General features: G+C 67.4%; 37 protein-coding genes and 1 pseudogene (1 of these 38 cut by a window edge). 11 read left to right on the top strand and 27 right to left on the bottom strand.

Going from position 1 to position 40,654, the window contains the following annotated elements; genetic code table 11:
- Window positions 1-123 precede the first annotated feature (123 nt).
- The 9 genes from AC50X6_RS06185 to AC50X6_RS06145 form a co-directional block, all read right to left on the bottom strand.
- The gene (locus AC50X6_RS06185; RefSeq protein ID WP_494965367.1) at window positions 124-2,085 is read right to left on the bottom strand and encodes an NHL domain-containing thioredoxin family protein; all 1,962 of its coding nucleotides are present in this window, start codon (window positions 2,083-2,085) and stop codon (window positions 124-126) included.
- Window positions 2,085-4,232 carry a bifunctional copper resistance protein CopD/cytochrome c oxidase assembly protein gene (locus AC50X6_RS06180; protein ID WP_494965366.1) on the bottom strand — a complete coding sequence of 716 codons (2,148 nt, stop codon included), beginning with the start codon at window positions 4,230-4,232 and terminating at the stop codon, window positions 2,085-2,087. The genes AC50X6_RS06185 and AC50X6_RS06180 overlap by 1 nt, the downstream gene beginning before the upstream one ends.
- A 138-nt stretch (window positions 4,233-4,370) precedes the next feature.
- Window positions 4,371-4,661, bottom strand: coding sequence for an HU family DNA-binding protein (locus AC50X6_RS06175; protein WP_354236135.1), 291 nt, complete (start codon window positions 4,659-4,661; stop codon window positions 4,371-4,373).
- A gap of 856 nt (window positions 4,662-5,517) precedes the next feature.
- Window positions 5,518-5,823, bottom strand: coding sequence for a 30S ribosomal protein S14 (rpsN, locus tag AC50X6_RS06170; RefSeq protein ID WP_326967060.1), 306 nt, complete (start codon window positions 5,821-5,823; stop codon window positions 5,518-5,520).
- A gap of 4 nt (window positions 5,824-5,827) precedes the next feature.
- A complete protein-coding gene (gene rpmG, locus AC50X6_RS06165; protein ID WP_013602737.1) occupies window positions 5,828-5,995 on the bottom strand; it encodes a 50S ribosomal protein L33 in 168 nt (55 codons plus the stop codon).
- Window positions 5,995-6,231 carry a 50S ribosomal protein L28 gene (gene rpmB, locus AC50X6_RS06160; RefSeq protein ID WP_326967061.1) on the bottom strand — a complete coding sequence of 79 codons (237 nt, stop codon included), beginning with the start codon at window positions 6,229-6,231 and terminating at the stop codon, window positions 5,995-5,997. The genes rpmG and rpmB overlap by 1 nt, the downstream gene beginning before the upstream one ends.
- Before the next feature lie 443 nt (window positions 6,232-6,674).
- Window positions 6,675-7,436, bottom strand: a complete 762-nt coding sequence (locus tag AC50X6_RS06155) for an SGNH/GDSL hydrolase family protein (protein WP_494965365.1) — start codon at window positions 7,434-7,436, stop codon at window positions 6,675-6,677.
- A gap of 59 nt (window positions 7,437-7,495) precedes the next feature.
- Complete coding sequence (glsA, locus tag AC50X6_RS06150) at window positions 7,496-9,313, bottom strand: glutaminase A (RefSeq protein WP_494965364.1); 1,818 nt, start codon at window positions 9,311-9,313, stop codon at window positions 7,496-7,498.
- 50 nt (window positions 9,314-9,363) lie between these two features.
- Entirely contained in the window at window positions 9,364-9,852 is a 489-nt protein-coding gene (locus tag AC50X6_RS06145; protein ID WP_494965363.1) for a MarR family winged helix-turn-helix transcriptional regulator, read from the bottom strand.
- A 100-nt stretch (window positions 9,853-9,952) separates the two neighbouring features.
- Between AC50X6_RS06145 and AC50X6_RS06140 the strand changes: the two genes are divergently transcribed.
- Complete coding sequence (locus AC50X6_RS06140) at window positions 9,953-10,240, top strand: YciI family protein (protein ID WP_494965362.1); 288 nt, start codon at window positions 9,953-9,955, stop codon at window positions 10,238-10,240.
- Window positions 10,241-10,259: 19 nt separating this feature from the next.
- Here AC50X6_RS06140 and AC50X6_RS06135 read toward each other — a convergent pair whose 3' ends face one another.
- From AC50X6_RS06135 to AC50X6_RS06095, 9 genes and pseudogenes are all read right to left on the bottom strand, one after another.
- The gene (locus tag AC50X6_RS06135; protein ID WP_494965361.1) at window positions 10,260-11,111 is read right to left on the bottom strand and encodes an SGNH/GDSL hydrolase family protein; all 852 of its coding nucleotides are present in this window, start codon (window positions 11,109-11,111) and stop codon (window positions 10,260-10,262) included.
- 85 nt (window positions 11,112-11,196) lie between these two features.
- On the bottom strand, window positions 11,197-12,261 hold the full coding sequence (locus AC50X6_RS06130; RefSeq protein WP_494965360.1) for a siderophore-interacting protein: 1,065 nt from the start codon (window positions 12,259-12,261) through the stop codon (window positions 11,197-11,199).
- Complete coding sequence (locus AC50X6_RS06125; protein ID WP_494965359.1) at window positions 12,258-13,106, bottom strand: ABC transporter ATP-binding protein; 849 nt, start codon at window positions 13,104-13,106, stop codon at window positions 12,258-12,260. The genes AC50X6_RS06130 and AC50X6_RS06125 overlap by 4 nt, the downstream gene beginning before the upstream one ends.
- A 1-nt stretch (window position 13,107) precedes the next feature.
- Entirely contained in the window at window positions 13,108-14,139 is a 1,032-nt protein-coding gene (locus AC50X6_RS06120; protein WP_494965375.1) for a FecCD family ABC transporter permease, read from the bottom strand.
- Between the two features lie 71 nt (window positions 14,140-14,210).
- Window positions 14,211-15,248, bottom strand: a complete 1,038-nt coding sequence (locus AC50X6_RS06115; RefSeq protein WP_494965374.1) for a FecCD family ABC transporter permease — start codon at window positions 15,246-15,248, stop codon at window positions 14,211-14,213.
- Window positions 15,249-15,285: 37 nt separating this feature from the next.
- Window positions 15,286-16,386, bottom strand: coding sequence for an ABC transporter substrate-binding protein (locus AC50X6_RS06110; protein WP_494965358.1), 1,101 nt, complete (start codon window positions 16,384-16,386; stop codon window positions 15,286-15,288).
- A gap of 208 nt (window positions 16,387-16,594) precedes the next feature.
- The gene (locus AC50X6_RS06105; RefSeq protein ID WP_494965357.1) at window positions 16,595-20,077 is read right to left on the bottom strand and encodes an ATP-binding protein; all 3,483 of its coding nucleotides are present in this window, start codon (window positions 20,075-20,077) and stop codon (window positions 16,595-16,597) included.
- A gap of 215 nt (window positions 20,078-20,292) precedes the next feature.
- Window positions 20,293-21,084, bottom strand: a pseudogene (locus tag AC50X6_RS06100) (DUF4194 domain-containing protein); the annotation flags it as partial.
- Window positions 21,085-21,086: 2 nt separating this feature from the next.
- Complete coding sequence (locus tag AC50X6_RS06095) at window positions 21,087-22,559, bottom strand: DUF3375 family protein (RefSeq protein ID WP_494965356.1); 1,473 nt, start codon at window positions 22,557-22,559, stop codon at window positions 21,087-21,089.
- A gap of 155 nt (window positions 22,560-22,714) precedes the next feature.
- Here AC50X6_RS06095 and AC50X6_RS06090 point away from each other — a divergent pair, with 155 nt between their 5' ends.
- The 4 genes from AC50X6_RS06090 (at window position 22,715) to AC50X6_RS06075 (ending at window position 26,873) form a co-directional block, all read left to right on the top strand.
- Window positions 22,715-23,098, top strand: a complete 384-nt coding sequence (locus tag AC50X6_RS06090) for a PepSY domain-containing protein (protein ID WP_494965355.1) — start codon at window positions 22,715-22,717, stop codon at window positions 23,096-23,098.
- Window positions 23,099-23,372: 274 nt separating this feature from the next.
- Window positions 23,373-23,711 carry a hypothetical protein gene (locus AC50X6_RS06085; RefSeq protein WP_494965354.1) on the top strand — a complete coding sequence of 113 codons (339 nt, stop codon included), beginning with the start codon at window positions 23,373-23,375 and terminating at the stop codon, window positions 23,709-23,711.
- Window positions 23,712-23,775: 64 nt separating this feature from the next.
- The gene (locus AC50X6_RS06080; protein ID WP_494965353.1) at window positions 23,776-25,791 is read left to right on the top strand and encodes an acyl-CoA dehydrogenase family protein; all 2,016 of its coding nucleotides are present in this window, start codon (window positions 23,776-23,778) and stop codon (window positions 25,789-25,791) included.
- 167 nt (window positions 25,792-25,958) lie between these two features.
- Entirely contained in the window at window positions 25,959-26,873 is a 915-nt protein-coding gene (locus AC50X6_RS06075) for a YrzE family protein (protein ID WP_494965352.1), read from the top strand.
- Between the two features lie 83 nt (window positions 26,874-26,956).
- Here the strand turns inward: AC50X6_RS06075 and AC50X6_RS06070 are convergent, their stop codons facing one another.
- Window positions 26,957-27,397, bottom strand: coding sequence for a YchJ family protein (locus AC50X6_RS06070; RefSeq protein WP_494965351.1), 441 nt, complete (start codon window positions 27,395-27,397; stop codon window positions 26,957-26,959).
- A 242-nt stretch (window positions 27,398-27,639) separates the two neighbouring features.
- On the opposite strand from AC50X6_RS06070, the gene AC50X6_RS06065 reads away from it, so the two are divergent.
- The 5 genes from AC50X6_RS06065 (at window position 27,640) to AC50X6_RS06045 (ending at window position 32,009) form a co-directional block, all read left to right on the top strand.
- Window positions 27,640-28,305, top strand: coding sequence for a hypothetical protein (locus tag AC50X6_RS06065; RefSeq protein WP_494965350.1), 666 nt, complete (start codon window positions 27,640-27,642; stop codon window positions 28,303-28,305).
- A 40-nt stretch (window positions 28,306-28,345) separates the two neighbouring features.
- Window positions 28,346-29,350: an aldo/keto reductase family protein gene (locus tag AC50X6_RS06060; protein ID WP_494965349.1), complete on the top strand. Its 1,005-nt coding sequence runs from the start codon at window positions 28,346-28,348 to the stop codon at window positions 29,348-29,350.
- A 3-nt stretch (window positions 29,351-29,353) separates the two neighbouring features.
- Window positions 29,354-30,208, top strand: a complete 855-nt coding sequence (locus AC50X6_RS06055) for an SDR family oxidoreductase (RefSeq protein WP_494965348.1) — start codon at window positions 29,354-29,356, stop codon at window positions 30,206-30,208.
- A gap of 125 nt (window positions 30,209-30,333) precedes the next feature.
- Window positions 30,334-30,756, top strand: coding sequence for a DUF4282 domain-containing protein (locus AC50X6_RS06050; protein ID WP_494965347.1), 423 nt, complete (start codon window positions 30,334-30,336; stop codon window positions 30,754-30,756).
- Window positions 30,757-30,887: 131 nt separating this feature from the next.
- Window positions 30,888-32,009 carry a sulfite oxidase gene (locus tag AC50X6_RS06045; protein WP_494965346.1) on the top strand — a complete coding sequence of 374 codons (1,122 nt, stop codon included), beginning with the start codon at window positions 30,888-30,890 and terminating at the stop codon, window positions 32,007-32,009.
- Here AC50X6_RS06045 and AC50X6_RS06040 read toward each other — a convergent pair.
- The 8 genes from AC50X6_RS06040 to AC50X6_RS06005 form a co-directional block, all read right to left on the bottom strand.
- Window positions 31,955-32,167: a hypothetical protein gene (locus AC50X6_RS06040; RefSeq protein WP_494965345.1), complete on the bottom strand. Its 213-nt coding sequence runs from the start codon at window positions 32,165-32,167 to the stop codon at window positions 31,955-31,957. The genes AC50X6_RS06045 and AC50X6_RS06040 overlap by 55 nt on opposite strands.
- Window positions 32,168-32,250: 83 nt before the next feature.
- The gene (locus tag AC50X6_RS06035) at window positions 32,251-33,117 is read right to left on the bottom strand and encodes an anti-sigma factor domain-containing protein (protein ID WP_494965344.1); all 867 of its coding nucleotides are present in this window, start codon (window positions 33,115-33,117) and stop codon (window positions 32,251-32,253) included.
- On the bottom strand, window positions 33,104-33,682 hold the full coding sequence (locus AC50X6_RS06030; RefSeq protein WP_494965343.1) for an RNA polymerase sigma factor: 579 nt from the start codon (window positions 33,680-33,682) through the stop codon (window positions 33,104-33,106). Before AC50X6_RS06030 ends, AC50X6_RS06035 begins: the two co-directional genes overlap by 14 nt.
- Window positions 33,683-33,732: 50 nt before the next feature.
- Window positions 33,733-34,512, bottom strand: a complete 780-nt coding sequence (locus tag AC50X6_RS06025) for a class F sortase (RefSeq protein WP_494965342.1) — start codon at window positions 34,510-34,512, stop codon at window positions 33,733-33,735.
- A gap of 80 nt (window positions 34,513-34,592) precedes the next feature.
- Window positions 34,593-35,429: a DUF4397 domain-containing protein gene (locus tag AC50X6_RS06020; RefSeq protein WP_494965341.1), complete on the bottom strand. Its 837-nt coding sequence runs from the start codon at window positions 35,427-35,429 to the stop codon at window positions 34,593-34,595.
- Between the two features lie 197 nt (window positions 35,430-35,626).
- Entirely contained in the window at window positions 35,627-37,384 is a 1,758-nt protein-coding gene (locus tag AC50X6_RS06015) for a DUF4389 domain-containing protein (protein ID WP_494965340.1), read from the bottom strand.
- A 142-nt stretch (window positions 37,385-37,526) separates the two neighbouring features.
- The gene (locus AC50X6_RS06010; RefSeq protein WP_494965339.1) at window positions 37,527-38,582 is read right to left on the bottom strand and encodes a zinc-dependent alcohol dehydrogenase family protein; all 1,056 of its coding nucleotides are present in this window, start codon (window positions 38,580-38,582) and stop codon (window positions 37,527-37,529) included.
- Window positions 38,579-38,896 carry a hypothetical protein gene (locus AC50X6_RS06005; RefSeq protein WP_494965338.1) on the bottom strand — a complete coding sequence of 106 codons (318 nt, stop codon included), beginning with the start codon at window positions 38,894-38,896 and terminating at the stop codon, window positions 38,579-38,581. The genes AC50X6_RS06010 and AC50X6_RS06005 overlap by 4 nt, the downstream gene beginning before the upstream one ends.
- Before the next feature lie 335 nt (window positions 38,897-39,231).
- Here AC50X6_RS06005 and AC50X6_RS06000 point away from each other — a divergent pair, with 335 nt between their 5' ends.
- A protein-coding gene (locus AC50X6_RS06000; protein ID WP_494965337.1) for an amidohydrolase crosses the window boundary here: on the top strand, window positions 39,232-40,654 show its 5' portion. The gene runs 77 nt beyond the window's last position; 1,423 of the gene's 1,500 nt are visible here — the first part of the coding sequence; its start codon is at window positions 39,232-39,234; its stop codon lies beyond the right edge, outside the window.

Raw genomic sequence — 40,654 nt, 5'->3', positions numbered from 1 at the left:
TGGAACCCGACGCCCAACCAGCGACAACAGGCCCCTCCAGCACGCCCAAAACCATAAAAATCAAACGGAACGGGAATCAGACCCTGACCTGACCGCCCACCCGACCATCATGAAAAATCCGGGCTAGTCCATTCCGCGCAGATCCAGCACCAGTTCAGTGTCGCCGTCGGCCTGCAGCAGCACCGGGATGCCCCAGTCCTGCTGGTACAGGTGGCAGGCGGCGTGGTCCGGGATCTCGCCGTCCGTATCCTCAGGGCCGTCGCAGGCCGCGGCACGGGCGCTAATGTGCAGCACCCCCTCGGGGATGTCGGACGCCAGTTCCAGCGTGCGGACCAGCCCCACGGAGGTCCCGCCCCCGGAGACCAGCAGCTTCGCCGGAGTGGAGGAGATCTTCAGCTGGGTGGGATCCCCCCAGCGGTGGTCCAGTTTCTGCCCGGTCGGCGCGGTGAAGCGGACCTTCAGCTCCAGTAGCCCGGGGGCCACGGGGCTCTTGGGCCGGTGGGTCTGGGCCGCGCCCTCGTCCACTTGCTGGGCTTCCTTCGGGATGGGCACGTAGACCAGCTGGTGATTGTTGGCCTCGACCACCACCAGCAGCGGCTCGGCGCCGGCAACGTGGGTGTGGTCCACAATCACGTCGGAGGGCTCGGACAGCCCGCGCGCGAGCGTGGAGACTGTATCAGAGACGGGGTCGTAGCGGCGGACGGCACCGTTGTAGGTGTCGGCGATCGCCACCGACCCGTCGGGAAGCACCGTCACACCGAGCGGGTGCTGCAGCCGGGCCTCGGCGGCGGGACCGTCGCGGAAGCCGAAGTCGAACAGGCCCTGGCCGACGGCCGACTCGACCGTGATGGCGCCGTCGTCCTCGATCACTAGCTTGCGCAGGGCAGAGGTCTCGGAGTCCGCCACCCAGATGTTGCCCTCCGCGTCCTCGGCGAGGCCGGAGGACTGGGCAAACCAGGCTTCCCCGGCCCGGCCGTCCAGCAGGCCCTCAAGGCCGTTGCCGGCAATGATGGACACCGCGCCGGAAAGCGGGGCGAAGCTGAAAATCTGGTGCACACCGGCCATCGCCACCACCACGGCGTTGAGCCTGGCGGACCAGACGACGTCCCACGGCGAGCTCAGCGAGACCTGCAGGGGGTCCGCTTCCAGCCGGGCACCGTAGGCGGCGCCCTCCTCGTCAACCCGGGCCGGGCCGGTCTCAAGGAGCCGCTGAACGCCGTTGCCGGCCAGGGTGCGGACGGATCCGTCGGCGAGGGAGAGCCCGCGGAGGCGGTGGTTCACGGTGTCGGCGATCACGACGTCGTAGCCGGCCTCGGCAGCGACATCTTCCGGGAGCAGAACCAGGCCCTGCGGTTCGTTGAACCGCGCCGTCACGGCGTTGCCGTCGGCATGGCCCTTGTCGCCCGAACCGTAGCTGGCCAGCACGGTCCGGAAATCGGTGGAGAGTTCCACGAGGCGGTGGTGGCCGGTGTCCGTAACAAGCCAGGATCCCGCCTCCGTGGCTTTTCCGGCCCCGCGGCCGGCCGGGAGGTATAAGGCCTTGCCCGGGAATCGCAGGGTGCCCGACGTCGGCTCCGGCGCCACATAGGGGCCGTCACCGCGGTGCAGGGTGCCCTTCGCCTCGTGCTCAGCGATCAGTTCGGGGATCAGCACGGCGAGACCGTCAGCGTGGCCTTCGCCGGAGAGGTGCGCCACGATGTAGCCTTCGGGATCGATGACCACCAGGGTGGGCCAGGCGCGCGCGGCATAGGCCTTCCAGGTGTCCAGTTCGGGATCGTCCAGGACCGGGTGGCGGATCTCGTAGCGTTCCACGGCCGCGGCCAGTGCCACCGGATCAGCTTCGTGCTCGAACTTGGGCGAGTGCACGCCCACCGTCACCAGGACATCGGAGTATTGCTGCTCGAGCGGCCGGAGTTCGTCCAGGACATGCAGGCAGTTGATGCAGCAGAAAGTCCAGAAGTCGAGCATCACGATCTTGCCGCGCAGGGATTCGAGGTCCAGGGACTTGCCGCCGGTGTTCAGCCAGTTGCGGCCCACGAGTTCGGAGGCCCGGACCCGGTGGTGTGTGCGTACGGTTTCTGTCATCAGCGTCCTTCCAGCTTTGAATTGCGTTCGGCAAGCTTGGAGTCGCGCTCGGCCAGCTTGGCAAACATATCGTTGTAAGCAGTGAGATCGGCGTCGTTATTCCTGTCCGCCGCCCGGTCGGTGCGCTTGGACTCGCGCGCATCGGAGCGGGACCACATGACGGCGACGCCGATTGCCACCAGCAGGGTGGGCACCTCCCCGATGCCCCACGCCACCGCGCCGCCCAGCTGTTGGTCCAGCAGGGCAGAGGGGCCCCAGGTCCGGCCGAGGTTGCCAAAGTAGTCCGCGGCCAGCAGTCCGGTGCCGCCCATGATCGCGACGCCGAAGAAGGCGTGAAAGCCCATCGTGGCCAGCAGGAGCAGCAGGCGCATCGGGTACGGCGCGCGCCGGGGCAAGGGGTCGGTGCCGATCATGGTCAGCACGAAGATATAGCCGGTGAGGGCGAAGTGCAGGTTCATCAGCTCGTGGCCCACATGCTCGCGCATGGCATAGCCGAAAGCGTCCGAGTAGTAGAAGAGGACGATCGAGCCGGCGAAGTTGGCGGCCGCGAACAGTGGATGCGTCACGAGCTGGGAGAACTTCGAGTGGACGAAGATCAGCAGCCACTCGCGCGGCCCGCGGGAGCTGTCCCTTCGCGGCGTCAGTGCCCGCAAAGCCAGCGTCACAGGCGCGCCGAGGACGAGGAATATGGGGGCCACCATGGTCAGCGCCATGTGGTCCACCATGTGCGCCGAGAACAGCACCCGGCCGTAGACCGACGGCGGTCCTGAGGTTACGTACGTCAGGACAGCCAGTCCGATCACCCAGTTGACGGCACGGAACCAGGACCAGGAGTCGCCGCGCTTAAGCACCTTCCGGATGCCGAGGACGTACGTCACCAGTCCGAAGACCGCGACGGCGACCCAGAGCCAGTCGAGGCGCCACTCGGTGAGCCAGCGCTCCGGGGTGAGTTCCGGCGGAAGATCGTAGCCGGAGAGGATGAAGGCCGGCGTCGCGTCGGGAGCGCCGGTGGTGGGCTCCGGCGGCGCTGAACGGCCCAGCGCGACGGCGATTCCCGACGTCGCCCCCATCACCAGCAGTTCGACGACGACGAGCTGCCAGAGCACACGCCGAGCTGACATGCCGCCGCCCTGGCTCCCAAGCTGCGGGATGACCCAGCGGCGATGCATGAGCCCGATACCGCCCAGCACGAGGGTGGCGGTGGCCTTGGCCAGGATGAGCTGTCCGTAGGCGGAGCCGAAGAGGTCGCCCCAGCCGGTGATGCGGATGGCGGAATTGATCACGCCGGAGGAGAAGACGAGGACGAAGGCGAATCCTGCCAGTGAAGAGAAGCGGCGGAGCGCGGGCTCGGTGATGTCCGTTTTGCCGCCGGCCGAGGTTCCGGTCAGGGCTCCGGAGAGCAGCGCCAGCATGATGATGCCGCCCACCCAGGCCGAGACGCCCACGAGGTGGAGGCCAAGTGAGTTGATGGCACCTTCGTGATCATTGGAACTGGCGGAGTGGCCAATCAGCGCGGCCGGCACCAGCCCGATCAGGGACAGCACCAGGGTTGCCGCCAGGGCACCCCGGGAGCGGACGCCGAAGAGCGCGGTGGTGACGACGGCGGCGATCACAACCACTGCCAGCCAGGCCCGGCCGGTCTCGATATCGGTCATGAAGTAGACCAAGGAGCGGGTGAACTCGGGATCCCCGGAGATTCCCTGGCCCGCGATGTCCGAGTAGCTCAACACCAGCACGGCGATCGAGGACAGGGTCCAGACGGCCCCTGCCGCTGCGGCCGCGGCCAGGGCGCGGGTGAAGGCTGGATGCTCTGGTGCGTGCCTGTCTTTGTCCTTGGACCGCGAGCTTGAAAGGCTCCTTGGCAGGATGCCGACGGCGAAGAGCAGCCCGCCGATCACGGTGGCCAGCGAGACGTTGTGGACCGCTTTGCTGATGGGAAGTCCCCAGCGAACCAGGGCGCCCGGGTCTGAGACCTGGCGGGCCGCTGCGGCCCCGGAGAACAGCAATGCCGCTGCGAGGCCCACAAACAGCGCCAGGAGGCCGGCCAGCTGCCAGGCGGGAGAGATCACGCGGGCAGCAGGGCCCCGCGCCCCCCCGGCGGGGGCTGGCGGGGCTGCTGTGGCACGGGGATTTGCTGCGGAAGGCACATGTCCATTGTCCGCTACGCCTGCCTGCGTGCCGAATCGGTGAAGACAGCCGCACCCGGCGTTGAATGCAAGCACACTGCCTTAAGCGCAAAAGGAGCGGCAACCCTACGGTTGCCGCTCCTTTGACGCGTTCGAAGACTACTTCTTCTTCTTGGCGACTGCAGCCTTCAGCTTGGAACCGGCGGTCAGCTTCACGCTGTGGCCGGCTGCGATCTGGATGGTCTCGCCCGTCTGCGGGTTTCGGCCGGTGCGAGCTGCACGGTCGGTGCGCTCAACTGCGAGCCAGCCCGGGATGGTGATCTTTTCGCCCGCGGCGACAGAGGTCTCGAAAACCTCGAACAGTGCATCCAGCACGGAGTTGACGGCTGCCTGGCTGGTGCCAGCCTTGCCTGCTACCTCTGCAACAAGTTCACTACGGTTCTTAGCCATTTATGTCCTCCTGGACGGTCATGATTCCTGGAGCCTGCACACGGCATGCGCACAAGCCACTGTTCGAAAACCTACCAGCTTGCCGCCGTGGAGACGGCAAATTCCGCGTGTTTTCGGCGTTTTCCGGGAAAAATCACGGGAATCGGGGCCTTTAGAGGTGATATTTCGCCGACAGCGGACGGCGCCGAAGCACCGCCTGCGGCTGTCAGTCCCCCTTCCCGGGCGCCCTCCCACGACGCTCCCCCAGGTTCCCGCGGAGTGCAGGCCCTCTCCGGGCCGATCCTCCGTCAGGTTCCCCTGCGTCCGGGGGAAGCCTTCTCACATTCCGTCGCGTCCATAGGGGTGTCCGGTGGGGTGGCGGGAATCCGGCGANTTCAACCAATTCAATACAATAAATTGGTATCAACAAACTTGGCACACTATTGAGTTCTCAAACAACAGACACACCCGGCACCACCACAACCAAACAGTCGCGGATCGCTCCGGAGCAACTTCCCAAACCTACCCGGCACCAGCCCCCGATGCAAATCCCGCTTCCAGGACCACACCAGCAACCACACCGCCCCCACCCGAACCCGCAGCGCACAAAACGCCAACCAGATCCTGGCCTTGAAAATTAGGGGATTGGCCGCCTCCGGTTCCCAGCAAATCCGCTGGTCTCCCCCGTGGCGACTTAGAAAACAATACACCCACCCAACCCCCACCGCAAACCAGCCCCACCCGCGGTGGCCGCGAACCGGCAGACAGCATCCCGTCCACCATGGGGCGACCGGAGACCCGCACTTAAACGCAGGAGGGGCCGGCAACCAAACGGTTGCCGGCCCCTCCTCAAGCCACTGGATTCAGGACTGCTGAATTACCAGGAAGACTTCTTGATACCCGGGAGCTCACCGCGGTGAGCCATGTCGCGGAAGCGAACACGGGAGATACCGAACTTCTGGAAGGTGCCGCGGGGGCGGCCATCGATGATGTCGCGGTTACGCAGACGTACCGGTGACGCGTTGCGGGGCAGCTTCTGCAGGCCGAGGCGTGCAGCTTCGCGGACTTCGTCGGTCGAGTTGGGATCAACCAGAGCCTTCTTCAGCTCGAGGCGCTTTGCAGCGTAACGCTCGACGATGACTTTACGCTGTTCGTTCTTAGCGATCATTGACTTCTTAGCCATGTGTTTAGCGCTCCTCTCGGAATTCGACGTGCTGGCGGATTTTGGGGTCGTACTTCTTCAGAACCATGCGGTCCGGGTCGTTACGACGGTTCTTCCGCGTCACGTAGGTGTAACCCGTGCCCGCGGTCGACTTGAGCTTGATGATCGGACGTACGTCCTTATCCTTTGCCATTAGAGCTTCACTCCTCGTGCCAGGATGGCGGCGACAACTGCATCGATGCCACGTACGTCGATGGTCTTGATGCCCTTTGCAGAGAGCTGCAGGGTGACATTACGGCGCAGGGACGGAACCCAGTAGCGCTTCTTCTGGATGTTCGGGTCGAACCGGCGCTTGTTGCGGCGGTGCGAGTGCGAAATGCTGTGTCCAAAGCCCGGCTCGGCTCCGGTCACCTGGCAGTGTGCTGCCATGACGACTCTCCTCAAAACTGAACGAAACGGTTGGCGGAGTTCCCGCTCAACCGTGCGGCAGGCAGCGTCCGCAGTCCAGCCCCACACATGATCGATAGTTCCGCAGTGTGCAGGCAGATGGCGTAAACCGGCTGCTTTCATCATTGCGGCGAAGATTGTGGGCCACGGGTACCGGGCGGGGGAAACCTTTCGGAAAGCCACCACGAAGTACCGGGATGCTGGGCGAATACAGGAGTGCACGCAACTTGAGCCCCTAACTACCGGCCGCCAGGACTGTCGATTCTTCCGACAATTCCCGCCAACCGGAGCAATTGCACACGCTCCGCGCCACCTAGCGCCTACCAAGTCTACGAGGTTGGCGAATTAAAGACCAATCCGGTGTGCCGGGGTGCATAAAGGGCAGCCTTCCACGTGGACGTGCTCGCGACGCCGGGTTTCCGCGCTTAGAGGTGCGTGAGCCGGGAGTAGCGGGGAGTCAGGCCGTCTCCCGAGGATTTCCCCGTGACCCGGCGGACCACCCACGGCCCGGCGAATTCGCGGACCCAGCGGGCGTTGGCACGGACTGCCTCTGCTCTGCCCAGGTCCGGCACCGGCGTCATGGGCGGGATGTCTATCGTGTGGCGGTGCTCCAGGACGGTGAGGACGCGCCTGGCCATGTTCGCGTGGCCGGCGGCGGACATATGCATCCGGTCGGTGCCCCACATGCCCCAGTCGTAATATTCACTGAAGCGCCAGTAGTCCACCAGCAGGGCGCCGTGGTCGCCGGCGATTCCGCGGACCAGCTCGTTGTAGATGGCGGTGCGGCCGCGCATGGTGCCGAAAATCTTGGAGCCGCGGGCGTCGAAGCCGGTGAACATCACCACGGTGGCGCCGGCGGCCTTGAGTTTGCGGATGCCGGCGTCGTATTCCCCCAGCAGCTCGTCGACGTCAACCCGGGGGCGGAGGATGTCATTTGCGCCGGCGTAGATGCTCACGAGCGTCGGTTTGAGTTCGACGGCGGCGTCCACCTGCTCTGCCATGATCTGGCGGAGTTTTCTCCCGCGGATGGCGAGGTTCGCGTAGCCGAACCCCGGGTCTGCTGCGCCCAGCTGCTCGGCTACCCGGTCAGCCCAGCCCCGGACGCCGTTGGGACGGGCAGGGTCGTCGTCGCCGACGCCTTCCGTGAAAGAGTCTCCGATGGCTACATAGCGGGACGTGAAATCCATACGCCCAGTCTGCCAGCAGTTGCCCCAAGCAAACAAAGCAGGGGACAACGGGTCGGCAGCTACTCCCGGATCCGGACGGCCGATTCGCGCAGGTATTGCTCCACCCGGGTGTAGGCGTCCCGGGTGAGGGCCTTCCACAGGCCGATGGCCAGTCGCGGCTCGCTCTCTTCCAGCTCCGCGATGGACTCAGCGCTGAGCACCATGACTTCGACCGGGCCGACTGCCCGCACCGTGGTCTCCTGCCGGTTGCCGCTGCCGAGCGCCAGTTCACCGAACGTCATGCCCGCGCTGAGGGTATTGAGTTTGACCCGGTCAGCGGTGGGCCCCGGGGAGGTGCTGCTGACCTTGCCGGAGGTGATGAAGTAGACCCCGCCAAACCGAAGCCCGACGCGGCGGATGACGTCGCCGTCGTCGTACTTCCTCGCTGTCATCAGGGCCTGCAAAGCCACGGCGTCCGCGTCCTCCAGCGGCGCCAGGGCGGGCGAGGCGGTCACCGGAACGTGATCCGGCAACAGCAGCTGGTTCCCGTAGTGCGCCAGCAGACGGTTTTCGCAGTATTCGACGGCGGCGTTCCGGGTGGCGTAGGACGGCACCGGCTGGCCGGTTGCCTGGTTCAACGACTCCGCCACCGAGCCGTCCGCCTCGATCAGCACGAGTCCGCGGCCGGCGCGGGCCATCCCCTCCCGGGCCGTGCCCAGCATCCGTACAGCGACCTCGCCAACCTGGTCCGTGCGGCGCAGATCCAGGACCACAAGTTCGACGTCGTCCTCCAGCGCGCTGAGCTCCCGCACCATGGACTCGGTTCCGGCGAAGAGCAGGTCGCCGTTGAGCTCGATCACGCGGGCCCGGTGGCCGTGGGCGCGGAGGACATCGGCGGCCTCGTCGTTGCGGCGGATGCCCGAGGGCGTCTCGGTGACATCGTACGCGGCGAGGATGGCGGACCGGCCGGTCCGCGCCGCGCGGACGAAGTGCAGTTCCATGTCCCGGGAAAGCCGCTGGGCGGTTGCCAGCCCGCGCACGCTGCTGCCGTGCTCGTCCAGCGGCGGCGAGTAGACGGCGAGGCCCACCTGACCGGGCAGCACCGCGATGATCCCGCCGGCCACGCCGCTCTTTCCGGGCATGCCGACGCTGCTGATCCATGCTCCGGCGTCGTCATACATCCCGGAGGTCATCATTACCGAGAGCACCCGCTCCACCGGCCCTATCTCCAGCACCTGCTTGCCGCTGAGCGGATTCCGGCCGATATTGGCAAGCGTGGCGGCCATGATGGAAAGGTCAAAGCAATTCACCAGCACCGAGCATTGGCGGAAATAGTCCTCAAGGACCGGGGTGGGGTCATCTTCGATGATGTTGAAGGAACGCAGCAGGTGCGCAAGGGCAGTATTGCGGTGGCCGTGCTTAACCTCGGATTCATAGACCTTCTCGCTGACCGAGAGCTGCCGGCCGGCGAAGGCTGAATACGTGCTGAGAATCCGCTTGAAGCCGGACTGCCCGCCGGAGCCCTTGATCAGGGAGGTGGCGGTGAGGGCGCCGGCGTTGATCATGGCATTTGCCGGGCGGCCGGTCCCCGCGGCCAGGGAAATCTCGTTGAAGGAATCACCCGAGGGCTCGACGTCCACCTTGGCATCCACGGCGTCGCAGCCCAGATCCTCCAGGGCCAGCCCGTAGGTGAACGGCTTGGAAATGGACTGGATGGTGAATTCCTCGCGGGTGTCCCCCACCTCGTACACCTGGCCGTCCACCGTGGCAAGGGCGATGCCGAAGTTGTCCGGATCCACGTTGGCCATCGCCGGAATGGTGCTGTACGGCGTGCCGTCCTTGAGCCTGGCAATCTCGGCGTGGATCTGGCGCAGGTAGCTGTCGATCGGCGATTCCATAGTGCCAACACTAGGCGACGCCGCGTTCGGGGAAGCCTGGCCGGTGGGTCTCAGGCCTGTTTGCTGTCCCGCAGGATCCAGTGGTCCTTATCCAGGCGGCCGACGATTTTCTCGCCGATCCTGGCGAGGTCGGCGACGTCCTCCTCGCTCAGTGCATCGAGGAACAACGAACGGACGGCCCCGACGTGGGCGGGGGCGAGTTCCTCGATGGTTTCCATCCCGGCGCCGGTGAGGTGCGCCGTCGTGACCCGGGCATCGCCGGGGTGCGGGCGGCGCTCCACCCACCCGCGGGCCTGCAGCTTGGTGACCACATGGGACAGCCGGGACAGCGAGGCGCTGGTGCGCGCGGCCAGTTCACTCATGGCCAGATAGTGGCCTTCGGCCTCGGAGAGCATCGCGAGGACGTTGTAGTCAAAGAGGGAGAGCTTGCGCGCGTGGTGGAGGTGCGTGTCCAGGGCCGCCGGAAGCAGTGTGTTGATGCTCAGCTGGGCCAGCCAGGCCCGGCGTTCGTCGGCGTTCAGCCAGCGCGGTTCAGTCATGGTCACAGTCTAGGAGAACTAAAGCTTGACGGTTCAACTGCGCTGATTCGGATGATAGGCGTCCCCCTGCCGGGCTGTGCCCAGGCAGTAGGCTGGCCCTATGTACGTAGTCTCCCTGACCTACAAGGTCCCCGAAGAGATCGTTGACTTCCATCTCCCGGCGCACGTCACGTGGCTGCAGGACGCCTTCGACCAAGGCGTTTTTATGGTTGCGGGGCGGAAGATTCCACGCACGGGCGCGCTGCTGCTCTCCAACGCTGACCGGTCGGTCCTTGATGCTGTGCTGGCCAATGACCCGTTCTCTGTGAACGGGGTTGCCGAATTCGAGGTTATGGAGTTCCATGCCAACCGGGTGGCCCCGGGCTACGAAAACCTGCTGGACAGCTGAGCGCCCGGCCCTGTCCGGCTTAGTCCGGTGCGGCTTGGTCCACGGCGATTTTGGCGGTCAGTTTCTTCAGTCCGCCCTTCTGCGGGACCCTGACCGGCTCCGGCCAGCGGGGGCTGAGCTCGTCCCCCAACGTGACGCCGCGGAGCTTGCGCCCGAACAGCGGCAGGACCCAGTCACGGACCCAGCGGCGCTGCCTTCGCTCCCAGTCCCGGAGGCCCAGTTTCGCGGGCGGCTCCCACTCCTTGGGCTTGACCTTGTGCGGGACGCCGAGTTGGTCCAGGACTTGCCCGGCGAGGTACTTGTGGCCTGCTTTGGACATGTGCAGTCGGTCCGAATCCCACATCCGCGGGTCGTAGAACGCGTCAAAGCACCAATAGTCCACCAGCACAGCCTCGTACCGGGCGGCCACCTCGCGGACGCGCTGGTTGTAGATGGCGTTGCGCTTCTTCAGCGGTTCCAGCAACGCCGAGACCCTGACGTCGAATCCCGTGAACAGCACCAGCGTTGCCCCGGTAACGGATAGCCGCGCGACCAGCGACTCGTAGTCCCGCATCAGGACCTGGATGTCGGTCCCAATATCCAGAATGTCGTTTCCGCCGGCATACAAGGTGATGAGCGTCGGCTGCATGGCCAGCGCCGGTTCCAGCTGTTCGGCGACGACGTGGCGCAGCCTCTTGCTGCGCACGGCAAGGTTTGCGTAGTTCCAGCCCGGTTCCGACTTGGCCAGCTGCTCCGCCACCCGGTCCGCCCAGCCACGCACGCCGTTGGGCAGCCGGAGGTTGTAGTCACCCACCCCCTCGGTGAAGGAATCCCCCAGGGCAACGTAAACCCGCCGCCCGTCAGGGCCCGTGCTTAGAAGGTTCTCGGCCATGGCGCCACGGTAGCCCGGCTGCACGACGTCGGGGTTAACACGCGGGGCACAGCAGGTGAGCCGACCGCCGGCGGGTGCTTCGGGTTTAGAGCTCGGCCTTGCCCTGCCGCCAGTACCCCATGAACGCCACCTGCTTCCGGTCAATCCCCACGTCCCGCACCAGGTACCGGCGCAGCTCCTTGATGGCCCCGGCCTCGCCGGCGATCCAGGCGTAGAACGGCAGGGCGCCCGCGGGCTTGTGCGGGTTCTTGCTGGCGCCGATCGCGGCGGCGTCCATCCGGGCGGGGGTTTCCCAAAGGATGTCCTGGTCCACGTTGACGTCCTCAGGCTCGGGTCCGGCGGCCTGGCCGGCGGATGTGATGCCCACCCAGCCGGGCAGGGGAACCGCTGCCCGGACCGCCTCGTGCAGCAGTTGGCCGTGCGGACGGGAGCGGCCGATCGCCGTGCCGCGGGCAAGCCAGGTGATGTCGACGTCGGCGTCGGTCCGGAGGTCCTGAAAGTCGCCGGCCGCCGGTACCTCGAGGATGGCGTGCCCGCTTAGATAGGACGGGAGGCTTTCGAGGATGGCGCTGATCGCGGGGACGGCGGTTTCGTCCCCGGCGAGAAGCACGCGCTGGGCCAGGCCCGGCCGCCACTCGATGCCGGAGTAGGTTTCCGCCGTGACGCAGTGGGCGGCCCTGATATTGGGCCCGATCAGGGTTATGGCGTCCCCGGGCCTGGCGTTCAGGGACCAGTTGGCGGCCGGGCCGCCCTTCCCCTCGGCGTCGAAGTGCAGCACGAAGTCGACGTCGATTTCCGGGTAGACGGCGTCGAGGCGCTCCTGCCGCACCGTGTAGGTGCGCATGGATCCGCGGGTTGCCGGGTCCATGGCCAGCCACCCGCGGTACCAGCCGGCCTGCTCCGTCCGGAATTCCGGGAGCGGTACGGGGGTGCCGTCCGCCGCCAGCGACGGGATCATGAGCTTGACCCGCAGGTCCAGGGTGCCGCCGTGCACACCGAAGTCCCGCAGCGCGTAGCCGCCGAAGGTGATCCGTCGAAAGTTCGGGCTGAGATGCTGGACCGCCGTCACCCGGACCTCGAACGCCCGGGTCATGGGTTCGGTGGCCAGCTGACCATGGGCGGGACGGGCGGTGTGGTTCGTTGCGGTCATGGGACCAGCTCCAGGGTTGGATTCGGGCTTTCGGCGTCCGCTGACTCAGCGGCGGACCCAGTGTGGTGGCGGCCGAACGGGATGATCAGCGGAGTGCCGGAAACCGGGTCCGGCACCACGCGGCACTCCAGTCCGAACACGTCGCGGACCAGTTCCTCAGTCACCACCGCCGCGGAAGCCCCCTGCGCCACGATCCTCCCGCTCTTCAGGGCGATGACGTGGTCCGCGTACCGTGCAGCGAGGTTGAGGTCGTGCAGCACGATCGCCACCGTGGTGCCGCGCTGCCGGTTGAGGTCCGTGATGAGATCCAGGACCTCCACCTGATGGGCGAGGTCCAGGTAGGTCGTCGGCTCGTCCAGGAGCAGCACCTCGGTTTCCTGCGCCAGGGCCATCGCAATCCAGACGCGCTGGCGCTGCCCGCCGGAGAGTTCGTCCACGCTCCGTTCGGCGAGTTCCAGCGTTGCGGTGGCGGCCATCGCGCGCTGCACGGCGCGCTCATCCTCCGCCGAGCGGTTTCGGAAGAAGCCCTGGTGGGGGTAGCGGCCCCGGCCCACGAGGTCCCGGACCGTGATGCCGTCCGGCGCCGTCGGGTGTTGCGGGAGCAGGCCAAGGGTGCGGGCAACTTCGCGGGCGGGCCGGCTGTGGATGTCTTTGCCGTCCAGGGTGACCACGCCCGCAGCGGGCTTGAGTAGCCGGGCGAGCCCCCGGAGCAGGGTGGATTTGCCACAGGCGTTGGCGCCGACGATCATGGTCACTTTGCCCTCGGGGATGTCTGCGGAAAGTCCCTCGATGACGGTCCGCTGGTCGTATTTCAGCGTCAGGCCGGAGGCGTGCAATGCTGCCATCTCAGGCATCCTTTCGGTTGGTCGTGACCAGAAGCCACAGCATGAACGGGGCACCCAGCGCGCCGGTGACCACGCCCACCGGAAGGACGGTTCCGGCCAGCAGCAGCGGGGCGATATTTGCGGCCAAGTAGTCCGCCGAGAGGACCATCAGCACGCCGGTCAGGGCCGACGCTGGCAGGCTTGCCTTCCGGACGAATAGGCCGGCAATCGGACCGGCGAGGAAGGCGACGAACGCAACGGGTCCGGCAGCCGCCGTCGCCGCCGCTGCTAGCCCGACGGCGGCGACCACGATCGCGAGCCGGGTGGCGCCGACCCGCACTCCGAGGCCGGCGGCGGCGTCGTCCCCAAGTTCGAGGATGCGCAGCGGGCCGGCGAGGACCACGACGGCCGGAACCAGCACCAGCAGCGCGAGGCTGAGGACCCCGGCCCGGTCCCAGCTGGCGGTGTTGAGCGAGCCGTTGAGCCAGATCAGGGCGTCCGCGGCTGTGCGGATATCCGTCCGGGTCATCAGGAAACTGACCACGGCCTGCAGCGCGGCGGCAATTCCCACCCCGGCCAGGATCAGCCGGCTTCCCGCGGCGCTGTCCCGGCCGCCGCCGGAGCCGGGCGGTCCGCTGCGGGAGATCGCGTAAATCAGGGCGGCCACGGCCAGTGCACCGGCGAAGGCCGCGCCCGACACCACCGCACCGGACGCGCCGAAGAGCACAATCGCTGTGACGGCCGCGGCGCTGGCACCGTAGCTGATGCCGATCACATCCGGGCTGGCCAGCGGGTTGCGCAGCATGGTCTGAAGCAGCGCGCCGGACAGCCCGAACGCGGCGCCGATCAGTGTGCCCACCACGGCCCGCGGCAGCTTGTGCTCCATCACGATGAAGCTCGCCCCGGGAATCTTCGCCCCGCCGGTGAGGTGGGCGGCCAGGATCCTGAAGAAGTCGGGGATGGTGACGGTGTAGCTGCCCAGGAGCACGCTCGCGGCGAAGACCACCACGGCGGCGAGGGCCAGGACAAGGATCCGCCGGTGTTGCGCTATCAGTTTTGGTCGCTCAGCCGCGGTTTTAGCGACGGGAAGTGATAGGTCAACGGGGGTTTTAGTATCGGCGAGTCTCACAGGCCGGCCCCCTTGCCGCGGCGGACCAGCCAGACGAACACCGGGGCGCCGAGCAGCGCCGTCAGGATCCCGGCGGGAACCTCGCCGGGGAGCAGGATGACACGGCCGATCACGTCGGCCGCCAGGAGCAGCGCCGGGGCCAGGACCAGCGAGAACGGCAGGATCCAGCGGTAGTCGGGACCGGTCAGGAAGCGGACGGCGTGCGGAATAACGAGCCCGATGAAGCCGATCGGGCCCGCCAGCGCGGTGGCCGATCCGCAGAGCAGCACGATCCCCAGCGCCGTGATGCCGCGGGCTACCCCCACGCGCTGGCCGAGGCCGCGGGCCAGATCATCACCCAGGGCAAGGCCGTTGAGGATCCGCCCGGTGCCCAGCACAATCAGGGCGCCGAGCAGCAGGAACGGTACCCCGGGGAGCACCACGGACCAGTCGCGGCCCGCGATCCCGCCGACCTGCCAGAACCGGAAGCGGTCCAGGGTGTCCTGGCTGGAAACCAGGATCACGTTCATGAGCGAAAAGAGTCCCGCGCTCAGGGCGGCGCCCGCTAGGGCGAGCTTCACCGGCGTCGCACCGTCCCGGCCCAGCGAGGCGATCAGATAGACGACGGCGGCCGCGGCCGCGGCGCCGATGAACGCGAACCAGATGTACCCGGTCAGGGAGGAGACGCCGAAAACGTAGATGCCGGTGACGACGGCCAGCGCGGCCCCGGCGTTGACGCCAATGATGCCCGGCTCCGCGAGGGGGTTGCGGGCCACGCCCTGCATCGCCGCGCCCGCGAGCCCGAGGGCGCCGCCGGCGAGCAGGCCCAGGACGGTGCGCGGGATCCGGGCGTGAACTACGGCGTGATCGCCGTTGGCCGGATCGAACTGGACCAGCGCCTGCCAGACGGTTTCCAGGGACAGGCCGCGGGCCCCGATTGCGAGCGACGCCGCGGCCACGAGAGCAAGGACAACGACGGCGGCCAGCAGCCAGAAGGCACGGGGACCCCAGGCGGGGGCGACCGGGATCTCCGGTGCGGATCCGGCGGCGGCCATGGCCGCCGTCGTCGTCAGTGGGCTCATGGGGCGGTGGCTACTTGGCTGCTTTGTCCGCGGCGGCGGCCAGTTGGGGCAGGAACGTGTCCAGGGACCAGGGCAGGCTGAGCGGCGAGGAGGCGGAGATGGACAGCGTGAGCGTGTTGTCAGAATCGGAGACCAGGGCGCCACGCTTGATGGCCGGGATCTGGGCCATCAGCGGGTCGGCCGTGACGGCTGTCGCGGCGGCGGCGTCGGCAACCCAGGTCACGAAGATGTCCGATTGGAGCTCGTTGGCCTTCTCTGCGGACCAGGGGATGTAGAACTCCTTGGAGCCCTTCGAGTTGGCCTCCACCACGGGCGCCAGCTTCATCCCGATCGCGCTGAGGAACCGCGGCCGGTTGTCGTTGGCGGTGTAGAGGCCGATCTTCGCCGTGGCTGCCGGATCCAGATTGCCGTAGATGTAAGACTTTCCGGCGAGCTGCGGGTACTTGGAGACCTTGTCCTTGATGGTGGCCTCGGTGTCCGCGACCAGCTTTGTGGCTTCGGTTTCCTTGCCGAGTGCCTTGCCGATGATGGCTGTGGAGTCCTGCCATGAGGTCCCATAAGCGACCTCGGGGTGGGCCACCACCGGCGCGATTTCGCTGAGCTTCTTGTAGTCCTCTTCCTTCAGGCCGGAGTAGGCACCGAGGATGACATCGGGGTTGAGCTTGGCGATCTCGGTGAAGTTGATGCCGTCCGCTTCGGAGAACTGGGCCGGGGCCTTTGCCGAGCCGATGCCGGCGTCGAGCTTGCCGAGCGCGGCGTCCTTCCACGGTGTGGAGCCCTGGTCATTGCCGCCCCACTCGTTCTTGGGGACACCGACCGGGACGACGCCGAGCGCGATCGCAACGTCGTCGTTAACCCAGGAGACGGTGACGACGCGCTGGGGTTGTTCCTTGATGATCGTCTGGCCGAAGACGTGCTTGATGGTCACCGGGAAGGCTGAGCTGGCGGACTGGCTGGGCGCGCCGGCCGCCGTCGAGCTTGCCGGGCCGGTGGTGCAGGCGCTCAGGGAGAGCGCGACCGCGGCCAGGGCGGCAGTCGCCTGCCCGGCGGCGCGAAGGAAGTGACGTCTGGGCGCGGTGCGGAGTGTCTCGCTCTGGGCGGGGAGATGCATGGGATTCCTTAGGTCAATGATGCGAACCTAAGTAAGGCTAGCCTATCCTTTGGTAAATTAGGCAACCATTGCGTAACGTAATTACGCCGAAGCGGGGACGGTCGTGCCAATGTCTGAGCCAACTCCAAACAACGCGGGGTCACCTACGGCCCATCCCGAGGGGGATAATGGGCGCTAAGTGACCCCGCGTTGCTGTTTAGCGGGTGGACTAGCGGAGGACGATGTCCACCGGGTTGGCCTCGGACCGCCACGTCCCCTCGTCCCCCGGGCGGGGCCCGATCACGGGGGCGGTGAGCACGCCGGAGCGGTTGGTACGTTTGTCCCGCAGGATCTCAGTGACCGAGCCGAGGTGGCGGGACAGGTCGATCACGTTCTCCGGCGCGGCCAGAAGCAGCTGGAAGCCGAACTCGTGCAGCGCCTTGATGCCGGCGCCGGCGAACTCCTCCGAGGCCAGCACGAAGGCCTCGTCCATCATCACGGTGCCGTAGGTGGTGAAACCCTGTTCGGCGATGCCCAGCTGGTAGCTCAGCGCCGCGGCCATAATGAACGCGGTGAAGCGCTGCCGCTCGCCGCCGGACATCGAGCCGGTATCCGCGTGCATAAAGACCTCGGTCTTCCGGCGTCCGCCCTTTCCCGGCCCCTTGGACCCGGCGCCCTGGACCTCGCGGTGCTCCTTGCACTGAACGAAGAGGTGTCCACGGACATCGAGCACCTCGGCGCGCCAGCGCCGGTCCTCAGGAGTCTGCGAGCCGAGACGCTTCACGAGCGTTTCGAGCGACTTGTAGCGGTTGGTGAGCTCGGCGTCGTCGTCGATTTCCGTCACGGCAGCGGCAGCGGCGCCGGCGGCCTTGACCGGCCGGGCGTGCCGGACCCTGAGCGCGTTCTGGATGGCGTCCTTGAACTGCTTCGCCGTGGCCGGCAGGGTCTGCCGGATGTCCAGTTCCAGGAAGCTGCCCTCGTGGAAGTTCACCTGGGACAGGATCCCGTTGAGCGGAAGGATGCGGCTGGTGATCGACCGGCGTTCCTCGTCCAGCAGGTGCAGCAGCGTGCTGAAGGATTCGTGCGTGCGCTGGTTGAAGAACTGCCGGAATTCGGACTCCTGCGCGGGCAGCCCGTCGCTCACAATGGCGTGGTAGCGGGATTCGAACTCGCCCGCTGCCCCGATCGAGGTGCCGTGGTCCGCGGAAACCGCCGTGCCCCATTCGCGGACGAAGCCTTCGAAGATGCGGGTGAGGCGTTCCGAGGTGGTCTGCCCCCGGGATTCGGCCGCGTGCAGCTCGGCGAGGAGCCGGGTCCGCACCTGGTTGGCGAGGTTGTCCAGCCCATACATTTCCAGGACATCGCCGACGTCCGTGAAGTACGGTTCCAGCGAGGAGACGGTGGCGTCCGACGGCGGCGCCTGCGCCAGGCGGGTGCGGGCGGCGTCCAGCAGCGCATCGGCACTGGTCAGTTGCGAGTCAAGGGTCTTGTACTCGCTCTGCAGCACGGCCGCGGCCTCGGTGCTGGACTGGTGCCTGTGACGGGCGGCCTCGGTGTTGGCGCGCAGCGGTTCGAGGTCGGCCTGCGCGGCGAGGGCATCCTTGAGCCGCTGCTCGATCCGGGCGAGCCCGTCCGAGGCTACGGCGGCCGAGACCTGCTCCCAGGGGCGATGGTCGTCGGCCACCCGGCGCAGTGCCTCGAGCTGCCGGCTCATGCCCTGGTGTGACTCTTCCCGGCCCTGCGCCAGCTCCGCGGCCTTGGCAAGTTCCTGCTGCAGGTCCTGGACGCGCCCGGCGACGAGTTCACGCTTGAAGGCGTTGTCGAAGCCGAGGACGTAGTCCTGCCGGGACGTGTTGCGGTCGTCCTTTTCCACCGTGTGGCGGTTGCGCTTGACCACCCCGCCCAGGCTCAGGCCCTTGTCCAGCCGGGCCAGCTCGTCCGGGTCTTCAACACACGGGAACGCGAAGTCGAGGGCGATCCGTTCGCGGATCCACCCGGCCGCCGCGGCGGCCGGGCCCGCGGTGAGGATGTCCAACTTCGTCAGCAGATCGCCGTCGGACGCGTCCTCCACCGCCAGCGCACCGCCGGCAAGCGGCTTGGAGACGTCCACCGCGCGCAGTGCGCCGCGGACGGAATGGTCGTTGAGGTACCGGGTGACGGCGGAAAAGTGCTCGCCGGGAACCAGCAGTGTCGTGGCGAGGCCGCGCAGCGCGCGCTCGGCGGCCGGCCGCCACTGCTCCTGGCCGTCGGCGAGGTCCATCAGCTCACCGCCGAACGGCATATGCTCCTCGGGAACACCGGTGGCCACCGCGATGGCGCTGCGGTTTTCAATGCTCGACGGCGGCAGCAGGGACTTGCGCGTCTTGAGCGACACCAGTTCCTGCTGCGCCGCAGCGAGCTCGCGCTTCCTCGCGGCGTGGCCGTCGAAAGCCTCGAACCGGAGCTCCTTGAGCGCCTCCGAGTCGCCCTTCAACTCGTCCGAGCGTGCCGCCGCATGCTCGTGGGCCCGCTCCCAGCCGGCCGCGGTCCACTCAAGCTCCAGTCCGGCGTCGGAGAGTCCCTTGCGGGCCGATTCCTCCACCTGCTGGCGCAGTTTGAGCGCCACCCGCGCGTTTTCCAGCGACTGCTCGATCGCGGAGATCGCGTTACCGCCCTGGTTGTTGTAGTCTGCCTCGAGCTGGCGCAGCTCCCTGGCCAGGCCGTCGCGCACGCCGCGTTCGGCGCCGAGGTCCTTGGCCTTTGCCTGCGCGAGGTCCTTGAACCTGGCCAGCGTTTTCTCGTGGACGGTAACGGCCAACTGCTGCCTGTAGGCCTCGAATTCCTCGCCGGCGAGGTCCCGGAGCCGGTTGGCGTCGAGCAGGGACCGGGCGTACTCCTTGTTCAGGCCGGGCACCGGGGCCAGCTGGTCGCGCTGGCCCCGGACGTCCTCCAGACGCTGCCGGATGGACATCAGGTTGCTGAATTCCTCGACGACGTCGTCCGCGGCGGCCAGCGTGGCGGGAGCGTCCAGGACCTGGTCGCGGAAGAAGGTGTTGACGCTGCCGCCAAGGCCCTTGCCGGCCTGGATCACGCGCAGCAGCGGGAGCGCCTGGTCGGAATTGATGCCCAGCAGGCGGCGGAAGCGTTCCGCAAACGCCTTGTGGACATCGAAGATCTGGGCAGCCGGGAAGATCGCGTCCAGGGCCGACCTGGTGAACCGCTTCTCCGCGATGCCCTCGACGGCCGAAAGATCCAGCGGCTTGTTGTCGATCAGGTAGTACCGGCCGACGCTGGACTCCGTGCCGTTCTTGGGCAGGTCGAACAGCGCCGAAACGGTCACGCGCGTGCCGGCGGCGTTGTCGAAGGTCAGGGCGACGGCGGACCAGGTGGCACCGGGGCGCTGGAAGGCACTCGCCGAGCCCTCGCCGACGGCCTTGTCCCCCACCTTGCCGCGCATGTATGTAAACGTGGTCCGCTTGTCCTCCACCGCGCCTCCCGCGCGCTGGGCCGCGGCCTCGTTGGAGCGCGGCCGGGCGTCGAAAACCCGCAGCATCGCATCGAACAGCGTGGACTTGCCGACGCCCGAATTGCCGGTCAGCAGGGTGCCGTGGCGGTCCACGTGCATCGTGTGGGCCCCGTGGAAGGTGCCCCAGTTGACCACCTGGACCAGGGCGAGGCGCATCTGGCCGGGGTTGGTGAGCTCACCCATGGGGAGCATGGTTGCAATGCTCACTTGGCTGCCTCCGCTTCGTCAGTGGCGGGCTTGGGAGACGACGACGGCGATGCCGCCCCCGCCCCTGCGCCGCGCATCTGATCTTCGATCAGCTCAGCGCGCGGCTCCGACAGGCCCGATGCCACTCCCGGGGCGGCATCGCCGTCGTCGTCTTCGTTTGTCAGTGCGCCTTGGGTGACCGTTTCAGCATCCCCGTCGCTGTTTAGCTCATCTGGGGCGGCATCGGCGTCGTCGCCGTCCTCTTCCGCAGAACTGTCGGCGTCGAGCTCCAGCAGCGGTTCTGTTCCGGACTGGTCCGTGGCGGCGGCTACCAGGGCTTCGATCTGGGCGGGGATGTCGCCGATGTTTTCGAAGGGGAGGGCCAGGGGGAGGGCGTTGGAGATGGTAAAAACCTCGTCCAGGCCGGTAATGAGGAGGAGCTGGCGGGCCAGGAGTTTGGTGATGGCGCGGTTGACGACGTCGGAGTCGCGCAGGGCATCCTGCTGGCCGGCGGGCTGATAGTGGGCCACGAGCTCGGCGATTTCCTCGCGCGTGATGGTGGGGTCCGTCTGGGCTGCGACATGGCGGTCAAGGAGCAGGCGCAGCCGGAGCAGCACGATGGTTTCGACGCGGCTCAGGGCACGCTGCTGGCGCAGGATGCTGGAGCGGGTGCTGCCGCCGATCGCCTCAGGGTCAACCGGACGCAGCACCGCCACCTTGCGTTCGTGGTCCAGTTGCAGGGTGAGGAAGAGCTCGGACAGGCGGCTGCGCAGGATCAGCTGGTTGTCCAGCAGCGTGCTCCAGAGCTTTTCGTCGCGGCCGCCGTCGATGTAGGGGCCCTTAAGCAACTTCACGAGCGCCTGGCGGACCTTCATCGGGAGTACACCGGTGTCGCCCGGGAAGAGCGCAGCGCCGTCGACAAAAGTGTCCCGCGCAGTGACGGCGAAGGGAGCCGGATGAACGTGGCCCGGCCCGGGCGCTGCGTCGTTGTCCACCGCAGTATGCGCGTCGTGGGAAACTTCAGTCATCTTCAATCCTTCTTGAGCGTGACGACAGGCAGGTACGCGGTGCGTGTGGTGCCGTCGATCTGTTCGAAATCGATGGTGTCCCAGGCCTCGCGATCAAAGCCTGCGCCCGCGTGCAGGGCGTGCGAAAGCAGGGCCCGGATGGAATTGATGTGGCGTTCCCCGGCGGGCAGCTGCTCCCACACCTCGGCCAGGGTGGCGGCACCGGCGAATGCGGCCCGGATCGCCGCGGGGCTCGCCTTGCCGGTCCGCGGCGAGCGCACCCGGTCCGAGTCGCTGAAGGCGATCGGGTCGGCAAGCCTCGGCGGGGCCGCAAACTCGTCCGGGTCGAAGAGCTTGACCATGGCCAGGGACTCGAAGCCGGCATTGAACAGCACCGGGCCGCGGACCAGGCCTGGGCGTTCCCGCTCGTAGGGCAGGGAACGGAGGGCCTGTTCGGCCTCGCGGAGGACCGCGCGGAGCCGCACGGACTGACGGAAGTCGTCGCTTTGCACGTAAGTGTTGAGGCTTTCGCTGAGCTTGCCGTAGATCCGCTGAATCTGGCTGTGCTGGGTGCGCAGTTCCGCCACAAGGTTCTTCAGCGTCTCGCGTTCCTCCTGTCGGAGGTCGTCCGCGAATTCCCGGCTCAGCACCTCGCCGATCGCCGACCGGAAGCGCACCTGCTGCTGCGGGTCTTCCAGGAATGCAGTGAAGGAGCGGAAGGTCCTGCCCTCGGGACTTTGCCGGAGCCGCTTGTCCGCCTCCAGCACCTGGGCCATGGTGGCGCCCTTACTCAGGGACTCCTCGATGATCTGGTTGCGGAGTTCGCACACCAGCTCCTCGATCCGGTCACGCATCTTTTTGTAGTCCGCGGGCAGGCTGGCAGCGAGGTCCAGGATGTTGCCGGCAGCCTCCACCGCCTCGTCGTCGTCGAGCAGGCCGTCAAAGTCCCCGGAGCTGATGTCCTCGATCAGTTGGCGCCGTTCGCCGATCTCGTCTTCAAGGGATTCGAGCCGGGCGCTCTGGTCCGGGTTGGTCTGGTTCGCGAGCTTTTCGACGTCGCCCAGCAGCGTGCCGAGCCGGGAACCGTTGAGCGTGGAACGTTCGCTGGAGAGGCTGTCGAGGAAGGCGAGGACCCGGGCCGCGGGTTCGGTGACTTCGTAGACGATCCGGCCGGACTGGTTGCGGCGGGTCAGGAAGTTCCTGCGCGTCCACTCGTCCGCATATTTCTTTCCGGAGGGTGTGCCGTTGGCGGCGCCGCCCTGTTCGTCCCCCGTCCCGGGTGGCTGGCGGCGGAGCTGCTCCAGGAAGGCGTCGACGTCGGCGTGGAACTGTTCCAGCGGCAGCTGCGGCCGGGTGCGGGTGAAGGAGGCTTGCAGCACGGCGATCACCCACGGAGCCGAACGGGTGAGCGCCCAGGCGGGACCCTTCGTGAGGAGTTCGAGGTCCCGGAGCCGGGCGCCGATGGCGTCGGCCGAAAACTGGGCGGAGCGGGACACGCACTCTCCTTGAGCTGCCTCGGGGATGTTGGTGGGGCAGCGGATACTGAAAACCTGCCAGCTACAAGGTTAACTCAGGCCCCGAAGGGTTTAGGCGTTGAATGCCTCCCGCCGCAGGAGCACACTGTTTACATCACATGGAAGGAGCTTTTGTCATGCGTAAAAAAGCGGTATTGATTACGGGGGTGGCGGCCGCGGCGGTGGTTCTGGGCGGCGCGACCGTGGCGGTCGCGGCCGGCACCCAGCCCGGCGGTTCCGGCGTTACCGTTGACCGCCCGTTCCAGGTGGCGGGCGGCGGGACCGAGCGGGACGACGATTCCAATCTGCCGGCGCTGACGGCCGAGGACCGGGACAGGGCCGTTAACGCTGCCCTCGCCAAGGTCGGCCAGGGCCGGGTGGCCGAAGTGGAGCGGGAGAACGAGGGCGGCGCAGCCTACGAGGTGGAGGTCCGTCTGGACAACGGCTCCGAGGTGGAAGTCCTGGTCGGTGCGGACTTCCAGGTCCTCAGCCAGGCCGCCCCGGAGCTCGACGACGACTAAACGCACCACCGAACCACAACGCGGGGTCAGATCCGGCCCGTCATGGGCCGTTACATCGGCCGTAAGTGACCCCGTGTTGGATTTATGCCGGGTTTTTTACCGGGCCGGCCGCGAAGACGGCGCACTTTCCGCGACCGACCCGTGACCTACGCCCCAGTAGCATTTCAATCCCGTATCAAGAGCCCGGAACGGCCGCCGGGCTCTGGTTGACCGTACGTCCCGCACCCTACGCTCGGGCTACTGATTCAGCCGGAGCAATGGTCCAGGGGGAAGAATGCAGTTCGACCTAAGCGCAGTGGAAACGGGAACCATGGTGTTCATTGGAACACTCGTGATTGCCCTGATAATCACCCTCTTTATGATGACGGCGTCGTTCGCCGCCCTGGTGCTGGTGGGCGTCGGCCGCCTCGCGTGGATCATTGTGGCCAGCGTCCTTTTGGGACTCGTCCACGGCATCAACCACGCCTGGGACCGGCTGGTCCACCACGCCTCGAGCGTGGAACTGCCGGGGGATTTCGCGGCGGACTTTGCAGGAGAATTCGCCGCCGAATTCATCGCACAGCCAGCCCCTAGTACCGGCACCTACCCGCGGGTAGTATTGCGGGACAGCTGAAGGGTCCTCCACCCACGGCGGATCCAGGGCTCGAGCCGGTAACCCCGGTTAGAGGAGATGCCCCGTGAGCTCCGCCGTCGAAAATCCAGCCACCGAGAATCCAGCCACCGACAGCCCCGCCGCAGATGTTCCCGTATCGGCGGACGCCATCGGCCCCGGAGCCACCGCGGCCGACGCCCGGGCCATCGCCGAGGCCGCCCGCGAAACTACGTGGGACCGGCCCAGTTTCGCCAAGGGTTTGTACCTCGGCAGTTTCGACCTCAGCCTGATCCACCCCTGGCCGGAGGCCCCGGCGGACGACGTCGACCGCGGCGAAGCGTTCATGGCGCGCCTGACCGCCTACTGCCGCACCATGTCCGGGCGCACCATTGAGCGCGACGCCCTGATCCCGGACGACTACCTCAAGGGGCTGGCGGAACTGGGTGTCTTCGGCATGAAGATCCCCCGCGAATACGGCGGTCTCGGCCTGACTCTGGTCTACTACGGCCGGGCGCTGGCGCTGCTGGGCTCGGTGCATCCCAGCCTCGGCGCCCTGCTCTCCGCCCATCAGTCCATCGGCGTCCCTGAACCGGTCAAAGTGTTCGGCACACCCGAGCAGAAGCAGGAGTACCTGCCGCGTTGCGCCGCGGGAGCCATCACGGCTTTCCTGCTGACCGAACCCGACGTCGGCAGCGACCCTGCCCGGATGGGCGCCACCGCCGTCCCCTCGGAGGACGGCCAGTCGTATCTGCTCGACGGTGTAAAGCTCTGGACGACCAACGGCGTGATCGCCGAGCTGGTCGTCGTTATGGCGTTGGTGCCGGCCCGCACCGCCGCGGACGGAACGGCGCACAGGGGCGGCATCAGCGCCTTCGTCGTCGAGATGGATTCCCCGGGCATCACAGTGGAAAACCGCAACGCCTTTATGGGGCTGCGCGGCATCGAAAACGGCGTCACCCGCTTCCACCAGGTCAGGGTGCCCGCCGCTAACCGGCTGGGACGCGAAGGCCAGGGGCTGAAGATCGCCCTCACCACGCTGAACACCGGCCGGCTCTCGATCCCCGCGCTCTGCGTCGCCTCCGGACGGTGGAGCCTGAAGATCGCCCGTGAATGGTCCAACGCCCGCACGCAGTGGGGCCGGCCGGTGGGCAAGCATGAGGCTGTGGGCAAGAAGATCGCCTTCATCGCCGCGAGCGCCTTCGCCCTGGACGCCGTCTTCGAGCTCTCCGCGGAAATGGCCGACGCCGGGCAGAAGGACGTCCGGATCGAGGCGGCCCTCGCGAAGCTGTGGTCCACCGAGATCAGCTGCCGGATCGCCGACGAACTGGTACAGATCCGCGGCGGCCGCGGCTTCGAGACGGCAGACTCCCTGGAGGCCCGCGGCGAGCGTGCCGTCCCCGCCGAACAGCAGCTCCGCGACCTCCGGATCAACCGGATCTTCGAGGGTTCCTCGGAAATCATGAAGCTGCTGATCGCCCGCGAAGCCGTGGACGCACACCTCGCGGCCGCCGGGGACCTCGCCTCCGAGGACGCCAGCCTGTCCGACAAAGCCCGGGCCGCCGTCGGCGCCTCCGGGTTCTACGCAAAGTGGCTGCCCAGGCTCGTCGCCGGTGCGGGCATGGATCCGCGTTCCTACAGCGATTTCGGCCGGCTGGCCAAGCAGCTGCGATTCGTCGAACGGTCCTCGCGGCGGCTCGCGCGGCAGACCTTCTACGGAATGGGCCGCTGGCAGGCGAAGCTGGAACACAAGCAGGCGTTCCTTGGCCGGATCGTGGACATCGGCGCCGAGTTGTTCGCCATGGCTGCCTGCTGCTCGCGGGCGGAGATGCTGCTGCGCACCTCCCCGGTCCGGGGCGCGTCCGCCTACGAGCTCGCCGAGGCGTACTGCGAGCAGGCCCGCGTGCGGGTGGACGAATACTTCGACCAGCTCTGGCGGAACACGGACGACGGCGACCACGTCCTCTCCCGCAAGGTCCTCGCCGGGGACTACGAGTGGCTGGAAGCGGGCGTCCTGGACCAGTCCGAGGGCACCGGGCCGTGGATTGCCGATGCCAGTCCGCGCGCTTCCGTGAAAGAAAACCTGCACCGCAAATACCGCTGACGTGCGGCTTCACAGCCCGTGTTGCCGCTCCAACTCAATAGTAAGCATCCTTGCTACCGGGTACCGCCCGTGGTTAGGTGGAGAGGAGATGGCCACGCCGGTCTCCGTCTTGCGGTGCCCGGTTCAAGCAACGAGCGCGGGTCAATCAGTGAAAGTGAGTAGTCCTCATGAGCAACACAGCAGGCCCCGAAGATCGATCGCCCCGACGCGCCCACGACCAGGAGGGTGCCCCTGACCAGGAAGCCCGCATTCACGACGCGCGCCAGGACGCCGCCGGCCAGGGCACAGCCCGCCAGGACAGCGCTCGGAACGGTGCCGACCGCACCGAGCCGGTCCGTCGTGAGCCGATCCGGGACAGCGCAACTGACACACGCGCCATCCCGACCGAAGCCGCGGCAACCACCCGGTCCCGCGATGCGGTGGACGCCCAACCGACCCGTGCCCAGCCGGTGACCGCTGTGCGCCACGATAAACCAGGCCCTGAAGCCTTCATTGACGACGTGCCCACCCGCGAGACCGTCGTGGCCCGCGAGAAGGAGCAGTTCGGCGGCATCAAGATCGGCTCAGCCTTCTTCGGCTGGCTCGCGGCCACCGGCATGGCCGTGCTGCTGACCGCACTGGTTGCCGCCGCCGGCACCGCCGTCGGACTCGCCACCAACACCGACGTCAACGCGGCGGTCAGTTCCGGCGACCAGACCGTGGGGCTGGTCGGCATCATCGTGCTGCTCGGGATCCTGCTCGTGTCCTACTACTGCGGCGGCTACGTCGCCGGCCGGATGGCCCGCTTCAACGGCGCCAAGCAGGGTTTTGCGGTGTGGGTCTGGTCCATCATCGCCGCGATCGTGATCGCCATCCTGGGCCTCGTGGCGGGACAGCGGTACAACATCCTGGCCAACCTGAACAGCTTCCCGCGCATCCCGGTCAACGAGGGCCAGCTGACCACAACGAGCATCATCGCCGCCGTGGTGGTCGCCGGAGTTGCTCTCGTCGGTGCCGTGCTCGGCGGCCTCGCCGGCATGCGCTTCCACCGCAAAGTGGACCGCGCCGGGTTCACGCCGGCGGAAACTGTTGAGGAGCGCTAAGCCGGCGGTTTAGCCAAGCGCCCGGATCCTGCCGGGCTCCGCGGCCCGGCGCCCGGCGGACTCAGCTCCTCCAAGGCCACGTGTCAGCGGAGTTCGACGGCGTCAAGGTAGTACCAGCGGCGGTCCACCCGCAGGAAACGGCTGGTCTCGTGGTGGACTCCACGTTCGCCGCTGTGCCGGAAATGCGCCTGGAACTCAACAATCCCTTCGGTGTCCAGCAGACCGCCGCGGCTGGTGGAGACGATGTCCAGCCGACGCCACTGCATGGCCGGATCCAGCTCCAGCCCGGCGGGCCGCGTGTCCGGGTGCCAGGTCCGCAGCAGGTAGCCGGGGTTGAGCACCACAAAGGCGCCATAGCGGGCGCGCATGAGCAGCTCCGCCGTCGGCGCCTCCGCTTCGCCGCGGTGGAAGCGGCCGCAGCAGTCCCGGTACTGCTCCCCCGAAAGGCACGGGCAGTTCCCCTGGAATGGAGCGGCCGCCGGCTTACCGGACGGCCCGGGGACAGGGTCAGCGGCGTTCGTCACGGGGTTTCCTTCCGGCGGGCCGGACGGCGCCGGCGGGGCTGCTTCCGACTATAGACGTACCCTAGCCCGGTGCCGCCGTGCCGACCGGGACAACGTCTGCAACACGTCTGGGCCCAGACCGGCGGTGCCTTCGTGTCCGCTCCGAAAAGTCCGTATTGTTAATCCGTATTGTTAAGAGTGCCGTTGCCCGGCGAACCTTGTTGCGTCCGGTAGCGCAGGGAAAGCCAGCCAGGAGAGGTGAAATGGAAGATCCGACCACCATCGCCCTGAACCTGACCTTTTTCGCCACCCTCGCAGTGGCGTTCGTCATGTTCTTTGGTCTCTTCCTCGTTTTTGTCGCCACGCTGGTGATTGCCGGCCTGGGACGGCTGGTGGCTGTCTTAGTCGTGGCCACGGTCCGCAGCCTAAGCGGGAGCCGCTCGGGGCCCATGCCGAGTATCGGGACCCTGCGCTCCGCTGATGCCGCTGAATCGGCCAGGCCAGCAACTCCCGCGACGCCGGCTAGTGCCCCTGCGAAGGAGAAACCGGCCAGGCCGGAACCCGCGCTGTCACCGGCGTGGGTCGACGCCGTCGCGCGGGCCGACGCCCGCGCGGCTGCGAAGGCCAAGGCCGAGACAGCACCGGCCGTTAAGGTCTCGGTCCGCGATCTCCCCAGCCCCAACACTCCCGTCCAGGATGTAACAGCAGTGGGGCCGCTGGTGGCGTCCGCCACCGACCGGAACGGCGAGCTGGGCACCGCTCCGCACGCCTTCACTAAGCCGCCGATGCCCGCTGCGAAGTCCGTGCTGGACACCGGATCACTCGTTTCGCTGCCCGGCCAGCTTCCGCTGCCCACGAGCACTCCGCGAAACAATCGGCAGCACAAGCCGCAGGCCGATCCGCAGGCCCAGGAGCGCAAAGCCGGCTGAGCCCTTACCCCGGGCAGCTAAGTCCGCTACGGTGAAACGCATGGAATTCAGATACCTCGGGAACAGCGGCTTCAAGATTTCGGAAATCACCTTCGGCAACTGGCTCACGCACGGGTCCCAGGTGGAAAACGACGTGGCCACCCAGTGTGTCCGGGCCGCTCTCGACGCCGGGATCAGCACCTTCGACACGGCGGATGTGTACGCCAATACAGCTGCGGAGACGGTCCTGGGCAGCGCATTGAAGGACGAGCGCCGGCAATCCCTGGAGATCTTCACCAAGGTGTTCGGCCCCACCGGCCCCAAGGGCCACAATGACCTGGGCTTGTCCCGCAAACACATCATGGAAGCCATCGACGGCTCCCTGACCCGGCTGCAGACGGACTACGTGGATCTGTACCAGGCCCACCGCTACGACTATGAAACCCCGCTCGAAGAGACCATGCAGGCATTTGCGGACATCGTGCGGCAGGGCAAGGCGCTCTACATCGGCGTCAGTGAGTGGACCGCCAACCAGATCCGCGACGGCCACGCCCTTGCCAGGGAGCTGGGCTTCCAGCTGATTTCCAACCAGCCGCAGTACTCCATGCTGTGGCGGGTCATCGAGGCCGAGGTGGTTCCGGCGTCGGAAGAGCTGGGCTTGTCCCAGATCGTCTGGTCCCCCATGGCGCAGGGCGTCCTGAGCGGCAAGTACCACCCCGGCAAGCCCGCTCCCGAGGGCAGCCGCGCAACTGATACCAAGGGCGGCTCGAAGATGATCGAACGCTGGATGTCCGACGACGTCCTCACCGGAGTCCAGCAGCTGAAGCCGATCGCGGACGAGGCCGGGCTGACCATGGCCCAGCTGAGTATCGCCTGGGTGCTGCAGAACAAGAACGTGGCCTCCGCCATCATGGGCGCGTCCCGTCCGGAGCAGATCGCGGGCAATGTCGCGGCCGCCGGGGTGAAGCTCGACGCGGAAATCATGCACAAGATCGACGCCGCGATCGGCTCCCTCGCCGAACGGGACCCCGCGCAGACCAAGTCCCCGGCCTCCCGCGAGGCCTGAGCTGTGGCACCGGGAGCAGAACTTGCGGTCACCGGTTCCACAGGGCACCTCGGCGGGCTGGTGGCCCGGAAACTGGCCGACGCCGGCAGCCCGCAACGGCTGCTGGTCCGTGACCTCCGCCGCGCGCCGGAGCTGGCGGGCGCGGTTCCCATGGTGGTGAGTTACGCCGATCCGGTGCTGGCCAAGGCAGCGCTGGCAGGGGTGCAGACGCTGTTTATGGTCTCCGCCGCCGAGGCCGAGGACCGGCTGCAGCAGCATTTCACCTTTGTCGACGCGGCCGCGGAAGCAGGGGTGCAGCACATCGTCTACACCTCGTTCTTCGGGGCCGCGCCCGATTCGACCTTCACCCTGGGCCGGGACCACTTCGCCACGGAAGAGCGGATCAAAGCCTCCGGAATGGACTACACCTTCCTGCGGGACAACTTCTACCTGGATTTCCTGCCGCTGCTGGCCGGGGATGACGGCGTCATCCGCGGACCCGCCGGCGACGGCGTGATGGCCGCCGTCGCGCGGGCCGACATTGCCCGCTCCGCTGTAACGGTGCTCCGGGACCCTGCCCTGCATACGGACCGGAGCTACAACCTCACCGGGCCGGAAGATATCTCGCTGGCCCGGGCCGCGACGCTCCTGACCGCCGGCACCGGCCGGACCATCACCTTCCACCACGAGACGCTGGCGGAGGCCTACGCCTCGCGGGCCTCCTTTGGCGCACCGCCGTGGCAGGTCGACGCCTGGGTGAGCACCTACACGGCCATCTCCGCCGGTGAACTCGCCGGGCCGACGTCGGCCGTGCACGAACTCACCGGACGCCGACCACTGGGCCTGGCGCAGTTCCTGGCCGAGTCGCACACACTGTAGGGGCGCGCGATACCGCGGCGCGAAATACTGAGGCACTCCTTGCCGTACTGCCGCTTCCTGCGCGGATATGCTCGGCGTGACAAACATGGTCCGTCGCGTCCGGCGGAAATAATTTGGGGACATCCTTGAAAAATCTGTTCGATCTTTCCTTTACGCGCTTCGTCTCGCCGTCCATCGCCAAAATCGTCTACATCCTGATCATGATTGCCTTGGGCATCATGTATATCGTGGTCGTTATCTCGGCCTTCGCCAGCCGGAACGCGGTCCTGGGCATCCTGGTTCTGCTCGTGATCGGGCCGCTCTTCGTTCTCATCTACCTCGCGCTGGCACGGATCGGGCTCGAGTCACTCGTGGCCGGAATCCGCACCGCCGAGAACACCGCCGAACTGATCCGGCTCCAGGGCGGCACCCCGTCCGGCGGGCCGCAGAACGGCACATATCAGGGCCCGAACGGTCCCACCTCATGGGATCCTTCGGCGAACCGCCCGCCCGCAGCGCCGGAGGCCTACCCGTACCCGGAGCAGCCGAACACGCCCCCAGGCCACTAGTCACCCCGCCTTCCTGCCGGACCGGCCCGGTCTTGACGGCATCCGGACCGCGGCGTAGACCTGAAACCGGGTGACACCGGCCAAAACCGGGCTGGTCCGGAGCAGAATCGCGGCACGTCATGCCAAAGCAGATGTCCAGACACTCAAACGTCCTGAGAAACCCGCGCCGCCGGACGGGAAAGCTCCCGTCGCACCCCGGCGAGCCGAGCCACGGGCCGCTGACGGCCGAGGAACTCCAACTCGCCGTGCGGAACCACTCGATGCCACTCGAGGCGCTGCGGAATGACACAACTCCGCCCGGGCTTCACTACCTGCTAAACCACTTCGATATCCCGTACATCGACGCCGACAACTGGCATCTGCGGATCGGCGGCGCCGTTCGGCGGTCGCTGGAGCTGAGCATCCGGGCGCTCCGCCGGGCACCGAGCATCAGCGTCCCTGTGACGCTGGAATGCGCCGGGAACGGCCGCGCCCTTTTGAAGCCCCGCCCGCTGAGCCAGCCGTGGATGCTTGAGGCCGTCGGCACGGCCACCTGGACGGGCGTCCCGCTCGCCTACCTCTTAACCCAGGCGGGCGTTGAGGACGACGCCGTCGAGGTGGTCTTCACCGGCGCGGATACCGGAGTTCAGGGCGGGGTACGCCAGCAGTTCGCCCGGAGCCTGCCGATGGACGAGGCCCTTCGGCCCGACGTCGTGCTGGCTTACAGGATGAACGGCTTCGAACTGCCGCCACAGCACGGCTACCCGCTCCGGCTGGTGGTCCCCGGCTGGTACGGCATGGCGAGCGTGAAGTGGCTGTCCTCGATCAAGGTGCTGACCAAGCCCTTCGACGGGTTTCAGCAGTCGGTCGCCTACCGCTACCAGCAGGACGCGGACGACGCCGGAGCGCCCGTCACCTGGATAAAGGTCCGCTCGCTGATGGTCCCGCCGGGCATCCCGGATTTCTTCACCCGGCGCAGGATCCTGCCCGCCGCTCCAGTGATGCTGACAGGACGCGCCTGGTCCGGACAGGGCGCGGTGCAGCGGGTCGAAGTCGGGATCGACGGCAAGTGGGCGCCGGCCCATCTGGAGCACCCCGCGGCGCCATTTGCCTGGTGCGCGTGGTCGATGCCATGGGTCGCCGAGCCCGGCAAACACGAACTGGCGTGCCGCGCCACGGACGCGTCCGGAGACGTGCAGCCGCTCGAGCAGGTCTGGAACTACCAGGGAATGGGCAACAACGCGGTGCAGCGGATCACGGTGACCGTCGAGTAGCCGGTTACACCCCTGTCAGTAATCAACAATCCCTGCTTGATCGGGTGCGCGGCCACGGCCCTGGTGACGGCGGACTCCGCCTTCCCGCCGCCAGCCCCGTAAATCAGCGCGGTCTTGCCCTCGAGCAAACCGTTTCCCGGCACCTCGTTGTTCAGCATGATGGCCAGCCTCCTGCCGCGGAGTGGTAAATTCCCTCAGCTGTGTTCCAGCCGGGCGCCGCTGGCAGGAGGGCGCAGTCATCTCAGGAGGCGAGAGTGCCGCGGACGATGCTCACGCTGGAGTGCGCAGGATTGCCGTCCACCGGCTCGTCGGAGACATCCACGATCGGATATTTGGCCAGGTCCAGCCCGGCGGGAAGCGGGAAAGTGCCGGACTCGGCGGTCAGGACGCCGAGGCTGACAAGCCGTGAGAGATCGGGTGCAATCAGCCAGACCTCCTGGTATCCCTTGGCCTCGTCCCTATTTAACGTCACCTCAAGGGTGCGCCGTCCATCCTTAGCCTCGATGATCCGGGCCGAGCCAGTGGCGGAGTGCTGGTCCACCGGTGCCAGCTGCGCGGATGCGAGTGGAGCAATCACCGGTTCGTTCTGCCGGATGGACCAGAAGACCCCGGCAGCCACCAGTGCGGTGGCTGCCGCGGCTGCGAGCCAAGCGCCGGGACGGCGCAGCCAGGTGGGGCCGGCATTGCCACCGGGCCCGCGGTCGTTGCGATCAGGCCGTTCCTCCGGGGGTGCCTTCACTTCCCGGGGCGCGGAGGGGAATGGAGTCACGGTCGCCGTCGAAGGTGACGACCCGGCGGGAGGCACTGCCGCTGCCGACGGCCCGGCGGGAGACGCCCCGGCCGGTGACACCGCCGCCGGAGAGCCGAGCGGGTCCTCCGCGACGGCCCCGGAAAGGCCAAGCGTGCGATGGATCCCCGCCCAGATGTGCGGCCCGGGCACTTCCAGTGCGGCGGCGTCCGGTCCGGGCCTGGCCGCCACCACTGTGCGGCGCAGCCCCACATAGTCCGCTGCGCAGCCGGGGCAGGAACGGAGATGGTCCGCGGCGTGGTCTCCGAGCTCTTCGCCGAGAGCCAGCAGGCTCAGGGACTCCGAATCAAGATGCTGCACGGTCTACCTCCAATCGGTTTCTGAGCTGGGACAGGCTGCGGCGGATGTGGCTCTTGACGGTACCAAGCGGCAGGTCCAGTTTCTTTGAGATCTGCGAATGCGTCAGGTCATCGTAGAAGGCGAGCTTGAGGATGGATCCCTGCGGCTCGCCCAGCCGTTCCAGTTCTCCGTCCAACAGCAGGCGGTCGGCCACGGCTTCTGGATCCGCATGCCCTGCGGATTTTTCGGAATCCGGGCCGATCTCCACCGCGGCCAGCACCTTCCGGGTTTCCCGCAGCGACGCCGCCTGCGCGTCGGTGATGACGTTCCGGGTGATGCCTACAATCCATGCGGGCAGCCGGGCTTTCCCGGGGTCGAAGGCCTGCCGGGAGCGCCAGACCCGGATGAACACCTCCTGCGTGACGTCGTCGGCGGCGGCCTGATCACGCAGGGAACGCAGGGCAAGCGTGTGGACCAGTGGCGAGAACTGCCGGTAGGCCTCGGCCAGCGCGGTTTCGTCACCGGCGGCGAAGGACTCGTTCAGACCGGCGTCCCAGGCGGAAGAGGCCTGATGGAAAGGTGCCAAGCCGTAATCCTTCCCACCGCTGGAGACGACGATGAGCGCTGCGTTTGGAATCATGCCGGCACCGCCGTGACAATCACATTGTCGCCGTAGTTCTGTTGTTCGTCCAGCCATCGGCCGCCGCAGGTCACCAGCTTCAGCTGGGGCAGGCCGTCACGCCGGAAGATGGACGCACCGTCAAATGCGTCCTTGGCCATGAGTTCCACACCGATCACCCGGAAAATAATGGCCGCCGCCCCTTCGCGCCGGACCGTCACCAAAGTGCCCGGCGAGATCGACTTGAGCTGGGAAAAGGGCGCCGAATCGGACGTGGTGTCGACGTGCGCCGCGACCACCGCGGTGCCGGCGGTAGCTCCCGGTGCCGGACCGAAGCGGTACCAGCCGGCCTCATTGAATGGCTCCGGGATTTCCATTGCCCCGTCCGGGCTCACGCCCACATCGACGATCGCCATGTTGATAGTGGTGCCTTCCACGGTGAGGAATCGCGGGGACGGGTCCGCGGGCGCCTGGCCCGACGGGGTTGCCGGCCGGACGGGTATGGCTGATACCTGGGCCGGAACGGGAGCAGATTCTGCAGCCTGCACTGCCAGTTGGGACTCCGGCGGCAAAGATTCGGGGCCTCCGGGCTCAGGGGCCGGTGTCACCGTTGATTCCGTAACGGTTCCCGACGTAGCCGAAGGAAGCGGAGTGGCGGTGCCCCGGGGTGCGGCGCAACCGGCAATCAACAGCACCACCGTGACGACGGCGGCCGCGACCTTCGCCCCTGCCCGCTGCGCAGGCGGCAGCGGAACCGGTGGACGGCGGGTGGGCTCCGCCGTCGTCGTTCGCTTCATTATCCGTTCTCCTGCCGTGTTGGAGTCCATGGGCCAGCCGCCCGGCGGGTGACCGGGCGGCCGGCGTTAGCGGATGGGGTCTAGCGCATACGGCCGAGCGCCGGCCGCTTGCGGGACGCGGCGACAGCGCCGGCGAGCAGCAGGAGGACCGCAGCGCCGATGCCAACCGTGGCGGCCGTCGGACCTGCTGGTGCGGTCCCGGGGTCAGCGGCGCTGGCGCGTCCGCCCGGAACACCGGCAGGGGCCGAATGCAGCCCGTCGATGTTTTGCACGGCCAGCTGCAGGGTCTTGTCCGCGAGGCTGCCCCACGCGTACGCCACCGTGTGGGTGCCTTCCTTGACTGTTACATCCGCCGGGCCGATCACCGGCGCAGTGGTGCCCGCGGCGGCCACCGCGACGGACAGGGTGCCGGGATCCAGCGTCAGCGTCTTCTCTTGAGGGTTGGCCAGGCCCGAGATGACGGGGGCGCCGCCTGCGAGGACGTCCACGGCCGGTGCCGCTGCCGTGTGCCGGACAGTCAGCTTGCCCTTGCCGGCATCGAGCCGTGAAACATCGTTCGTAAAGAAGTTGGCCGTCGGTTTACCGGCGGCGTCGAGGTTGGCCACGGCCGTGTAGTTCCCGCCGGCCGCGAGCGTGACTTTCACGGGCCCGATCACGGGGGCGGCGGCGTCTGCGGCATCGGCGGCGGTGACGGCAAGGTCATAGTTCCCGGCCGGAAGGGCCAACGGCCCGGCGAGGGTGCCGGGGGTGAAGTTGTCCAGGGTGCGTGCGCCGTTGACCCAGACGTCAACGGTAAGTCCTGGCACTCCGTGCAGAACGGAAAGCTGGGCGTCGGACTCGGCCGCCTGGGCAGGGCCGGCAAGAGTAAGGGCTGCCGCAATAGCTACGGCGCCTGCTGCGAAAAAAATCGTACGCATGTGCATCTCCTTCAACGGCCCGCCGAACGGGCGATTTATGTTTACACCCCTTCTACCGGCGCACCAGGCCGTTTGGATGCACGCACATGGAGAGCCTTTTGACGGAGCGGGTGGAAGGGCGCGACGGCGGGGCGCAACGAAGCGGCCGCGCGGCTCCGGTGAGCTGCCCGGCCGCGGCTGGAGATGCCCGGCGCGGGCTAGAGGGGCTGGTTGTTCGGGTTGTCCGGGTCGGACTTGGCGTCCGGGCCGCCGGCTGCAGGTCCGCCGACACCATAGAAGCCCGTCCGGCCATCGGCCGGACCTGCCGTGGCCGGACCTGTCGTGGCCGGACCTGTCGTGGCCGGATCTGTCCCACCGGGACCGGGTTGGCCGTGGAGGGGCGGGGCACTATCTGGAATGCCCGGGACTTGCGAATATCCGGGCCCGGCCGGTGGCCCGCCGTAGGGACCCACCGGAGTGTCTCCCGGATCCCGCGGGCCCATGTCGAGGTGGAATGGCGGGTATTCGTCCCGCATCAGGGCAACGTAGGTGGTGACCCGGTAGACCCAGCGGTTCAGGCCCAGCAGGAAGTCAAAGAGGCCCCGCGCGTACACGCCGGTGAACAGCAGGATGACCCCGGCGATGATCACCAGCAGCCCGAGCAGGGAGATCCCCACGCCTACCTGCACCCATTGGCCGTCGCGGTATATCCAGGTCTGGGCGGTACCGGTCAGCAACGCGATGATCAGCAGGTGGGGGATGGCCAGCAGCCAGGACTTCACGAGCACCAGGCCGCGGGACAGCTTTTCGGGATAGTCGACGTCGAAGTCGGCCGGGTAGTCGGTGCGCTCCAATGTGAAGGGCGGGTACCGGTCCGTGCCGAGCGCCCCGTAGGAGTAGAAGGCCACCCGCCAGCTCCAGCGGATCACTCCGACGTTGAAGTTGAACAGCGAGCGCGGGTAGCGCCCGGTGAAGAGGATCGCGAACCACGCCACGATGGTGACCACACCGAAGGCAAACCAGAGGAAAAAGAGCACGATGAAGTGCGGGATCGCCAGGAACCACTTGAACAGCCACATCCAGCGGGACAGGTCCCGGTCCAGGTAGCCGCTGAGCCTGGCCGGATACACCACACGACCGGTTCCCGGCGGCTGGCCGCCGTAGGCATACCCGGCAGGCACCGGTGCGGCGTGGCTCTGACCCGACGGCGGCTGGCCGCCGGACGCCTGACCGGCAGGCACCGGCGCGGCATGGGCCCCGTAGGCCTGCGCCGGAGCACGGGACACGGACGCCGGACCGCCCTTACCGCGTCCCAGTCCCGCGGCGCCGAGAATGATCAGGGGAATGCCGATCAGCAGGAAGACGATCCCGCCGACCAGCAGGCCAACGAACACGGGCCAGAGTAGGTCCGAGCGTGCCCCGGCCTGCAGGTTCACGTCAACCGGGGTGCTGGCGTCGGCGTTCATAACAACCACGGCCCAGCTGCCGGGCCGGATGTCCCAGGTGAGCTGTTGTGTCCCCGGCCCGGTGGCCTTGGCTGTCCAGAAGCTTTGATCGGCGGGCCGCGTGGGTGTCCTTGTGCCGGGGACGTCACGGTAGACAGCGCGGAAAGGCGAGAAGCGGACCTCGGTGATCTCGGAATGTTTGACCTCCGCCAGGTAGGCCGCCACGGCATTCCGGGGCGCAATCCCGATAAAGATCTCTTTGCCCGCATCCGCAGAGCCGCGAAGCAAAACACTGCCGGCAACGTCGACGGAGACGGAGTCGGACAGGCCGCCTTGGGTCATGATGCTGAGGCGGGGCGAGGCCAGGGCATAGGAGTCCGAGGAGTAGCGCTCCAATGGCGACGTGAAGTAGCCGTTGTCGCGCTGCTGGTAGTTGGCCCACCCCGTCGCGCCGGCGCCGGCCATCAGCCCCAGGCCGATGAGGGCGCTGAGCGTCCCCAGTATGAGCATGACAATCCGGCCTGGTCGCATGGCCGCCGTCCTTTCAAAAACTCAGTTTTTCAACGTGGCGGGCGCAGAGAGCAACGCGGTGATTTTCGGCGTCGGGCGCCATCCGTTGACGGGGCTGCTGACTTGGTGTGGCCGTAAGCCAAATCGTCGACAACCATAGCCTTCATGCGGTGATCACTACCTTGAGCGCCTTCGTTTCCGCGGCGCGCGCGAAGGTGTCATAGGCCTCCATGAACTGGTCAAAAGTGAAATGGTGGGTGGCGAATTTCTCCGCGGGCACCTTCTTCTGGGCGACGAGCTTGAGCAGCATGGGTGTGGTGTTGGCGTTGACCAGGCCCATGCTGATGTTGATGTTCTGGATCCAGAGGTCCTCCACATGGAGTTCCACGGACTTGCCGTGCACACCGACGTTGGCCACATTGCCGCCAGGCCGCACGATGTCCGTGCACATGGAGAAGGTCGCCGGAATCCCGACCGCTTCGATGGCCACATCCACGCCGTGCCCGTCGGTCAGGGCAAGGACCTGTTTCTTCCAGTCGGCGTCGCCGGAGAGGACGACGTCGGTGGCGCCGAATTCGCGGGACTTCTCCAGCCGGTTCGCGTCGAGGTCGACGGCGATGATGGTGGCGGCGCCGTAGAGGCCGGCTGTGGCGATCGCGGCAAGGCCAACCGGGCCGGCGCCGATCACCGCGACGGTGTCCCCTGGTTTCACCCGGCCGTACTGCACGCCGATTTCGAAGCCGGTGGGCAGGATATCGGAGAGCATAACGGCCTGGTCGTCGCTGACTCCCGCGGGCATCAGGTAGAGGGAATTCTCGGCATAGGGAACGCGGACGTACTCGGCCTGGGTGCCGTCGATCAGGTGTCCGAACACCCAGCCGATACCGGATTGGCCCTCGTCGCCCAGGCAGTGCGAGTACAGGGCCGTCTTGCAGTTGGCGCAGTGCCCGCAGGACTTGATGCAGGAAATGATCACGCGGTCGCCCACCTTGAGGCTGGTCACGGAGGAACCGGTTTCCGTGATGGTTCCCACGCCCTCATGACCCAGGATCCGGCCCTTTGTCACAGCTGGGACGTCGCCCTTGAGGATGTGGAGGTCCGTCCCGCAGATGGTGGTGGTCTCCACCCTGACGATCACATCGGTGGGGCTTTGGATGGTGGGATCGGGGACGTCCGTCCAGGATTTCTCTCCGGGACCGCCATAGACGAGGGCTTTCATGCATGCTCCTTGATGGTGATGGTTGTTGGCGGATCCACGATGCGGAGCCGGCAATGAGTTACGGAGGAATCGATTCCGGAGGACAGGAGGGACAGCCGGGCACGTTCGCGCAGCTCTTCGATGGCGCCCGCCGATACTCGGGCGTGGAACAGGTCGATCACGATTTCATGGCGGGGCAATTTGGCGGTGACCCGGCGGCATACGACGTAGAGTGCCCGGATGTTCGCGGCCGTGACCACACCATGCACCTCGATCCGGGTAATCTCCTGATGGCCGTCGATCCGGATCATCACCTTCAGGCGCGGCGTCCTCACGTGTGTGTCCATGGGTCCCCCGGCGCCCGTAGGTTGGCTGAAGGAGCTGCCTGGACCTTCAGTGGTTCGCGATGTTTGCTCATAGTTACGTGGTCTCGTAGCCTTTCCGGCTGATGCCGGAACGGCATAGCGCCAGTTCCTTCCCCAAAGTTAAGCGAGACCGGTGTTGCGTTTTCAAGGCTATTCGTCCCCCAATGGCCGTGCACGAATCGCCCCAAATCCAGAATGATCCGCCCGTGGGGAGCGGGTAAGGGGCGAAAGTCCCGTACTTGGTGGGCGGGGCGTGCGGCGAGTCCGGATTGGTGCTGCGCACTGCGGCGCCTAGCCTAATTGCTATGCCTGCTAAGTGTGCCGCTGCCGTTAACGGGCTCGTCCTTGCCTCCGTCCGGCTGCCAGGTGGGCCCGCGCTCCGCGACGTCCATGTGGTTGACGGCGTGATTTCGCGGATCCCGCCTGCCGGGGAGTCTCGGGTCCCCGGCTCCCGTGTGCTTGAGCTGGGCGGGCGGTATGTCATCCCGGGGCTGTGGGATGAGCATGTCCACATGACGCAGTGGGCCCTCGCCGCCAACAGGATCGATCTCTCCGGCGCCGCCTCGGCGCGCGAGGCGGCCGACGTCGTCGGTTCCTATCTTGCCGGCCGCGCTGCCAACGGCGGCGACGGCGGCCTGACGCTGGTGGGCGTCGGGTTCCGGGACGCTGTCTGGGGCGATGTTCCCGGCCTGGAACTGCTTGACGGCGTGACCCGGGGCCTGCCGACGGCGCTGATCAGCCATGATCTGCACTGCGTCTGGCTCAACAGCGCGGCGGCTACCCGCTACGACGTGGCCGTGGACGCCTCCGGGCTGCTGCGCGAGGCGCCGGCCTTCGCGCTGACCCGCGAACTGGGCAAACTGCCCGACGCCGTGGTGGATGCCTGGGTGCGGGAGTCCGCGCAGGCAGCGGCCGCACGCGGGGTCGTGGGGATCGTGGACTTTGAAATGACCTGGAACAGCGACGTGTGGCTGCGGCGGATCGCCGGCGGCTTCGATTCGTTCCGGACGGACGCCGGCGTCTATCCCCAGGATCTGGACCGTGCCATCGCGGAGGGGATGCGGACCGGTTTGGTGCTCGACGGCGGCGGCCTGCTCACGGTGGGCCCGCTGAAGATGCTGATCGATGGATCCCTCAACACCCGCACGGCGTATTGCGTGGACCCGTACCCGCACGGCGGCCGCGGCCTTCTCACCATCAGCGAAGACCAGCTGCTGGAGCTGCTGATCCGGGCCCGGGAATCCGGTTTTGTTCCGGCGGTGCACGCGATCGGCGACGGCGCCAATGAGGTGGCGCTGAACGCCTTTGCGGCGGCCGGGATCGGCGGTCGGATTGAGCATGCCCAGTTTATCCGGAACCGGGATTTTGCCCGCTTTGGCAAGCTGGGCCTGACCGCCAGCGTCCAGCCGGCCCACGCCCTCGATGACCGCGACGCCGCCGACGCCAACTGGGCCGGCCGCACGGACCGGGCGTTCCCGCTGCGGTCCCTGCTGGACGCCGGGGCCACGCTGGTGCTGGGTTCGGATGCGCCGGTGGCACCGCTGGATCCGTGGGTTGCTATGTCTGCGGCCAGCGCCCGGGCCCGGCAGGACGGGCGCGGGCCGTGGCATCCGGAACAGGCCCTCACCCGGCAAGAGGCGTTGACGGCGTCGACGCGCGGGCGGGGCAGTGTCCGGGTGGGTGACCCGGCGGACCTCGCGGTGCTCGACGGCGACCCGTTGACAGTAT

It is taken from the genome of Pseudarthrobacter sp. HLT1-7 (assembly GCF_059383435.1).
This window is presented reverse-complemented; position numbering and strand designations above follow the sequence as displayed.

Excerpts from the sequence above, each read along its gene's own strand:
- AC50X6_RS06090 (WP_494965355.1), top strand. The coding sequence starts at position 22,715 with ATGCGTAAAAAAGCGGTATTGATTACGGGGGTGGCGGCCGCGGCGGTG.
- rpmB (WP_326967061.1), bottom strand. The coding sequence starts at position 6,231 with ATGGCAGCACACTGCCAGGTGACCGGAGCCGAGCCGGGCTTTGGACAC.
- AC50X6_RS06045 (WP_494965346.1), top strand. The coding sequence starts at position 30,888 with ATGTCCAGACACTCAAACGTCCTGAGAAACCCGCGCCGCCGGACGGGA.
- AC50X6_RS06020 (WP_494965341.1), bottom strand. The coding sequence starts at position 35,429 with ATGCGTACGATTTTTTTCGCAGCAGGCGCCGTAGCTATTGCGGCAGCC.
- AC50X6_RS06065 (WP_494965350.1), top strand. The coding sequence starts at position 27,640 with ATGGAAGATCCGACCACCATCGCCCTGAACCTGACCTTTTTCGCCACC.
- AC50X6_RS06130 (WP_494965360.1), bottom strand. The coding sequence starts at position 12,261 with ATGACCGCAACGAACCACACCGCCCGTCCCGCCCATGGTCAGCTGGCC.
- AC50X6_RS06075 (WP_494965352.1), top strand. The coding sequence starts at position 25,959 with ATGAGCAACACAGCAGGCCCCGAAGATCGATCGCCCCGACGCGCCCAC.
- AC50X6_RS06040 (WP_494965345.1), bottom strand. The coding sequence starts at position 32,167 with ATGCTGAACAACGAGGTGCCGGGAAACGGTTTGCTCGAGGGCAAGACC.
- AC50X6_RS06125 (WP_494965359.1), bottom strand. The coding sequence starts at position 13,106 with ATGGCAGCATTGCACGCCTCCGGCCTGACGCTGAAATACGACCAGCGG.
- AC50X6_RS06025 (WP_494965342.1), bottom strand. The coding sequence starts at position 34,512 with ATGAAGCGAACGACGACGGCGGAGCCCACCCGCCGTCCACCGGTTCCG.
- AC50X6_RS06085 (WP_494965354.1), top strand. The coding sequence starts at position 23,373 with ATGCAGTTCGACCTAAGCGCAGTGGAAACGGGAACCATGGTGTTCATT.
- AC50X6_RS06060 (WP_494965349.1), top strand. The coding sequence starts at position 28,346 with ATGGAATTCAGATACCTCGGGAACAGCGGCTTCAAGATTTCGGAAATC.
- AC50X6_RS06015 (WP_494965340.1), bottom strand. The coding sequence starts at position 37,384 with ATGCGACCAGGCCGGATTGTCATGCTCATACTGGGGACGCTCAGCGCC.
- AC50X6_RS06145 (WP_494965363.1), bottom strand. The coding sequence starts at position 9,852 with ATGACTGAACCGCGCTGGCTGAACGCCGACGAACGCCGGGCCTGGCTG.
- AC50X6_RS06135 (WP_494965361.1), bottom strand. The coding sequence starts at position 11,111 with ATGGCCGAGAACCTTCTAAGCACGGGCCCTGACGGGCGGCGGGTTTAC.
- glsA (WP_494965364.1), bottom strand. The coding sequence starts at position 9,313 with ATGGAATCGCCGATCGACAGCTACCTGCGCCAGATCCACGCCGAGATT.
- AC50X6_RS06155 (WP_494965365.1), bottom strand. The coding sequence starts at position 7,436 with ATGGATTTCACGTCCCGCTATGTAGCCATCGGAGACTCTTTCACGGAA.
- AC50X6_RS06110 (WP_494965358.1), bottom strand. The coding sequence starts at position 16,386 with ATGCATCTCCCCGCCCAGAGCGAGACACTCCGCACCGCGCCCAGACGT.
- AC50X6_RS06185 (WP_494965367.1), bottom strand. The coding sequence starts at position 2,085 with ATGACAGAAACCGTACGCACACACCACCGGGTCCGGGCCTCCGAACTC.
- AC50X6_RS06115 (WP_494965374.1), bottom strand. The coding sequence starts at position 15,248 with ATGGCCGCCGCCGGATCCGCACCGGAGATCCCGGTCGCCCCCGCCTGG.
- AC50X6_RS06175 (WP_354236135.1), bottom strand. The coding sequence starts at position 4,661 with ATGGCTAAGAACCGTAGTGAACTTGTTGCAGAGGTAGCAGGCAAGGCT.
- AC50X6_RS06010 (WP_494965339.1), bottom strand. The coding sequence starts at position 38,582 with ATGAAAGCCCTCGTCTATGGCGGTCCCGGAGAGAAATCCTGGACGGAC.
- rpmG (WP_013602737.1), bottom strand. The coding sequence starts at position 5,995 with ATGGCAAAGGATAAGGACGTACGTCCGATCATCAAGCTCAAGTCGACC.
- AC50X6_RS06140 (WP_494965362.1), top strand. The coding sequence starts at position 9,953 with ATGTACGTAGTCTCCCTGACCTACAAGGTCCCCGAAGAGATCGTTGAC.
- rpsN (WP_326967060.1), bottom strand. The coding sequence starts at position 5,823 with ATGGCTAAGAAGTCAATGATCGCTAAGAACGAACAGCGTAAAGTCATC.